62 protein-coding genes (2 of these 62 only partly in view) are annotated in these 55,435 nt (G+C 71.3%); 46 read left to right on the top strand and 16 right to left on the bottom strand.

Annotated elements, in window-relative coordinates; all coding sequences use genetic code 11:
• The 3 genes from thrC to rho form a co-directional block, all read left to right on the top strand.
• Positions 1-226: the final stretch of a threonine synthase gene (gene thrC / locus ACZ7GX_RS10810; RefSeq protein WP_498775170.1), read on the top strand. Its footprint begins 851 nt before the window's first position; only the last 226 of its 1,077 coding nucleotides appear in the window; the start codon falls outside the window, past its left edge; its stop codon occupies positions 224-226.
• Positions 223-1,113: a homoserine kinase gene (gene thrB, locus ACZ7GX_RS10805; protein WP_498775168.1), complete on the top strand. Its 891-nt coding sequence runs from the start codon at positions 223-225 to the stop codon at positions 1,111-1,113. The genes thrC and thrB overlap by 4 nt, the downstream gene beginning before the upstream one ends.
• A 344-nt stretch (positions 1,114-1,457) precedes the next feature.
• Positions 1,458-3,524, top strand: a complete 2,067-nt coding sequence (gene rho / locus ACZ7GX_RS10800; protein ID WP_498775166.1) for a transcription termination factor Rho — start codon at positions 1,458-1,460, stop codon at positions 3,522-3,524.
• 69 nt (positions 3,525-3,593) lie between these two features.
• Here the strand turns inward: rho and ACZ7GX_RS10795 are convergent, their stop codons facing one another.
• Complete coding sequence (locus ACZ7GX_RS10795; protein WP_498775164.1) at positions 3,594-4,004, bottom strand: hypothetical protein; 411 nt, start codon at positions 4,002-4,004, stop codon at positions 3,594-3,596.
• 248 nt (positions 4,005-4,252) lie between these two features.
• On the opposite strand from ACZ7GX_RS10795, the gene rpmE reads away from it, so the two are divergent.
• The 5 genes from rpmE (at position 4,253) to prmC (ending at position 9,121) form a co-directional block, all read left to right on the top strand.
• Positions 4,253-4,465: a 50S ribosomal protein L31 gene (gene rpmE / locus ACZ7GX_RS10790; RefSeq protein WP_230572533.1), complete on the top strand. Its 213-nt coding sequence runs from the start codon at positions 4,253-4,255 to the stop codon at positions 4,463-4,465.
• Positions 4,466-4,563: 98 nt separating this feature from the next.
• Entirely contained in the window at positions 4,564-5,619 is a 1,056-nt protein-coding gene (gene prfA / locus ACZ7GX_RS10785; RefSeq protein WP_498775161.1) for a peptide chain release factor 1, read from the top strand.
• A gap of 21 nt (positions 5,620-5,640) precedes the next feature.
• Positions 5,641-6,846 (top strand): acyl-CoA thioesterase/bile acid-CoA:amino acid N-acyltransferase family protein, encoded by a 1,206-nt coding sequence (locus tag ACZ7GX_RS10780; RefSeq protein WP_498775159.1) that lies wholly within the window; start codon positions 5,641-5,643, stop codon positions 6,844-6,846.
• A gap of 10 nt (positions 6,847-6,856) precedes the next feature.
• On the top strand, positions 6,857-8,242 hold the full coding sequence (lpdA, locus tag ACZ7GX_RS10775; RefSeq protein ID WP_498775157.1) for a dihydrolipoyl dehydrogenase: 1,386 nt from the start codon (positions 6,857-6,859) through the stop codon (positions 8,240-8,242).
• A gap of 18 nt (positions 8,243-8,260) precedes the next feature.
• A complete protein-coding gene (gene prmC / locus ACZ7GX_RS10770) occupies positions 8,261-9,121 on the top strand; it encodes a peptide chain release factor N(5)-glutamine methyltransferase (RefSeq protein ID WP_498775155.1) in 861 nt (286 codons plus the stop codon).
• Here prmC and ACZ7GX_RS10765 read toward each other — a convergent pair.
• Positions 9,118-9,753, bottom strand: coding sequence for a serine/threonine kinase C-terminal domain-containing protein (locus ACZ7GX_RS10765; RefSeq protein ID WP_498775153.1), 636 nt, complete (start codon positions 9,751-9,753; stop codon positions 9,118-9,120). The genes prmC and ACZ7GX_RS10765 overlap by 4 nt on opposite strands.
• Before the next feature lie 83 nt (positions 9,754-9,836).
• Between ACZ7GX_RS10765 and ACZ7GX_RS10760 the strand changes: the two genes are divergently transcribed.
• The 11 genes from ACZ7GX_RS10760 to atpD all read left to right on the top strand — a co-directional run bounded on the left by ACZ7GX_RS10760 (position 9,837) and on the right by atpD (position 19,792).
• Positions 9,837-10,484 carry a hypothetical protein gene (locus ACZ7GX_RS10760; protein ID WP_498775151.1) on the top strand — a complete coding sequence of 216 codons (648 nt, stop codon included), beginning with the start codon at positions 9,837-9,839 and terminating at the stop codon, positions 10,482-10,484.
• Positions 10,485-10,583: 99 nt separating this feature from the next.
• Positions 10,584-11,234 (top strand): L-threonylcarbamoyladenylate synthase, encoded by a 651-nt coding sequence (locus ACZ7GX_RS10755; RefSeq protein ID WP_498775149.1) that lies wholly within the window; start codon positions 10,584-10,586, stop codon positions 11,232-11,234.
• 110 nt (positions 11,235-11,344) lie between these two features.
• Positions 11,345-12,505 carry a glycosyltransferase family 4 protein gene (locus tag ACZ7GX_RS10750; protein ID WP_082404575.1) on the top strand — a complete coding sequence of 387 codons (1,161 nt, stop codon included), beginning with the start codon at positions 11,345-11,347 and terminating at the stop codon, positions 12,503-12,505.
• 81 nt (positions 12,506-12,586) lie between these two features.
• Complete coding sequence (locus ACZ7GX_RS10745) at positions 12,587-13,033, top strand: Cg1360 family ATP-synthase-associated protein (protein ID WP_498775147.1); 447 nt, start codon at positions 12,587-12,589, stop codon at positions 13,031-13,033.
• 152 nt (positions 13,034-13,185) lie between these two features.
• A complete protein-coding gene (atpB, locus tag ACZ7GX_RS10740; protein ID WP_498775145.1) occupies positions 13,186-13,965 on the top strand; it encodes a F0F1 ATP synthase subunit A in 780 nt (259 codons plus the stop codon).
• 76 nt (positions 13,966-14,041) lie between these two features.
• Positions 14,042-14,287, top strand: a complete 246-nt coding sequence (locus ACZ7GX_RS10735) for an ATP synthase subunit C-like protein (RefSeq protein WP_121231937.1) — start codon at positions 14,042-14,044, stop codon at positions 14,285-14,287.
• Between the two features lie 31 nt (positions 14,288-14,318).
• Positions 14,319-14,870, top strand: a complete 552-nt coding sequence (locus ACZ7GX_RS10730) for a F0F1 ATP synthase subunit B (RefSeq protein WP_141980869.1) — start codon at positions 14,319-14,321, stop codon at positions 14,868-14,870.
• A 10-nt stretch (positions 14,871-14,880) separates the two neighbouring features.
• Entirely contained in the window at positions 14,881-15,717 is an 837-nt protein-coding gene (locus ACZ7GX_RS10725; protein ID WP_498775142.1) for a F0F1 ATP synthase subunit delta, read from the top strand.
• Positions 15,718-15,776: 59 nt separating this feature from the next.
• Positions 15,777-17,420 carry a F0F1 ATP synthase subunit alpha gene (gene atpA, locus ACZ7GX_RS10720; protein ID WP_498775140.1) on the top strand — a complete coding sequence of 548 codons (1,644 nt, stop codon included), beginning with the start codon at positions 15,777-15,779 and terminating at the stop codon, positions 17,418-17,420.
• A 7-nt stretch (positions 17,421-17,427) separates the two neighbouring features.
• A complete protein-coding gene (locus ACZ7GX_RS10715; protein ID WP_498775138.1) occupies positions 17,428-18,363 on the top strand; it encodes a F0F1 ATP synthase subunit gamma in 936 nt (311 codons plus the stop codon).
• A gap of 1 nt (position 18,364) precedes the next feature.
• Positions 18,365-19,792, top strand: coding sequence for a F0F1 ATP synthase subunit beta (gene atpD / locus ACZ7GX_RS10710; protein ID WP_498775136.1), 1,428 nt, complete (start codon positions 18,365-18,367; stop codon positions 19,790-19,792).
• Positions 19,793-19,856: 64 nt separating this feature from the next.
• Here the strand turns inward: atpD and ACZ7GX_RS10705 are convergent, their stop codons facing one another.
• Positions 19,857-20,603: an IclR family transcriptional regulator gene (locus tag ACZ7GX_RS10705; protein WP_498775134.1), complete on the bottom strand. Its 747-nt coding sequence runs from the start codon at positions 20,601-20,603 to the stop codon at positions 19,857-19,859.
• A gap of 79 nt (positions 20,604-20,682) precedes the next feature.
• Here ACZ7GX_RS10705 and ACZ7GX_RS10700 point away from each other — a divergent pair, with 79 nt between their 5' ends.
• The 3 genes from ACZ7GX_RS10700 to ACZ7GX_RS10690 all read left to right on the top strand — a co-directional run bounded on the left by ACZ7GX_RS10700 (position 20,683) and on the right by ACZ7GX_RS10690 (position 22,771).
• Entirely contained in the window at positions 20,683-21,876 is a 1,194-nt protein-coding gene (locus tag ACZ7GX_RS10700; protein WP_498775132.1) for an MFS transporter, read from the top strand.
• Positions 21,877-21,951: 75 nt separating this feature from the next.
• Positions 21,952-22,317 (top strand): F0F1 ATP synthase subunit epsilon, encoded by a 366-nt coding sequence (locus ACZ7GX_RS10695; RefSeq protein ID WP_498775130.1) that lies wholly within the window; start codon positions 21,952-21,954, stop codon positions 22,315-22,317.
• 22 nt (positions 22,318-22,339) lie between these two features.
• Positions 22,340-22,771 (top strand): DUF2550 domain-containing protein, encoded by a 432-nt coding sequence (locus ACZ7GX_RS10690; RefSeq protein ID WP_498775128.1) that lies wholly within the window; start codon positions 22,340-22,342, stop codon positions 22,769-22,771.
• Between the two features lie 9 nt (positions 22,772-22,780).
• Here the strand turns inward: ACZ7GX_RS10690 and ACZ7GX_RS10685 are convergent, their stop codons facing one another.
• Together ACZ7GX_RS10685 and ACZ7GX_RS10680 are read right to left on the bottom strand one after the other, a co-directional pair.
• Positions 22,781-22,990 carry a hypothetical protein gene (locus ACZ7GX_RS10685; RefSeq protein ID WP_498775126.1) on the bottom strand — a complete coding sequence of 70 codons (210 nt, stop codon included), beginning with the start codon at positions 22,988-22,990 and terminating at the stop codon, positions 22,781-22,783.
• A gap of 509 nt (positions 22,991-23,499) precedes the next feature.
• Positions 23,500-24,366 carry an NAD(P)-dependent oxidoreductase gene (locus tag ACZ7GX_RS10680; protein WP_498775124.1) on the bottom strand — a complete coding sequence of 289 codons (867 nt, stop codon included), beginning with the start codon at positions 24,364-24,366 and terminating at the stop codon, positions 23,500-23,502.
• A 91-nt stretch (positions 24,367-24,457) separates the two neighbouring features.
• Here ACZ7GX_RS10680 and ACZ7GX_RS10675 point away from each other — a divergent pair, with 91 nt between their 5' ends.
• Positions 24,458-24,811 (top strand): winged helix-turn-helix transcriptional regulator, encoded by a 354-nt coding sequence (locus ACZ7GX_RS10675; RefSeq protein ID WP_498775122.1) that lies wholly within the window; start codon positions 24,458-24,460, stop codon positions 24,809-24,811.
• Here ACZ7GX_RS10675 and ACZ7GX_RS10670 read toward each other — a convergent pair.
• From ACZ7GX_RS10670 to ACZ7GX_RS10660, 3 genes are all read right to left on the bottom strand, one after another.
• Positions 24,799-25,482: a winged helix-turn-helix transcriptional regulator gene (locus ACZ7GX_RS10670; protein WP_498775120.1), complete on the bottom strand. Its 684-nt coding sequence runs from the start codon at positions 25,480-25,482 to the stop codon at positions 24,799-24,801. The two genes, ACZ7GX_RS10675 and ACZ7GX_RS10670, sit on opposite strands and share 13 nt — an antisense overlap.
• Positions 25,483-25,486: 4 nt before the next feature.
• Complete coding sequence (locus ACZ7GX_RS10665; protein ID WP_498775118.1) at positions 25,487-26,170, bottom strand: alpha/beta fold hydrolase; 684 nt, start codon at positions 26,168-26,170, stop codon at positions 25,487-25,489.
• A 75-nt stretch (positions 26,171-26,245) separates the two neighbouring features.
• The gene (locus ACZ7GX_RS10660) at positions 26,246-26,818 is read right to left on the bottom strand and encodes a cob(I)yrinic acid a,c-diamide adenosyltransferase (RefSeq protein ID WP_498775116.1); all 573 of its coding nucleotides are present in this window, start codon (positions 26,816-26,818) and stop codon (positions 26,246-26,248) included.
• A gap of 94 nt (positions 26,819-26,912) precedes the next feature.
• Here ACZ7GX_RS10660 and murA point away from each other — a divergent pair, with 94 nt between their 5' ends.
• From murA to ACZ7GX_RS10640, 4 genes are all read left to right on the top strand, one after another.
• On the top strand, positions 26,913-28,169 hold the full coding sequence (murA, locus tag ACZ7GX_RS10655) for a UDP-N-acetylglucosamine 1-carboxyvinyltransferase (protein WP_498775114.1): 1,257 nt from the start codon (positions 26,913-26,915) through the stop codon (positions 28,167-28,169).
• 92 nt (positions 28,170-28,261) lie between these two features.
• A complete protein-coding gene (locus tag ACZ7GX_RS10650) occupies positions 28,262-28,732 on the top strand; it encodes a peptidoglycan-binding domain-containing protein (protein WP_498775112.1) in 471 nt (156 codons plus the stop codon).
• A gap of 17 nt (positions 28,733-28,749) precedes the next feature.
• Positions 28,750-29,217, top strand: coding sequence for a peptidoglycan-binding domain-containing protein (locus tag ACZ7GX_RS10645; RefSeq protein WP_498775110.1), 468 nt, complete (start codon positions 28,750-28,752; stop codon positions 29,215-29,217).
• Between the two features lie 170 nt (positions 29,218-29,387).
• Entirely contained in the window at positions 29,388-29,858 is a 471-nt protein-coding gene (locus ACZ7GX_RS10640; RefSeq protein WP_498775108.1) for a peptidoglycan-binding domain-containing protein, read from the top strand.
• A gap of 64 nt (positions 29,859-29,922) precedes the next feature.
• Here ACZ7GX_RS10640 and ACZ7GX_RS10635 read toward each other — a convergent pair whose 3' ends face one another.
• Entirely contained in the window at positions 29,923-30,975 is a 1,053-nt protein-coding gene (locus ACZ7GX_RS10635; RefSeq protein ID WP_498775106.1) for a sulfite oxidase, read from the bottom strand.
• Positions 30,976-31,120: 145 nt separating this feature from the next.
• Positions 31,121-31,426 carry a hypothetical protein gene (locus tag ACZ7GX_RS10630; RefSeq protein WP_498775104.1) on the bottom strand — a complete coding sequence of 102 codons (306 nt, stop codon included), beginning with the start codon at positions 31,424-31,426 and terminating at the stop codon, positions 31,121-31,123.
• Between the two features lie 130 nt (positions 31,427-31,556).
• On the opposite strand from ACZ7GX_RS10630, the gene ACZ7GX_RS10625 reads away from it, so the two are divergent.
• The gene (locus ACZ7GX_RS10625) at positions 31,557-33,581 is read left to right on the top strand and encodes a protein meaA (RefSeq protein ID WP_498775102.1); all 2,025 of its coding nucleotides are present in this window, start codon (positions 31,557-31,559) and stop codon (positions 33,579-33,581) included.
• Positions 33,582-33,629: 48 nt separating this feature from the next.
• On the opposite strand, the gene ACZ7GX_RS10620 is transcribed toward ACZ7GX_RS10625, so the two are convergent.
• Positions 33,630-34,439, bottom strand: a complete 810-nt coding sequence (locus ACZ7GX_RS10620; RefSeq protein ID WP_498775100.1) for a hypothetical protein — start codon at positions 34,437-34,439, stop codon at positions 33,630-33,632.
• A 116-nt stretch (positions 34,440-34,555) separates the two neighbouring features.
• Here ACZ7GX_RS10620 and ACZ7GX_RS10615 point away from each other — a divergent pair, with 116 nt between their 5' ends.
• Positions 34,556-35,329 carry an enoyl-CoA hydratase-related protein gene (locus ACZ7GX_RS10615; RefSeq protein WP_498775098.1) on the top strand — a complete coding sequence of 258 codons (774 nt, stop codon included), beginning with the start codon at positions 34,556-34,558 and terminating at the stop codon, positions 35,327-35,329.
• Here ACZ7GX_RS10615 and ACZ7GX_RS10610 read toward each other — a convergent pair.
• The 3 genes from ACZ7GX_RS10610 to ACZ7GX_RS10600 form a co-directional block, all read right to left on the bottom strand.
• The gene (locus tag ACZ7GX_RS10610; protein ID WP_498775096.1) at positions 35,326-35,676 is read right to left on the bottom strand and encodes a DoxX family protein; all 351 of its coding nucleotides are present in this window, start codon (positions 35,674-35,676) and stop codon (positions 35,326-35,328) included. The two genes, ACZ7GX_RS10615 and ACZ7GX_RS10610, sit on opposite strands and share 4 nt — an antisense overlap.
• 65 nt (positions 35,677-35,741) lie before the next feature.
• Positions 35,742-36,263 carry a GNAT family N-acetyltransferase gene (locus tag ACZ7GX_RS10605; RefSeq protein WP_498775094.1) on the bottom strand — a complete coding sequence of 174 codons (522 nt, stop codon included), beginning with the start codon at positions 36,261-36,263 and terminating at the stop codon, positions 35,742-35,744.
• Positions 36,260-36,796 (bottom strand): NUDIX domain-containing protein, encoded by a 537-nt coding sequence (locus tag ACZ7GX_RS10600; protein ID WP_498775092.1) that lies wholly within the window; start codon positions 36,794-36,796, stop codon positions 36,260-36,262. Before ACZ7GX_RS10600 ends, ACZ7GX_RS10605 begins: the two co-directional genes overlap by 4 nt.
• 285 nt (positions 36,797-37,081) lie before the next feature.
• Here ACZ7GX_RS10600 and nucS point away from each other — a divergent pair, with 285 nt between their 5' ends.
• The 8 genes from nucS (at position 37,082) to ACZ7GX_RS10560 (ending at position 45,731) form a co-directional block, all read left to right on the top strand.
• The gene (gene nucS, locus ACZ7GX_RS10595; protein WP_230572499.1) at positions 37,082-37,741 is read left to right on the top strand and encodes an endonuclease NucS; all 660 of its coding nucleotides are present in this window, start codon (positions 37,082-37,084) and stop codon (positions 37,739-37,741) included.
• Between the two features lie 297 nt (positions 37,742-38,038).
• Positions 38,039-38,650 carry a toll/interleukin-1 receptor domain-containing protein gene (locus tag ACZ7GX_RS10590; RefSeq protein WP_498775089.1) on the top strand — a complete coding sequence of 204 codons (612 nt, stop codon included), beginning with the start codon at positions 38,039-38,041 and terminating at the stop codon, positions 38,648-38,650.
• A gap of 315 nt (positions 38,651-38,965) precedes the next feature.
• Positions 38,966-40,939, top strand: coding sequence for a hypothetical protein (locus ACZ7GX_RS10585; protein ID WP_498775087.1), 1,974 nt, complete (start codon positions 38,966-38,968; stop codon positions 40,937-40,939).
• Positions 40,936-41,961, top strand: coding sequence for a hypothetical protein (locus tag ACZ7GX_RS10580; protein WP_498775085.1), 1,026 nt, complete (start codon positions 40,936-40,938; stop codon positions 41,959-41,961). The genes ACZ7GX_RS10585 and ACZ7GX_RS10580 overlap by 4 nt, the downstream gene beginning before the upstream one ends.
• Positions 41,962-42,996, top strand: a complete 1,035-nt coding sequence (locus tag ACZ7GX_RS10575) for a protein phosphatase 2C domain-containing protein (RefSeq protein ID WP_498775083.1) — start codon at positions 41,962-41,964, stop codon at positions 42,994-42,996.
• Positions 42,993-44,030, top strand: coding sequence for a protein kinase domain-containing protein (locus ACZ7GX_RS10570; RefSeq protein ID WP_498775081.1), 1,038 nt, complete (start codon positions 42,993-42,995; stop codon positions 44,028-44,030). The genes ACZ7GX_RS10575 and ACZ7GX_RS10570 overlap by 4 nt, the downstream gene beginning before the upstream one ends.
• Before the next feature lie 32 nt (positions 44,031-44,062).
• Positions 44,063-44,764, top strand: coding sequence for a vWA domain-containing protein (locus ACZ7GX_RS10565; protein WP_498775079.1), 702 nt, complete (start codon positions 44,063-44,065; stop codon positions 44,762-44,764).
• A 10-nt stretch (positions 44,765-44,774) separates the two neighbouring features.
• Positions 44,775-45,731 carry a hypothetical protein gene (locus tag ACZ7GX_RS10560; RefSeq protein WP_498775077.1) on the top strand — a complete coding sequence of 319 codons (957 nt, stop codon included), beginning with the start codon at positions 44,775-44,777 and terminating at the stop codon, positions 45,729-45,731.
• Here ACZ7GX_RS10560 and ACZ7GX_RS10555 read toward each other — a convergent pair.
• Positions 45,691-45,957 carry a hypothetical protein gene (locus ACZ7GX_RS10555; RefSeq protein WP_498775075.1) on the bottom strand — a complete coding sequence of 89 codons (267 nt, stop codon included), beginning with the start codon at positions 45,955-45,957 and terminating at the stop codon, positions 45,691-45,693. The genes ACZ7GX_RS10560 and ACZ7GX_RS10555 overlap by 41 nt on opposite strands.
• Positions 45,958-46,042: 85 nt before the next feature.
• Between ACZ7GX_RS10555 and ACZ7GX_RS10550 the strand changes: the two genes are divergently transcribed.
• From ACZ7GX_RS10550 to ACZ7GX_RS10525, 6 genes are all read left to right on the top strand, one after another.
• On the top strand, positions 46,043-46,558 hold the full coding sequence (locus ACZ7GX_RS10550; protein ID WP_498775073.1) for a hypothetical protein: 516 nt from the start codon (positions 46,043-46,045) through the stop codon (positions 46,556-46,558).
• 169 nt (positions 46,559-46,727) lie between these two features.
• Positions 46,728-47,144 (top strand): hypothetical protein, encoded by a 417-nt coding sequence (locus ACZ7GX_RS10545; RefSeq protein ID WP_498775071.1) that lies wholly within the window; start codon positions 46,728-46,730, stop codon positions 47,142-47,144.
• Positions 47,145-47,309: 165 nt separating this feature from the next.
• On the top strand, positions 47,310-48,995 hold the full coding sequence (locus tag ACZ7GX_RS10540; RefSeq protein ID WP_498775069.1) for a sodium:solute symporter family protein: 1,686 nt from the start codon (positions 47,310-47,312) through the stop codon (positions 48,993-48,995).
• Positions 48,996-49,006: 11 nt separating this feature from the next.
• Complete coding sequence (locus tag ACZ7GX_RS10535; protein WP_498775067.1) at positions 49,007-49,282, top strand: hypothetical protein; 276 nt, start codon at positions 49,007-49,009, stop codon at positions 49,280-49,282.
• Between the two features lie 243 nt (positions 49,283-49,525).
• Positions 49,526-50,524: a DUF3558 domain-containing protein gene (locus tag ACZ7GX_RS10530; protein WP_498775065.1), complete on the top strand. Its 999-nt coding sequence runs from the start codon at positions 49,526-49,528 to the stop codon at positions 50,522-50,524.
• 77 nt (positions 50,525-50,601) lie between these two features.
• Complete coding sequence (locus ACZ7GX_RS10525; RefSeq protein ID WP_498775063.1) at positions 50,602-52,107, top strand: aldehyde dehydrogenase family protein; 1,506 nt, start codon at positions 50,602-50,604, stop codon at positions 52,105-52,107.
• A gap of 258 nt (positions 52,108-52,365) precedes the next feature.
• On the opposite strand, the gene ACZ7GX_RS10520 is transcribed toward ACZ7GX_RS10525, so the two are convergent.
• On the bottom strand, positions 52,366-53,370 hold the full coding sequence (locus tag ACZ7GX_RS10520; protein ID WP_498775061.1) for an ABC transporter substrate-binding protein: 1,005 nt from the start codon (positions 53,368-53,370) through the stop codon (positions 52,366-52,368).
• A gap of 131 nt (positions 53,371-53,501) precedes the next feature.
• On the opposite strand from ACZ7GX_RS10520, the gene dhaK reads away from it, so the two are divergent.
• The 3 genes in view from dhaK to dhaM are tightly spaced (each overlapping or abutting the next) and all read left to right on the top strand, a layout consistent with a single transcriptional unit that may run on beyond the window.
• On the top strand, positions 53,502-54,503 hold the full coding sequence (gene dhaK / locus ACZ7GX_RS10515; RefSeq protein WP_498775059.1) for a dihydroxyacetone kinase subunit DhaK: 1,002 nt from the start codon (positions 53,502-53,504) through the stop codon (positions 54,501-54,503).
• Entirely contained in the window at positions 54,503-55,129 is a 627-nt protein-coding gene (gene dhaL / locus ACZ7GX_RS10510) for a dihydroxyacetone kinase subunit DhaL (protein ID WP_498775057.1), read from the top strand. Before dhaK ends, dhaL begins: the two co-directional genes overlap by 1 nt.
• Positions 55,126-55,435 carry the 5' portion of a dihydroxyacetone kinase phosphoryl donor subunit DhaM gene (gene dhaM, locus ACZ7GX_RS10505; RefSeq protein ID WP_498775055.1) on the top strand. The gene runs 347 nt beyond the window's last position, so only the first 310 of its 657 coding nucleotides appear in the window; its start codon is at positions 55,126-55,128; its stop codon lies beyond the right edge, outside the window. The genes dhaL and dhaM overlap by 4 nt, the downstream gene beginning before the upstream one ends.

Here is a 55,435-nt window from a genome sequence, read left to right as displayed (position 1 = left end):
GCTGGCCTCGACCGAGGGCATCTTCGTCGAGCCCGCGTCCGCGACCAGCGTGGCGGGCTTGCTGGCCACGGTCGCCGACGGTCGGCTGCCGAAGGGCTCCACGGTCGTCTGCACGGTCACCGGCCACGGCCTGAAGGACCCGGACACGGCCCTGCTGGGCATGCCCGAGGTCGAGCCGGTGCCGGTGGACCCCGGCGCCGTGGCGACCGCCCTGGAGCTGGCGTGAGGGCCCTGGCGGCCCGTTGCGTCCGCGTGAGGGTGCCCGCGTCCACGGCGAACCTCGGCTCGGGGTTCGACGCGCTGGGCATGGCGCTGGGCGTGCACGACGAGCTGGAGTTCGCCGTGACCGACGGCGGCCTGGTGGTGGAGGTGTCCGGTGAGGGCGCCGCCGACGTGCCGACCGACGAGCGCCACCTGGTCGTGCGCGCGTTCCGGGCGGCGTGCGAGCTGGTCGGGGTCCAGGCGCCGGGGCTGCGGCTGACGTGCCGCAACGCCATCCCGCACGCGCGGGGCCTCGGCTCGTCCGCGGCGGCGATCGTGGCCGGTGTGGCGGCCGGTTTCGCCCTCGCCGGTCGCGAGTCGGACACGAGCGCGTTGCAACTCGCCGCGGAGTTCGAGGGGCACGCCGACAACGCGGCGGCGGCGATGTTCGGCGGCGTGGTGATCGCGTGGACGCAGGGTGACCGCTACCGCGCGGTCCGTGTGGACCCGCACCCCGGTGTGACGCCGGTCGTGCTGGTGCCTTCGGAGGAGTCGTCCACCCACACGACCCGCGGCCTGCTGCCGTCGAAGGTGCCGCACGAGGACGCGGCGTTCGCGGCGGGGCGGTCCGCGCTGGCCGTGCACGCGCTGACGGCGGACCCGTCGCTGCTGGTCGAGGCGTTGGACGACCGGCTGCACGAGCCCTACCGGGAACCCGCCTGGCCTGCGACGACGCGGTTGGTGCGGTCCTTGCGCGAGGCCGGGGTGGCCGCCGCGGTGTCCGGTGCGGGACCCACGGTCCTGGCCCTGCCACCGGACGGGGTGTTGCCGCCCCGGGTGGACACGACCGGGTTCGAGGCGCGTCGGGTGCCGGTCGACCTGGCCGGAGTCCGGGTTGCGCCACTCGGCTGAGTGATGCGACGCGCCGCACCCCGGTTGTTGCACCCGGCCGGACCGGCGTCTACCCTCGGGGCCATCAGTCACCGCGCGCACGGGCGCCGGTGTGGTGCCCGGACGTTCGTTCCGGGTCGCATTCCTCCAGTGACCTGGCTCTGTGCCGTATGGACGGGGCCGACGCTGGAAGGCACCCGCTCGCCGTGTGACCGAAGTCCGGTACCGGAGGACTCCGCTTTCGTGCGCGTTCCGCGCCGTCGCCAGGTCCGCCTGAACCGGGACGAAACTGCCGCACCGCATTCCGTCGGACGGCAGGTCCGCTGGAACGCGTAGGAGGCGCGCTCCGGTCAGGAAGGACATGTGTGACCAACACCGATGTACTGAGCAGCCAAGCTCCTGCTGCTCCCAACCCCGCTGCCAGTTCCGGAGCCGAGGAGAACGCTCTGACCACCCCTTCGAACGGCAGCGCCACGCCGCGCAAGCGCGCGGGCCTCTCTGGAATGGTGCTGGCCGAACTCCGTGAACTCGCAGGTCAGCTGGGCATCACCGGCACGGCCGGCCTCCGCAAGGGCGACCTGATCGCCGCCATCAAGGAGCGGCAGGGCGGCACCTCCGGTCGGGGCAGTGCCGCGACGCCGCCCAAGGCCGAGAAGAAGGCCGAGGCTCCCAAGGCGGTCGTCGAGAAGGCGCCCGTGGTGGAGAAGGCCGCCGCGGCCCCCGCTCCGGTGGAAAAGCCGACCCAGCAGCAGCTCGACGTGACCGACCGTCCCGCCGAGGAGGAGGGCGGCCGTCGCGGCAACCGCCGCCGCCGTTCCTCCAACCGGCCGGCGGGCAGCCCCGAGGCTCCCGCCGCGGACGACCGGCAGGCGCAGGCCGTGGCCGACCGGCCCGCTCAGGCGGACCGCGTCCAGGCCGACCGCCAGCAGGGCGAGCGCGCCGAGCGCCCGGACCGCGGCGAGCGCGCCGAGCGCCCGGACCGCGGCGAGCGGTCGGACCGGGGTGACCGGCAGGACCGCGGTGACCGCCAGGACCGCTCCGAGCAGCGCGAACAGCGCCAGGACCGGGGCGACCGCGGCAACCGCGGCGACCGGCAGGACCGGGGCGGGCGTGACGACCGCGGCGACCGGGGTGGCCGCGACCGCGACCAGAACCGCAACCGCCAGCAGAGCGGTCCGGGCGACGACGACGAAGAGGGCGGCCGTCGCGGTCGCCGCTTCCGCGACCGTCGCCGTCGCGGCGGCCGCGGTGACGAGGGCGGTCCGGCCACGGACACCGAGGTCCGCGACGACGACGTGCTGCTGCCCGTGGCGGGCATCCTCGACGTGCTGGAGAACTACGCGTTCGTCCGCACCTCGGGCTACCTGGCCGGGCCGAACGACGTGTACGTCTCGTTGTCGCTGGTCCGCAAGTACGGGCTGCGCCGCGGCGACGCCCTGATCGGCGCCGTGCGGCAGCCGCGCGACGGCGAGCAGCAGCGGCAGAAGTTCAACCCGCTGGTGCGGGTGGACAAGATCAACGGCCTCGACCCGGAGGAGTCCCGCAACCGGCCGGACTTCACCAAGCTGACGCCGCTGTACCCGAACGAGCGCCTGCGCCTCGAGACGGAACCGCACATCCTCACCACGCGCGTCATCGACCTGGTGATGCCGATCGGCAAGGGCCAGCGGGCACTGGTCGTGTCGCCGCCGAAGGCGGGCAAGACCTCGGTGCTCCAGTCGATCGCGAACGCGATCACGAAGAACAACCCCGAGTGCCACCTGATGGTGGTGCTGGTGGACGAGCGCCCGGAAGAGGTCACCGACATGCAGCGGTCGGTGAAGGGCGAGGTCATCGCCTCCACCTTCGACCGCCCGCCGTCGGACCACACCACGATCTCGGAGCTGGCCATCGAGCGGGCGAAGCGCCTGGTCGAGATGGGTCACGACGTGGTCGTGCTGCTGGACTCGATCACCCGGCTGGGTCGTGCCTACAACCTCGCGGCCCCCGCGAGCGGCCGGATCCTGTCCGGTGGTGTCGACTCGACCGCGCTGTACCCGCCCAAGCGGTTCCTGGGCGCGGCCCGCAACATCGAGGGCGGCGGCTCGCTGACCGTCATCGCGACGGCCCTGGTCGAGACCGGGTCCGCGGGTGACAGCGTGATCTTCGAGGAGTTCAAGGGCACCGGCAACGCCGAGCTCAAGCTCGACCGGAAGATCGCGGACAAGCGGACCTTCCCGGCGGTGGACGTCGACTCGTCCGGCACCCGCAAGGAAGACCTGCTGCTCTCGCCGGACGAGCTGGCGGTCATGCACAAGCTGCGCCGGGTGCTGCACGCCCTGGACAGCCAGCAGGCCATCGACCTGCTGCTCGACCGCCTCCGCAAGAGCCGGACGAACATCGAGTTCCTGATGCAGGTGGCCAAGACCACCCCGGGCGGGGACAACGACTGACCCCGTCCGACCTCCGAAGGCCCGTCCGGCACCCACGCCGGGCGGGCCTTCGGGCGTCCGGGGTGGTCCTCAGCAGGGCGGCGTGGGCGAGGCGACGCCCGCCTCGACGAGCGCGGCGGTGCGGCGGCGTTCGAGGAAGTAGTGGGCGACCAGCAGCGCCACGACCGGCACGCCGAGGCCGACGACGGCCGCCACGGGCACGCGCACGCCGTCCAGCAGCACCCCGACCACCAGCACCGACGTCAGGTACGGCCAGCGCAGCCACCCGCGCTGCCACCGGGCGGTCCACCCGACCGCACCGGAGGTCGCGACGGCGACGGCGACGCCCGCGCCGACCACGGGGCTCGACAGGGCGGGCTGCCCCGGAGCGCCCACCAGCAGGCCACCCAGCCCGGTGAGGCCCAGGACGGCGATGCTGAACAGGAACGGCACGGCCAGCCACGAGGACAGCGACAGGGGACGCCCGACAGTGCAGAACACACCGACAGTGTTGCGTCCACGCAGCGTGGGCCGCTGCTGTCTGTAGTTCAGCGGTTACCTCGTGCGCCAAATGGTCGACCACCATCGGCGAGCGGTTGTGACCCCGGCCACGGGGAACAAGCGTGCGAAGCCGCGCGTTGCAGTCCGTGACGGCCGATCTGGCACACTGTCTGGTCGAGCCCGGCTCCGGTTCACCTCGCACGATCCCGACGAGGACCCGGCGGCCAATCGAGGAAAGGGACAAGACGTTGAAGACCGGCATCCACCCCGAGTACGTGACGACCGAGGTCACCTGCGGCTGCGGCAACACCTTCAGCACCCGCAGCACCAAGACGTCCGGCGCCATCCACGTCGAGATCTGCTCGAACTGCCACCCGTTCTACACGGGCAAGCAGAAGATCATGGACACCGGTGGCCGGGTCGCGCGCTTCGAGGCCCGCTACGGCAAGCGCGCCAAGTAGCTGCCCCGACGGCGTCCACCCCGAATCCGCGGGTGGGCGCCGTTGTCGTCTCCACACCCCGAAGCACCCTCGCCAGACGTTGAGACCGGAGCAAGATCGTGACGCTGGACGCCCTGCTGGCCGAGCACGCCGAGCTGGAAGCCAGGCTCGCCGACCCCTCGGTGCACGCCGACCAGGCGGGCGCGCGGAAGCTCGGCAAGCGCTACGCCGAGCTGACCCCGATCGTGAAGACCGCCCGTGAGCTGGAGCAGGCGAGGTCCGACCTGGAGACGGCCCGCGAGCTGGCCGCCGAGGACGCGGTGTTCGCCGAGGAGGCCGAGCAGCTGGCCAGGACCGTGCCGGCGCTGGAGTCCAAGCTGACCGAGCTGCTCCTGCCGCGCGACCCGCACGACGGCGCGGACGTCGTGCTGGAGATCAAGTCCGGTGAGGGCGGCGAGGAGTCGGCCCTGTTCGCGGGCGACCTGCTGCGCATGTACCTGCGGTACGCCGAACGGCACGGGTGGAAGGCCGAAGTGCTCGACGGCACGGACTCCGACCTGGGCGGCTACAAGGACGTCACGGTGGCCATCAAGAGCCGCGTGGACACCCCGGACGGCGTGTGGTCGCGGCTGAAGTACGAGGGCGGCGTGCACCGCGTGCAGCGGGTGCCGGTGACCGAGTCGCAGGGCCGCATCCACACCTCCGCCGCGGGCGTCCTGGTGTTCCCCGAGGTCGACGAGGTCGAGGTCGAGATCGACGAGAACGACCTGCGCGTCGACGTGTTCCGCTCCTCCGGCAAGGGCGGGCAGAGCGTCAACACGACCGACTCCGCGGTGCGCATCACGCACCTGCCCACCGGCATCGTGGTGTCCTGCCAGAACGAGCGCAGCCAGCTGCAGAACAAGGCGCGCGCGATGCAGGTGCTCCAGGCCCGGCTGACCGCGTTGGCCGAGGAGAAGCAGCAGCAGGAGGCCTCGGACGCCCGGCGCACCCAGATCCGCACGGTGGACCGCTCCGAGCGGGTCCGGACCTACAACTTCCCGGAATCGCGCATCTCCGATCACCGGGTCGGGTACAAAGCCCATAACCTGGACCAAGTGCTCGACGGCGACCTGGACGCGGTGCTGGACGCCCTGGCGGCGGCCGACCGCGCGGAGCGACTAGCCGCCGGGTGAGGCGAGACGAGGGGGCGCGCGATGGCGGAAATCCTGGTGAACCCGCGGCGCGCCCCGCTCGACGCCGTGCTGGAGGTCCGGGTGGTCGACCTGCCACCGGACGAACGGGTCGAGGTGCGCGCGTCGACGGGCGACTGGTCGTCGTCCGCGGTGTTCGTGGCCGACGAGCGCGGGGTGGTGGACCTGACCCGGCACGCGCCCGTCGAGGGCGGCTACTCCGGCGTCGACCCGATGGGGTTGTTCTGGTCGATGACCCGGACGGGTGAGCCGAGCGGCCCGACGCTGGTCGAGGTCGTCGGGGTCGACAAGGTGGAAGTGGACCGGTTGACCGTGCCCGACGGGGTCAGGCGGACCGAGGTGCGCGAGAACGGCCTGGTCGGCGTGCTGTTCGAGCCCGACGACGACCGGGTCCACCCCGGGGTGCTCGTGCTGGGCGGGTCCGAGGGCGGGGTGCACGAGCTGGACGCGGCCCTGCTCGCCGGGCACGGGTTCGCGGCGTTGGCGACGGCGTACTTCGGCGTGCCGGGCGTGCCGGACGACCTGGTCGAGATCCCGCTGGAGCACTTCGGGACGGCCCTGGAGTGGCTCGGCGCGCGGGCCGGGCAGGTGGGTGTCGTGGGCGGGTCGCGCGGCGGCGAGGCGGCGTTGCTGGTCGGTGCCACGTTCCCGCAGGTCAAGGCCGTGGTGAGCGTGGTGGGCAGTGGTGTGGTCACGCAGTGCATCGGGCCCGGCTCGCGGTTGTTGCGGAAGCTGGACCACGAGGCGGCGTCGTGGACGTGGCAGGGCAGGCCGCTGCCGTACCTGCCGTACTCGGTCCCCGACGAGCTGCGCGAGCAGGTGGTCTCGGGCGAGCCGGTGCGGCTGAGCTCGGCGTTCGACTTCGCCGACGGCATCCCGGAGGACACCGAGATCCCGGTCGAGCGGATCGCGGGCGGTGTGTTGCTGCTCTCATCCGGGCAGGACCGGTCGTGGCCGTCGGCGGAGCTGAGCGAGGTCGCCTGGCGCCGGCTGACCGACCGCGGGCACGCGCACCGGCACGAGCGCGTGGTGTACCCCGAGGCAGGACACCTGATCGCGGGGCCGCCGCACCGGCCCACCACCGACGTCGTCGTCCCGGGGCCCGGCGTGGACTTCGCGATGGGCGGCACGCCCGCCGCCACGGCCGCCGCTCGCGCCGACGCGTGGCGTCGGACGGTTGAGTTCTTGTCGGACCAACTGGGCACCTAATGTGTCGCTCATGAGCGCACACTTTGACGTCGTGGTCCTCGGTGCGGGGCCAGGCGGGTACGTCGCCGCGATCCGGGCGGCCCAGCTGGGGCTGAAGACGGCGGTCATCGAGGAGCGTTACTGGGGCGGGGTGTGCCTGAACGTGGGCTGCATCCCGTCGAAGGCGCTCCTGCGCAACGCGGAGCTCGCGCACCTGTTCACGCACGAGCAGAAGACCTACGGCATCCAGGTCGACGGCACGGTGAAGTTCGACTACGGCGTCGCCTACGACCGCAGCCGCAAGGTCGCGGACGGGCGCGTCAAGGGCGTGCACTTCCTGATGAAGAAGAACGGCATCACGGAGTACAACGGCCGGGGCACGTTCCTCGACGCGAACACCATCCAGGTGGGTGACGAGAGGGTCACGTTCACCCACGCGATCATCGCGGCGGGCGCGACGACCCGGCTCCTGCCGGGCACGAAGCTGTCCGAACGGGTGGTGACGTACGAGGAGCAGATCCTGTCGCAGGACCTGCCGGAGAGCATCGTCATCGCCGGCGCGGGCGCCATCGGCGTCGAGTTCGCGTACGTGCTGCACAACTACGGCGTGAAGGTCACCATCGTCGAGTTCCTCGACCGGGTGGTGCCGCTGGAGGACGCCGAGGTGTCGGCGGAGCTGGCCAAGCGGTACAAGCGGCTCGGGATCGACGTGCGGACGTCCACGAGGGTCGAGTCCATCGACGACTCCGGGCCGCGCGTGCGGGTGACCGTGTCCAAGGACGGCGCCGAGGAGGTCCTGGAGGCCGACAAGGTCCTGCAGGCCATCGGCTTCCAGCCGCGGGTCGAGGGCTACGGGCTGGAGAACACCGGCGTGCAGCTGACCGAGCGCGGCGCGATCGCCGTCGACGGTCGTGGCCGCACGAACGTGGAGAACATCTTCGCGATCGGCGACGTGACGGCGAAGCTGATGCTCGCGCACGCCGCCGAGTCCATGGGCATCATCGCGGCGGAGACCATCGCGGGCGCGGAGACCATGGAGCTGGACTTCGTGATGATCCCGCGGGCGACGTACTGCCAGCCGCAGATCGCCTCGTTCGGGTGGACCGAGGCGCAGGCGCGCGAGCGCGGGTTCGACGTGCGGGTGGCGAAGTTCCCGTTCACCGCGAACGGCAAGGCGCACGGCATCGGCGACTCCGCCGGGTTCGTGAAGCTGATCAGCGACGCCAAGTACGGCGAGCTGCTCGGCGGTCACCTGATCGGACCGGACGTGACCGAGCTGCTGCCCGAGCTGACGCTGGCCCAGCAGTGGGACCTGACCGTCCACGAGGTGGCGCGCAACGTGCACGCGCACCCGACGTTGGGCGAGGCGGTCAAGGAAGCCGTGCACGGCCTGGCCGGGCACATGATCAACTTCTGACCGGCTTAGGCTGGGTCCATGACCCGACACCCGCTGCGGACGGCCATCAACGAAGCCGAGCGCCTGCTGGCCGCGGCGGGTGTCGACAGTCCCCGGGTGGACGCCGAGCTGCTCGCCGCCCACGTGCTCGGCGTCGAGCGCTCGCGCCTGCCGCTGATCCCGCTGGTCGACCCGCCGGTGGTCGACGCGCTGCACAAGGCCGTGCGGGAGCGCGCGACGCGCGTGCCGTTGCAGCACATCACCGGCCGGGCCCACCTCGGCGGCGTGGACCTGGAGGTCGGTCCGGGCGTGTTCATCCCGCGCCCGGAGACCGAGCTGGTGCTGGAGTGGGCGCTGTCCACTCTGGAGTCGAAGGACCCGGTGGTGGTCGACCTGTGCACGGGTTCCGGCGCCTTGGCGCTGGCCGCGGCGCACCGGTTGCCGGCCGCGTCCGTGCACGCGGTCGAGCGTGACCCCTCGGCGTTGGCCTGGGCGCGGCGCAACGCGGACGCCCGCGCCGCCGCGGGCGACACGCCCATCACCCTGCACGCGGGCGACGTGACCGAGCCGGACCTGCTGTCCGACCTGGACGGACAGGTGGACCTGGTGCTGTGCAACCCGCCGTACGTGCCGGACGGCACCGAGGTGCAGCCGGAGGTCGCCGACCACGACCCGCGGCACGCGGTGTTCGGCGGGCCGGACGGGCTGGAGGTGATCCGGCACGTCGTGGCGGTCGCCGCGCGGTTGCTCAAGCCCGGTGGGCACGTGGCGATCGAGCACGACGACAGCCACGGCGTGGTCGTGCCCTCGCTGCTCTCCTCGCGCCGGGTGCTCACCGACGTCGCCGACCACCGCGACCTGGCGTGGCGACCGCGCTTCGCGACCGCTCGCCGGGTCTAAGGGGTGGCGCGCTCGACCATCCCGGCCAGGCGCGACCGGGTCAGCTCCCACTCCTCGGGCGGGCCCGCGGCGTAGAGGACGTATTCGACGCCGCCGGTTTCCCAGAACGCGGTGGCGACCCGTTTCGCGCCCGACGGCGTGTTCTCGTCGAATTCCCAGGTGACGGCCGGGTGATTGCGGATCGTCGTCGCGGTGAGCGTGACGCGGCGGTGGCCGGGTTCGCGTTCCCGGTCCGCGGCGGCGCGCGCGATGCGGTCCAGCAGCGGTGTCGACGGGTCGGTGACCGGCGCGCCGCCGAGTCGCAGTTCCCGGCGCGGTGACGTCGGGTCGGTGACGACGAGGGTGGTGGCGACCGTGCCGGTGGCGACCGCCCACCCGGCCGGGATCACGGTGGTGAGGCCGCCCGGCGCTTCGACCCGCCGCAGGTCCGGCGGGAGGGCGGCGGTGGTCGTGGTGGTCGTGGGCGGTGGCGCGGTGGTGGTCGTGGTGATGACGGGCAGGGTGGGCGCCGCCGCGGCGGAGGTGCCGGGTGCGGTCGTCGGGGGACTCCGGTCCAGCGTCAGGTAGCCCGCGGTTCCGGCCAGGACGGCGTACGCGGCGGCGGCCGACAGCGCCAGGGGGAGGGCGCCCATCGGGTTTCTCGCATTCACCGGACGCCTCGCCATCGGGATAATCTGGACGTCAACGCTCCGCCGAGTAAATCGGAGAACCCGCGATGGCTGTCAATGGGCCGAACGAGTGGAGCGAACTGCGGGAATGGCTGGCGGCGCGCATCACCCGCGTCGACCTGACCGAATTCGGCGATGCCGACCGGGTGCGCCTGTCCCGCGCGCTGACCGCGCTGACGTCGGCGTTGGGCGAGGGCCACGACGGCGAGAGCCACCTGGCCGCGGCCGTGGTGCGCGCGGAGCTGGCCCGTGGCGGCGCGCCCCGTGCGGACGACGTGCTGCGCACGCACCTCGCCCTGGCGCTCGCGGCCCGGACGGCGGAGGTGCGCGCCGTCACGCCCGAGGGTGCGCTGGTCGTGACGGGCGCGCGTCAGGCGGCCGAGTGCCGTGCGCTGGCCGAGGAGGTCCTGGCGCTCAGCCCGCACCCGGAGTTGATCGCGTTCGCGACCGACCTGTGCCGGAGGTTGGACGAGGCGCGGCGGTGGCGGTGGGTCGAGCCGGACGTGTGGACGGCGGCGGTGGTGGGGCTGGCCGTGCTCGTGCTGCCGTTCGTGGGCAGCGCGATCGGCAACCCGGCGGTGACCGCGGCCGGTGTGCTGGTGGGCGCGGCGCTCGTGTTCGGGTTCGTGGTGGCGCACCGGAAGCGGAAGTGGGCGGTCGACGCGGACGCGGCGTTCGGCCGCGGTGGTTCGTGACCGGGCCGCGGAACGCGCCCGCCGCTCCGTGCCCGCCGCTCGCCGTCCGGGTGTGACCTCGGCCGCTGGGCCCGGTCGCGCTGTGCTTGGATCAGCAGGGTGAGCACGATCTACGATTGTGGTGTCCAGACCGATCGCGCGGCGGGCCTCGAAGCCGCCGCGGGAGCGGTGCGGGGCGGGCGGCTGGTCGTCCTGCCCACGGACACCGTGTACGGCATCGGGTGTGACGCGTTCGACGCGGCGGCCGTTCGTGCCCTGTTGGAGGCCAAGGGGCGCGGGCCCGACATGCCGGTCCCCGTGCTGGTCGGCTCGTGGACCACGATCGACGGGTTGGTCCTCGGGGTGCCCCGGCAGGCCCGCGCGCTGATCGAGGCGTTCTGGCCGGGCGGGCTGTCGCTCGTGCTGCCGCACGCGCCCTCGTTGGCGTGGGATCTCGGTCACACCCGCGGCACCGTGATGCTGCGGATGCCGTTGCACCCGGTCGCGTTGGAGCTGCTCCGCGACGTCGGTCCGATGGCCGTCTCCAGCGCGAACAAGTCGGGCTTCCCGCCGGCGGGCACCGTCCAGGAGGCCTGGGACCAGCTCGGCGAGGAGGTCGGCGTCTACCTGGACGGCGGACCGGCCACCGAGAACACCGCCTCCACCATCGTCGACCTGACCGGACCGGACCCCGTGGTCCTGCGGGAGGGCGCGGTGCCGATCGGCGAGGTCTCGAAGGCCCTCGGCGTCGAAGTCGAGGTCGCCCGCTAGTGGATCTTCCCGATCGGAGTAGCGTGGTACTCCCGTCGCCCGAACCAGCCCGACTGGATCAGCTGCAGCAAGATCCACCCGACACCCCATCGCCGAGGGGCTAGCCTGCCGTGGGCCAGTTGCCTGCCGTGTCCAACGTCCTCCCCGTCCGGGAGTACCTGCTCGTCGCGCTCACCGCCGCCGTCGTGACGTTCCTGCTCGTCGGCTTGGTGCGCGCGCTGGCGTTCCGGATCGGCGCGGTCGCCTACCCCCGCCAGCGCGACGTGCACGTCCAACCCATGCCGCGGATGGGCGGGCTCGCGATGTACGGCGGGGTGCTCGGCGGCATGCTCCTGGCGCACCAGCTGCCGGTGCTGCGCTCGGCGTTCGACTTCTCCTACGACCCGTACGCGGTGATCGTGGGCGGTGGCGTGATCGTCCTCGTCGGGGTGCTGGACGACCGGTTCGAGCTGGACTCCCTGACGAAACTCGCCGGCCAGGTCACCGCGGCGGGCATCCTCGTGCTGTTCGGCCTGCAGTGGCTGCTGTTCTGGGTGCCGTGGGGCGACGACGGCGAGGGCACCGGCTCGCTGCTCTCGCTGGACCAGAACCAGGGCGCGATCCTGAGCGTGCTGCTGGCCGTGACCATGGTCAACGCGATGAACTTCGTGGACGGCCTGGACGGCCTGGCCGCGGGCATCGGGCTGATCGCGGCGGCGGCCACCTGCGTGTTCTCCATCGGGCTGCTGGCCAACAACGGCGGTGACGTGGGCGCGTACCCGCCCGCGCTGATCGCGGCCACGCTCGCGGGCGCGTGCCTGGGCTTCCTGCCGCACAACTTCAACCCGGCGCGGATCTTCATGGGCGACTCGGGGTCGATGCTGATCGGGCTGATGCTCGCGGCGGCGACGATCTCGGCGTCGGGGAAGATCAACTACGAGTCGGTGCGGGCCACGGACGTCCTGGGCCTGCTGTCGCCGCTGGTCGTGGTCGCCGCGGTCCTGTTCGTGCCGTTGCTGGACCTGCTCATGGCCGTGGTCCGGCGGACCCGGCGGGGCGAGAGCCCGTTCTCCGCGGACAAGATGCACCTGCACCACCGGCTGCTCGAGATCGGGCACTCCCAGCGCCGCGCGGTGCTGCTGATCTACTTGTGGGCGGGCGTGCTGGCGTTCGGCGCGGTCGCGTTGACGCTGTTCGACGTCGTCGTCGTGGTGTGGTGCCTGGCCATCGGACTTGTTCTCGCGCTGTTGGTCTCCGCGATACCCAGACTTCGCGAAGTGCGCCGCACATGACCCCCGATGGTGGGGTGAGGACCAAGGCTTCTTTACACTCGGTCTCGACCAGTGGACGGTGTTCGACCCTTTGGGGGTGACATGAGCCAGGACAAGACGGAGTGGACCCACGAAGCCGTCGTGCAGCGACTCGCGGGCGAGATGTACCGCGCGGCGCTGTGGGCGGCGCTCGCGACGGTGGTCGCGGGCGCGATCCTCTGGACTGTGCTGGCGGGGGTCCCCGGCCTGGTCGCGGCGCTGATCGGCGGTGCCATCGCGTGCCTGTCGTCGGCCGCGACGCTGCTGCTCATGCACCGCACCGCCGCGATGCCGCTCCAGGTGATCATGGTCGCGGCGTTCGCCGGGTTCCTGGGCAAGCTCATCCTGCTGTTCGCGGTGATGCTGCTGCTGCGCCAGTTCCCCGTGCTGCACACCAACGCGCTGGCCCTGACCATGGCCGCGACCATCCTGGTGGCCACCGCCATGGAGGTGCGCGCCTCCAAGCGCAGTCGCAGTCAGATCGTCATCCCGACCCCTGGAAACACCTGATCTACCGGCTGGTACGGTGCGCGCAGGACGGGACACCCAGGTAGGTGGGGTGCCTCTCGCGGGCGCTTGCGGTCCGTAAGGTACGTTAAGTCCCGATCGTGACGATTCCCCCGGCGGAGTGAACGCCGGCCGGGAGAACCGGAAGGAACACAGTGACCACGTTGGTGCTGGCCTCGGGTGGCGAGTTCGTCGCACCCGGTGTGAAGGACTTCTTCCCCCCGGCGATCTTCGGCTCGGTCGACAAGCCGATGGTGCTGCTGGTCCTGTCGGTCCTCATCATCGGGGCGTTCTTCATCCTGGCGACCCGAAACATGAAGCTCGTCCCGGGTAAGTTCCAGTTCCTCGCCGAGTCGGCCTACGACATCGGGCGCAACTCGATCGCGCGTGAGCAGATCGGTGGCAAGGACTTCAAGCCCTTCGTTCCGCTGATCCTGACCGTCTTCACGTTCATCCTGGTGAACAACCTGTTCGGGCTCATCCCGTTCGTCCAGTTCCCCACGATGGCGCACATCGGCTTCCCGCTCGCCGTCTCGGTCCTGGTCATCTACCCGGTTTACCACTTCGTGGGGTTCAAGCGCCACGGTTTCGTCGGCTACCTGAAGCACGCCACCATGCCCCCCGGCGCGCCCTGGTTCGTGCTCATCCTGCTGATCCCGATCGAGTTCTTCCAGAAGTTCGTCCTGAACCCGCTCACGCTCGCCATCCGAGTCTTCGCAGCGATGTTCGCGGGTCACCTCCTGCTGCTGGTGTTCACCCTCGCGGGTGAGTTCCTGCTGCTCAACGGCGGCATCACGGTGGTGGTGGCCCCGATTGCCTTCCTCTTCGCCATCGCGCTGACGTTCCTGGAAGCGCTGATCATGGTCCTTCAGGCCTACATCTTCGCCCTGCTGAGCGCCAACTACATCGGCGCCGCGCTGGCGGAAGAGCACTGAAAAACATTCAAGCCTCCGATCCGCGATGCCTTTCGCGGACCGAGTTGGAAAGGGAACAGCACAAGTGAGCGCATCCATCGTTCTTGCTCAGGAAGCCGCCTCCGGTGTGACCAACGCGGGTCTCGCCGCGATCGGCTACGGCCTCGCGGCCATCGGCCCGGGCATCGGCGTGGGTCTGATCTTCTCCTCGGTCATCAGCGGGACCGCCCGCCAGCCCGAGGCCCGCGGCGTCCTGCTGAGCCTCGCCTGGACGACCTTCGCCATCGTCGAGGTCCTCGCGCTGCTCGGCTTCGTCGTGTACTTCCTCGCGTCGGCAGCCTGAGCACCCGTTCATCGCATAAGAGAGGTTTGTGATGAAAACCCTCATCGTGGCGGCGGCGGAGGGGGAACCGATCAACCCGGTTCTCCCGCACACTTCCGAGATCATCATCGGCCTGATCGCGTTCCTGCTGCTCTTGTTCGTCATCAAGAAGTTCGTCTCGCCGAAGTTCGAGGCGGTCTACGCGGAACGCGCCGCCAAGATCGAGGGCGGGATCGAGAAGGCCGAGCAGGCGCAGGCGCAGGCGCAGGCCACGCTGGAGCAGTACAAGGCCCAGCTCGCCGAGGCACGTGCCGAGGCGGCCCGCATCCGCGACGACGCCCGCATCGAGGGCGAGCAGATCATCAGCGAGCTGCGCGCCAAGGCGCAGGAGGAGTCCGCGCGGATCGTCGCGCAGGGGCAGACCCAGCTCGAGACGCAGCGCGCGCAGATCGTCGCCGAGCTGCGTGGCGAGTTGGGCCGACTGGCCATCGACCTGGCTGACCGGGTCGTCGGCGAGTCGCTGGAGGACGAGGTGCGCCGTCGGGGCACCGTCGACCGGTTCCTCTCCGAGCTCGACGGCACGTCGGCTCCGGCCGCCAAGTGAGGGAACGCCGATGACGCTGCACGCCGCTAGCCGTGACGCCCTGGCCGCCGCCGAGCTGCGGTTGCTGGAGGTCGTGGACGGCACGACCGGCCCCACCGCCAGCGAGTCCCTGGGCAAGCTGGGCGAGGAGCTGTTCGCGGTCGTCAGCCTGCTGTCGGCGCAGCCCGCGCTGCGTCGGGCGCTGGCCGACAACTCCTCGGGCCCCGAGTCCCGGGAGCAGCTGCTGCACGGCCTGCTCGACGGCAAGGTCGACGACGCGACGGTGCAGGTGCTGGCCACGGTCGTCACCGCGCGCTGGTCCAGCCCGCGCGAGCTGGTCGACGGCATCGAGTCGCTGGCCCGCACCACGCTGCTGGTGCGGGCGGAGCGGGACGGCAAGCTCGACGCCGTCGAGGACGAGCTGTTCCGACTCGGTCGCATCATCGCGGGCAACCACGAGCTGGAGCTGGCGCTGTCCGACCCGGCGGCCGAGCCCGCGGGCAAGGTCGCGCTGGTCGACAGCCTTGTGGCGGGCAAGGTCGACGGGACCACCAAGACCCTGGTGGACCAGCTCGTCCGCGAGCCGCGCGGCCAGGGCGTCGTCAACGGCCTCGGCGACCTCGCGTCGCTCGCGGCCAAGCGCCGGGAACGTTCCGTCGCCTACGTCCGTTCCGCCGTCGAGCTCGACGCGGCGCAGCAGGACCGCCTCGAGGCCACGCTGACCCGGATCTACTCCAGGCCGATCGCGTTGCACGTCGAGGTCGACCCCACGCTGCGCGGCGGTCTGCTGATCAAGATCGGCGACGAGGTCATCGACGGAAGCGTGGCCGGTCGCCTGGCGTCACTGCGCCGCGACCTCGCCGGCTGACCGACCGGAACCGCGGCCCACAAGCCCCTTTCCCAGAACGAAGTGAGAGCAGGAACGACATGGCGGAGCTGACGATCTCGTCGGACGAGATCCGCAGTGCGATCGAGAAGTACGTCTCGACCTACTCCCCGGAAGTCAGCCGGGAAGAGGTCGGCGTCGTCGCGGAGACCTACGACGGCATCGCCATCGTCGAGGGTCTGCCCGGCACCATGACCAACGAGCTGCTGGAGTTCCCCGGCGGCGTGCTCGGCGTGGCCCTGAACCTGGAAGTCCGCCAGATCGGCGCGGTCATCCTCGGCGACTTCGACAAGATCGAAGAGGGCCAGGAGGTCAAGCGGACCGGCCAGGTGCTCTCCGTGCCGGTCGGCGACGGCTTCCTCGGCCGCGTGGTGAACCCGCTCGGCCAGCCGATCGACGGCCTCGGCGACATCGTCGCCGACGACAACCGCGCGCTGGAGCTGCAGGCCGCGACCGTGCTGCAGCGGCAGCCGGTGAACGAGCCGATGCAGACCGGCATCAAGGCCATCGACTCGATGACCCCGATCGGCCGCGGCCAGCGCCAGCTGATCATCGGCGACCGCAAGACCGGCAAGACCGCGGTCTGCATCGACACGATCATCAACCAGAAGAAGGCCTGGGACTCGGGCGACCCGCAGCAGCAGGTGCGCTGCGTGTACGTGGCCATCGGCCAGAAGGGCTCCACCATCGCGGGCGTCAAGGCCGCGCTGGAGGAGGCGGGCGCGCTGGAGTACACCACCATCGTCGCCGCCCCCGCGTCCGACTCGGCCGGCTTCAAGTGGCTCGCGCCCTACACCGGCTCGACCATCGGCCAGCACTGGATGTACCAGGGCAAGCACGTCCTGATCGTCTTCGACGACCTGACCAAGCAGGCGGAGGCGTACCGCGCCATCTCGCTGCTGCTGCGCCGCCCGCCGGGCCGCGAGGCCTACCCCGGCGACGTCTTCTACTTGCACTCGCGCCTGCTGGAGCGCTGCGCGAAGCTGTCCGACGACATGGGCGGCGGCTCGATGACCGGCCTGCCGATCATCGAGACCAAGGCCAACGACGTGTCGGCGTACATCCCGACCAACGTCATCTCGATCACCGACGGCCAGTGCTTCCTGGAGTCGGACCTGTTCAACGCCGGTGTGCGCCCGGCCGTCAACGTGGGTATCTCGGTGTCCCGCGTCGGTGGCGCCGCGCAGATCAAGGCGATGAAGACGGTCTCCGGCTCGCTGCGCCTGGACCTGTCGCAGTTCCGCGAGCTGGAGGCGTTCTCCGCCTTCGCCTCGGACCTCGACGCGGCGTCCCGCGCCCAGCTGGAGCGCGGCGCGCGCCTGGTCGAGCTGCTCAAGCAGGGCCAGTACTCGCCGGTCCCGGTCGAGGAGCAGGTCGTCTCGATCTACCTCGGCACCAAGGGCCACTACGACGACATCGCGGTGGGCGACGTCCGCCGCTTCGAGTCGGAGTTCCTGGACCACGTCCGGCGCAGCCACGAGGTGATCCTGTCCGACATCCGCGAGTCCAAGAAGCTGTCGGACGACACGGAGAAGGGCATCCTCGACGCCGTCGCCGCGTTCAAGCAGCAGTTCACCGCCTCCAACGGCGCGTCGGTCGTCGACGTGCCCGCCGACGCGATGGACGCCGACAAGGTCGGGCAGGAGTCGGTGAAGGTCAACCGGCCCGCTCCGACCGAGAAGTGACGTAGGCATGGCGGCACAGATCCGGGAGCTGCGCCAGCGGATCCGCTCGGTCAACTCGACCAAGAAGATCACCAAGGCGTACGAGCTCATCGCCACGTCCCGTCTCGCCAAGGCGCAGACGAGGGTCGCGGCGTCGCGCCCCTACGCGGAGGAGATCACCTCGGTCCTCTCCGCGCTGGCGACCGCGTCCGCGAACCTCGACCACCCGCTGCTGACCGAGCGCAAGAACCCGCGCCGCGCCGCGGTCCTCGTCGTGACGAGCGACAAGGGCATGTGCGGCGGCTACAACGCCAACGTGCTGCGGGCCGCGGAGGAGCTGCTCTCGCTGCTGCGGTCCGAGGGCAAGGAGCCCGTCCTCTACGTCATCGGGCGCAAGGGCGTGGGCTACTACAAGTTCCGCAAGCGCGCCATCGCGGGCGAGTGGACCGGCTTCTCGCAGCTGCCGCACTACGTCAACGCGGTCGAGGCCGGTGACGCGCTGGTCAAGGCGTTCGTCGCGGGCAGCGACGACGAGGGCGACCAGCCCGGCCCCGACGGCGTGCTCGGCGTGGACGAGCTGCACGTGGTCTACACCGAGTTCAAGTCGATGCTGAGCCAGACGCCGGTCGCCAAGCGGATCGCGCCGATGGTCGTCGACTTCGAGCCGGAGCCGCAGAAGCTCCAGTCGGTGTACTCGTTCGAACCGAGTGCGGAGACCTTGCTGGGCGCGTTGCTGCCCAAGTACGTCAAGACCAGGCTCTTCTCGGCACTGCTGGACGCGGCGGCCTCGGAGTCGGCGGCGCGACGGACCGCGATGAAGGCGGCGACGGACAACGCCACCGAACTGGTCCGCAACCTCAGCCGCCAGGCGAACCAGGCCCGTCAGGCCCAGATCACCCAGGAGATCAGCGAGATCGTCGGTGGCGCCTCCGCGCTTACCGGTGGCGCAGGAAGTGATGAGTGACATGAGTGCTACTGCCACCACCACCCGCACCGGCCGTGTGGTCCGGGTGATCGGTGCCGTCGTCGACGTGGAGTTCCCGCGCGACGCGGTGCCGGAGCTGTTCAACGCCCTGCACGCCGAGGTCACCGCCGAGGCGGTGGCCAAGACGCTGACCCTGGAGGTCGCCCAGCACCTGGGTGACAACCTGGTCCGCACCATCTCGATGCAGCCCACCGACGGCCTCGTCCGCGGCGCCGCGGTGACCGACACCGGCAAGGCGATCAGCGTGCCCGTCGGCGACGTCGTCAAGGGCCACGTGTTCAACGCGCTGGGCGACTGCCTCGACGAGCCCGGCCTCGGCCGCGACGGCGAGCAGTGGGCCATCCACCGCAAGGCGCCCGCCTTCGACCAGCTCGAGGGCAAGACCGAGATCCTGGAAACGGGCATCAAGGTCATCGACCTGCTGACCCCGTACGTCAAGGGCGGCAAGATCGGCCTGTTCGGCGGCGCGGGCGTGGGCAAGACGGTGCTCATCCAGGAGATGATCACCCGTATCGCCCGCGAGTTCTCCGGCACGTCGGTGTTCGCTGGCGTCGGCGAGCGCACCCGTGAGGGCACCGACCTCCTCCTCGAGATGGAGGAGATGGGCGTGCTCGGCGACACCGCCCTGGTGTTCGGTCAGATGGACGAGCCGCCCGGCACCCGCATGCGCGTCGCGCTGTCCGCGCTGACGATGGCGGAGTACTTCCGCGACGTGCAGGGCCAGGACGTGCTGCTGTTCATCGACAACATCTTCCGGTTCACCCAGGCGGGTTCGGAGGTGTCGACCCTGCTGGGCCGCATGCCGTCCGCCGTGGGTTACCAGCCGACGCTGGCGGACGAGATGGGTGAGCTCCAGGAGCGCATCACCTCGACGCGCGGTAAGTCGATCACCTCGCTGCAGGCCATCTACGTGCCCGCGGACGACTACACCGACCCCGCGCCGGCCACCACGTTCGCCCACCTGGACGCGACGACGGAGCTCTCCCGTCCGATCTCCCAGAAGGGCATCTACCCGGCGGTGGACCCGCTGTCCTCGTCCTCCCGGATCCTCGAGCCGTCGATCGTCGGCGAGGAGCACTACCGGGTGGCGCAGGAGGTCAAGCGGATCCTGCAGAAGTACAAGGAGCTGCAGGACATCATCGCCATCCTCGGCATGGACGAGCTGTCCGAGGAGGACAAGGTCCTCGTCGGTCGCGCCCGTCGCCTGGAGCGCTTCCTCGGCCAGAACTTCATCGTGGCCGAGAAGTTCACCGACCAGCCGGGTTCGTTCGTGCCGATCAAGGACACGATCGAGGCGTTCGACCGCGTCTGCAAGGGCGAGTTCGACCACTACCCGGAGCAGGCGTTCTTCTCCTGCGGCGGGTTGGACGACGTCGAGGCCAACGCCAAGAAGCTCGCCGGCAAGTAAGTCCGTGAGCGCACGACCGGAGGGCCGTTCCCGTTGGGGGACGGCCCTTCGGCCGTCGCAAGGCTCAGTGGGAGGCCCAGCCCAGGGCGCGGGAGATGGCCAGGCCGCACGTGCGCACGGCGGGCACGACGGTGTCCGTGCGGGTGCCCGTGGGCACGACGACGGACACCGCGGCCACCACGTCTCCGTCCGGTCCGCGCACGGGGGCGGCGACCGAGTAGGTGATCATCTCGATCTGGCGGTCGCTGATGGCGTAGCCGTCGCGGCGCACGCGGGCCAGGGCCTCGCGCAGTTCCGGCGCCGACGCGATCGTCCTGGGCGTGAACCGCTTGAGCGGCGCGGCCAGCACGGCCTCCTGCACGGCGACGGGCGCGGCGGCCAGCAGCACCAGGCCGACGCCCGTGCAGTGCGTCGGCATCCGGCTGCCGACCCGCGTCACCACGTTGACCGCGTCCCGCGCCGAGATCCGCTCCACGTACACGACCTCCGTGCCGTCGCGCACGGCCAGCTGGACGTTGTGCCGCGTGACCTCGTAGAGGTCCTCCAGGAACGGCAGGGCCCGGTCTCGCAGGTCGAGGCTGCCCGGCGACAGCGCGCCCAGCTCCAGCAGCCTCAGGCCCACGCGGTAGCGGCCGTCGGGCGCGCGGTCCAGGGCGCGCAGCTCCACCAGGGACGCCACCAGCCGGTGCGTGGTGCTCAGCGGCAGGCCCGAGTGGCGGCTCAGCTCGGACAGCGTGACCGCCGACCGGTCCACGGTGAACACCGACAGCAGCGAGAACGCGCGCTCCAGCAGCGACTTCGGGGTGGGCACCGGCCCAGTCTCCCAACGGCCTTCCGCTCATCGGAAACCGCCCTGCCTCGGCCAGGGTGACCCACACCACCCTCCCGGTATGGACAAATGGGTGCTCCCGCTGGGCTGGACGGCGGTACTGCTCGACGGCTTCGACCTCGTGGTGCTCGGCACCGTCCTCCCGGTCCTGCTCGACACGGGGCAGTGGGGCATCACGCCGGCGTCCGCGTCGGTCGTCTCCACGGCGGGCCTGGTCGGCATGATGCTGGGCGCGATGGCGATCGGCACGGTCACCGACCTGGTCGGGCGGCGCAAGGCGCTGATCGCGTCCGTGTGCGGCTTCTCCTTGTTCACCGTGCTGTGCGCGGCGGCGCCGTCGATCGAGGTGTTCGGCGGGCTGAGGTTCCTCGCCGGCCTCGGCCTCGGCGGCTGCCTGCCGACGGCCATCGCGCTGGTCGACGAGTTCGCGCCGGCGCGGCGGCGCGGCCGGGCCACCACGCTGGTCATGACCGGCTACCACGTCGGGGCGGTGCTCACCGCGCTGCTGGGCATGGCGGTGATCCCGTCGCTGGGGTGGCGGGCGTTGTTCGTGATCGGCGCGGCGCCCGCGCTCGTGCTGGTGCCGCTGATGGTGCTGCTGCTGCCGGAGTCGCGGGCGTTCCGCTCGGCGCCGGTGTCGGCCGGGAGGCTGGTCGGCTCGCTGTTCCGGCCCGGCGTGCGGCGGGCCACGGTGGCGTTCTGGGCGGCGTCGTTCATGGGGCTGCTGCTGGTCTACGGCCTGAACACGTGGCTGCCGCAGATCATGCGCGCGGCCGGGTACCCGCTGGGCGCGGCGCTGGGCCTGCTGCTCACGCTGAACGTCGGCGCGGTGGTCGGGCTGCTGGTCGCGGGCGCGGTGGCGGACCGGGTCGGCGTGCGGCCGTCGACCATCGGCTGGTTCGCCGCGTCGGCGGCGGCCTTGGGCCTGCTCAGCGCACGGCTGCCGACCGCGGGCGTCTACGCGGCGGTGTTCGTGGCCGGGTGCTTCGTGTTCAGCGCGCAGGTCCTGGTGTACGCGTACGTGGGCCGCGTGTACGACGACGGCAACCGCGCCACGGGTCTGGGGTGGACGGCGGGCGTCGGGCGGATCGGGGCCGTCAGCGGGCCCGTGCTGGGCGGGGCGCTGCTCACCGCGGGCCTCGCGCACCCGTGGGGTTTCTACGCGTTCGCCTTGGTGGCGGCCCTGGGCGCGGTCGCGGTGACCGCCGTCGGAGCGGTCTCCGGGCGGGTAGCCGCGGGCCGTGGGAACGACTGAGGGTGGCTGGTGCGGCGGGGTGCACCGGTCACCGTTTAGACTGCGGTGGACTCCAGTCGACTCAGGGAGATGCGCGTGGCCGAGATGACCGTCCAGCTGGTCGCGGTGGAACGCCGCCTGTGGTCCGGCACGGCCACCTCGGTGGTCGCGCAGACCCTCGAAGGCGAGATCGGCATCCTGCCCGGCCACGAGCCGGTGCTCGGCCAGTTGGTCGAGGGCGGCGTGGTCCGGATCCGCACCACGGACAACGAGCTGGTGACGGCGGCCGTGCACGGCGGGTTCCTCTCCGTGACCGGCGACGGCGTGAGCATCCTCGCGGAGGCCGCGGAGCTCGCCCACGAGATCGACGTCGAGCAGGCTCGCTCGGACGTGCAGAACGCGGACGACGTACAGCGGGCCCGGGCGATCGCGCGGCTCCGCGCCGCCGGGCACTCGGCCTGACGCGGACGGGCGGACGAACGCCGTGGGGATCGCCGAACTGGTGGGGCTGGTCCTGTTCGGCGCGGTGGTCGTCCTCGCGTACCTGGCGTGGCGGCGAGTCCGGCTGCTGCGCGCGGGCGGCGTGCACGTCGCGCTGAGGTCCAGGCTCAAGGGCTCCGGCCGGGGCTGGCACCTGGGCGTCGGGCACTACCGGGGTGACGAGTTCACCTGGTTCCGCGTGCTGAGCCTGAGCCCCGGCCCGGACATGGTCATCTCCCGCGAGGGCTTCGAGATCGACGACCGCCGCGAGCCCACCGCACCGGAGGCGTACGCGATGCCCGCGGGCGCGGTGGTGCTCCGCTGTCGCGGCAACAAGGGCGAGGTCGAGATCGCGATGGGCCCGGACGCGCTGACAGGATTCCTGTCCTGGTTGGAGTCAGCGCCTCCGGGCCGATCCATTCCCTGGGCCTCCTAGCGACCACCGTCAGGTGAGGTCGAGGCCTCCGGTGACGGCCGGCCGCACCGCGGTCGTCGAGCTGATCGCCTCGTTGTCCAGCAGGTGGTCGTCGCCCTCGGGCAGGGACGCCACGGCCCGGAAGGTCACCTTCCCGAGCGCGACGTCGTGCGTGCGGACCTGGACCACTCGCGACGTGGTGGCCGAGCGGCCGTCCCCGGTGGTGTGGGTCAGCGTCACGGTGTAGTCGCCGTCGGCCGCGTAGCGGTGGTGCGGTCGCGTCGTGTTCGGCGAACGCGTCGTTCGGGAGCGCGGCGAGCCCGCTCACCGCGAACGTCAGCGACCCGCCCGAGCCGGCGTGGTACGAACCGGCGAGGAAGTGGTAGCTGGTGCCGGCCGTGACCGCGACCTCGACGCGCGACTGGTGGCTGCCGTTCCAGTCGTCGTTGCAGGCGATCGGGGTGAGCGAGCCGCGGAACCCGGTGTGCGCCGAGTGATCGGCGTCGCCTGGTCGAAGTCGTCGTTCGCGGGCGGCGCGGCGTGCGCGATCCCCGGGACGAGCAGACCGAGGAGGACGGCCACCACGACCGATCCGGATCTTCGTGTTCCGCGCACGGCGGGGTACCCCCACGTCGAGTGGACGCTCCCCGGCGTCCGGACCCGGCAGAGTGAACACAAGGACGATCGGTCGTGGTGGCCCATCGGTGGTCCGGACTCTCGATCGGCCCGGGGACGTCACCCGGACAGCGTCAGGCGGGCTGCCTGATGCTCTCGAAGATCCTGGCGAAGCCCTCCTTCCCGTGACCGGCGTCGACCTGCCGCCGGATCAGGTTCTGCACCATGCCGACCACCTCGGTGGAGATGCCCTGCGCGGCGCTGGCGTCGAGCATGTCGCCGAGGTCGGAGAACTCCAGGCTCTGCTGTCCCGGCACGGTGTAGTCGCCGCCGTCGACCACGGCCGCGAACCCGGCGAACCCACCCGTCATCGCGGCCAGCCACGGCGCGGCCCGCCCGGCGAACTCGGTCGCCGTCACGCCCGCGCCCGCGACCATCGCGGCGCCGTGCAGGAAACCGGCGAACATCACGTACATGCCGGCGAGCAGGGCCAGGTCGTACAGCGACGCCAGGCCCGCGTCCTCGCCGAAGTACGCGCTCTCGCCCCACAGGTCCAGCAGCGGGCGGTGCCGCTCGAACGCGGTGGCCGAGCCGCTGTAGAGGACGGACGAGCCGGGCCGCCCGATCATGTCCGGCACGGCCATGATGCCGCCGTCGAGGTACACCACGCCGTGCGCCGCCGCCCAGCCGGCGAACTCCCTCGACTGGTCGGGCGTGGTCGTCGTGACGTTGACCAGCGTGCGGCCGGTGAGCAGGTCGGCCACCGGGTCGAGCACCTCGTGGACCGAGTCGGCGTCGAAGAGGCAGGCGATCACCACGTCGGACGCGGTCACGGCGTCGCGGACGGAGCCGGCGGCCGTGGCGCCGAGGTCGACGAGGGCTTCGGCCTTGCCGGGCGAGCGGTTCCAGACGGTCGTGACGTGCCCGGCGCGGACCAGGGCGGTGGCGAGGGCGGCGCCCATCGCGCCGAGCCCGAGGACGGTCGCTTTCGTGTTGGTCATGCCGAGATCGTCACTCGTACCGGTACGGTTGACCAGTACGGACTATTTTGTGCAGTACCCACCTTTTGGTAAGCACCCCCGGGAGGGGCCGATGGCGGCTCGACGTGGTCCCTACTTCTGCGGCATCGACGCCGCGATGGACGTGGTGTCCGGCAAGTGGAAGTCGCTGATCCTGTGGGAGCTGGCCGAGCACGGCGTGCGGCGGTTCGCCCAGCTGCGCCGCGGCCTGCCGGGCGTGAGCGAGAAGATGCTGGTCCAGCAGTTGCGCGAGCTGGAGGAGGACGGCCTCGTGCACCGCGAGGTGTTCCCCGAGGTGCCGCCGAGGGTGGAGTACGAGCTGACCGAGCACGGGGTGTCGCTCAACGAGGCGCTCGCCGCGCTGGGCGTGTGGGGCACCGCGCGGATCGAGCGCATCGGCGCCGAGAAGGTGGTCTACGCGTCCTGAGCGGGCACCCGCTCGGCGGGGCTCGGCCGGCGGAACAGGGTGCCCAGCCTGCGCAGGGCCTCCTGGTCGCCGGAGGCCGAGGCGGCGCCGGAGGCGATCTTGTCCGCCAGGCTCGACCGGCCGTCGGCCAGCGAGGCGAAGACGTCCTCGTCGGTCTCGACCACCGCGTCGGGCCGCCCGGCGGGGCCGTGGCCCGCGTCCACCTCGCCGTCGTCCACGCGGACGTGGAACACCTCGTCGCCGACCCGGAACTCGTAGACGGCCCGCACGCCCGCGGCGGCCTCGGCGTCGAAGAACGCCTCCATCGCCAGCACGGCCCAGCCGGGGTGGAACGCCTCGCCCGGGCGTCGTTCGCCCATGGCCCACCTCGTGCCCCAACGGGCCAGGGCGAGCACGGCCGGCCCGAGCTCCCGGCCTGCCTCGGTGAGGTCGTAGGCGGGGGTCCGGGCCGGCGCGGGCAGCGTCACCTTGTGCGCGAGGCCTTCGCGTTCGAGGTGCTTGAGCCGGGCCGCGAGCAGCCCGGTGCCGAGGCCGCGCAGGCTCTGCTGGAGGTCGCCGAACCGCTTCGGCCCGGTCAGCAGCTCGCGGACCAGCAGGAGCGTCCAGCGCTCGCCGACGAGGTCGAGCGTCCGCGCGGTCGCGCAGTACTGGTTGTACGTCCGCTGGTCCACCGGCTCATCCTAGGGTCGCCGCCTCCCGGCCCACGACGGCGAGCAGCACGTCCGCGATGCGGCGCGGGTGGGTCAGCGGCGCGTCGTGCGGCCCGTCCACCGGCACGGTCCGGTAGCCGAGGTCGGCGGCGAACCGGGCGAACGGGAACGTCCCCGGCACGCAGTGGACGCCGGTGCCGGGGACGCGGTCGACGGCGCCGGTGAGGCGGGTCGGCTCGGTGAACGTCCGCAGCGCGTGGGTGCGCAGCCGCTGGTCGAGCCAGTGCGCGTCGTCGGGGTCGGTCACGCCGAACGACTCGGCTGCGGGCGGTGCGATCAGGCCGTCGGCGTTCGCGGCGGCCGTGACCCTGGCGGTGAACCAGTCCGGCGCCAGGTCGGTCAGGCTCGCGCCGTCGGGCCCGGCCCAGCCGTCGACCAGCACGAGGTGGGCCACCCGGTGCGGGCGGAGGTCGGCGGCCTGGCGGACCACCAGGCCCGCGTAGCTGTGGCCGACCAGCACCAGGTCCGGGTCCGCGACGGCGTCGACCGCGGCCACCACCTCGTCGGCATGGTCGGACAGTCCGACGTCGCGGTCGTGCGTGAGGTCGGGCGTGACGACGTGCGCGCCGGTCGCCGTGAGCAGGGGCGCGACCCGTTCCCAGGCCCAGCCGCCGTGCCACGCGCCGTGGACGAGGACGTAAGTGGTCATGGTCGACCTCCGGGTAGGCGAACTTCCTGTTTTCGAAGCTTAGACTTCAAAAACAGGAAGCGCTACCTCCCGGGGTCAGGCGTTGGCGCCCGGCTGCCAGAGCACGTCGCCGTCCGGGTTGGCGACCCTGGCCAGGATGAACAGCAGGTCGGAGAGCCGGTTCAGGTACTTCGCGGTCAGCGCGTTCGTCTGCTCGGCCTCGACCTCGATCAACGCCCACGCGCCCCGCTCGGCCCGCCGGGCGATGGTGCGGGCCTGGTGCAGCAGCGCCGCGCCGGGTGTGCCACCGTTGAGGATGAACGACTCCAGCTTGCCCAACCGGGAGTTGAACGCATCGCACCACGACTCGAGCCGGTCGACGTAGGCCTGGGTGATCCGCAGCGGCGGGTACTTGGGGTCGGGGGCGATCGGCGTGCAGAGGTCGGCGCCGACGTCGAACAGGTCGTTCTGGACCTGCCGCACCACGTCGGCGACGTCGGGTTCCAGCGCGCCGAGCGCCAGGGCGACGCCGAGCGCGGCGTTGGTCTCGTCCACGTCGGCGTACGCCGTGATGCGGGGTGAGGTCTTGGGCACCCGGGAGAAGTCGCCGAGGCCGGTGGTCCCGTCGTCGCCGACGCGGGTGTAGATCTTCGTCAGGTGCACGGCCATGCGAAGCACTGTAGACACCGCGGTGGCCCACCACGGACGGGCACGATTCAGACCGTACGTAGGATTGCGGCACAACGAGCAAGGAGTCCGTTACGTGAGTGAGCACTTCCGGGTTCAGGGCGGTGGGCGGCTCGTCGGCGAGGTCGCCGTCGTAGGCGCGAAGAACAGCGTGCTCAAGCTGATGGCGGCGGCACTGCTGGCCGAGGGCACCACCACCATCACCAACTGCCCGGAGATCCTGGACGTGCCGCTGATGGCGGACGTCCTGCGCAGCCTCGGCTGCGAGGTGGCGATCGACGGCCGGGTCGTCACGATCACCACCCCGAAGGAGCTCAACCACCGCGCCGACTCCGAGGCGATGGGCAAGCTGCGCGCGTCCGTGTGCGTGCTCGGTCCCCTGGTGGGCCGGTGCAAGCGGGCCGTCGTCGCGCTGCCGGGTGGCGACGCGATCGGCAACCGGCCGCTGGACATGCACCAGAGCGGCCTGCGCAAGCTCGGCGCGCACAGCGAGATCGAGCACGGCTGCGTGATCGCCGAGGCCGAGGGCCTGCACGGCGCGCAGATCTGGCTCGACTTCCCCAGCGTCGGCGCGACGGAGAACATCCTGATGGCGGCGGTGCTGGCCAACGGCACCACGGTCATCGACAACGCCGCCCGCGAGCCGGAGATCGTGGACATCTGCGTGATGCTCCAGCAGATGGGCGCGAAGATCGAGGGCGCGGGCACGTCCACGCTCACCGTGCACGGGGTGGAGTCGCTCCAGCCGACCGAGCACCGGGTGATCGGCGACCGGATCGTCGGCGCCACCTGGGCGTTCGCGGCCGTCATGACCCGCGGTGACATCACCGTGCGCGGCGTGGACCCGCACCACCTCGACCTGGTGCTGGAGAAGCTGCGGATGGCGGGTGCGGACGTGACCACGCTCGACGACGGCTTCCGCGTGGTGCAGACCGACCGGCCGCGGTCGGTGGACTTCGTGACGTTGCCGTACCCCGGTTTCGCCACCGACCTGCAGCCGTTCGCGATCGCGCTGTCGAGCGTGTCCGACGGCACGTCGATGATCACCGAGAACCTGTTCGAGGCGCGGTTCCGGTTCATCGAGGAGATGGTGCGGCTGGGTGCGGACGCGCGCACCGACGGCCACCACGCGGTCGTGCGGGGTGTCGAGCGGCTGTCGAGCGCGCCGGTGTGGGCCTCGGACATCCGCGCGGGCGCGGGGCTGGTGCTGGCCGGGCTGTGCGCGGACGGCGCGACCGAGGTGTACGAGATCTTCCACATCGAGCGCGGCTACCCGGGCTTCGTGGAGAACCTGCGCAAGCTCGGCGCGACCGTGGAGCGCGTCAACGCCTGACCCGCACCCGGTGTCGGGTGTTCGCCGGATACTGCGTGAGCAGCGACCTCCCTAGAGTCAGTGCGCGTTGGCCGACTTCAGGGGGAAGGCACGTGAGAGGATTCTTCGGCGGGTGGGGCCGGCGCGGGAGGGCGCTCGGCCTGGTCGCCTTGACGGTGGGGGCGGCGACCATCGCGTTCTCCACACCGGCGTCGGCCGCGGAGCCGCCTCGGTGCACCACGATGACGGAGATGGTGCGGTCGGGTCACACGATCGCCGTGCCGACGGCCAAGGGCAGCACCTCGTGCCAGATCGGCCGCGACTACGCGGCGAACGCGACGCTCGTGTCCCGGTTCCAGTTCACGATGCGCCGGTGCTACCCGACGTTGAACCTGGCGTCGCCCTACTCGGACGAGAAGGTGGGCGACCTCTTCGCCGACGGCAGCTTCGGGCCTCGCACCGAGGCCGCGTTGAAGGCCGTGCAGCGCTACATCGGCACCGCCGCGGACGGCATCTACGGCCCGAACACCCGCGATCGGATGAAGTTCACGACGCCGGATCGCGTCTACTGCTACGGCTACTGAGTTCGAGGGGGATCAGCATGAGGGAAGGTTCAGGCTTGCGCCGGTTCGGCGTGGGTGTGGCAGCCGTGCTCATGGCCGTCACCGGGATGGCCGTGTCGGGGGGATCGGCGTCCGCGGCGACCGACCTGTGCGTGAAGATGGTGCCGCGCTACGTCGGCAGCAACATCAGCATCATGGTTCCGGCGAGCAGCGCGAACAGCCAGACGTGCCTGATCGGCAGCGGCCTGGTGGCGAACTACAAGATCGTGACGCTGTTCCAGGCCACGATGATCAAGTGCTACGGCGGTCTCCGGCTGGCGTCGCCGTACGAGGACGAGTTCATCCGCGACCTCGACGCCGACGGCAGCTTCGGCCCGCGCACCCAGGCCGCGTTGAAGGCGGTGCAGAGGTCCATCGGCGCCACGGTCGACGGGTCCTACGGGCCCAACACCCGTGATCGGATGAGGTTCATCGACGACCGCAACCGCTACTGCTACGCCTACTGAGCTGGGCGACGCGCACCGGACAGCCCTCCTGACCAACCGGGTCAGGAGGGCTGTCCGCGTGTCGTCGCCTGACCCCGCACCCCGGTGTCGGGAGTTCGCCGGACACCGCGTGAGCAGCGACTTCCCTAGAGTCGCGGCATCGTGATGCCGGTGATCTCGGGGGGAAGCGCATGAGGCGGTCGACGGGTGGCAGGGGTCTGCGGAGCAGGGCGATCGGACTGGTCGCCCTGGCGGTGGGCACGGCGGTGATCGGGCTCGCCGCGCCGGCGTCGGCCGCGACCCTGCCCCGCTGCACCTCGACCTCGGAGGTCGTGCGGTCGGGCCACACGATCGTGGTGCCGGTGAGCATCAGCAGCACCTCGTGCCACATCGGCCGCGACTACGCGGCGAACGCGACGGTCGTGGGCCGGTTCCAGCTGACCATGAACCGGTGCTACGCGAGCCTGAACCTGGCCTCGCCGTACTCGGACGAGAAGGTCGGCGACCTCGATGCGGACGGCAGCTTCGGGCCGCGTTCCGAGGCCGCGCTGAAGGCGGTGCAGCGCTACATCGGCACCGCTGCGGACGGCATCTACGGCCCGAACACCCGGGACCGGATGAAGTTCCTGACGCCGGACCGCAGCCGCTGCTACGACTACTGACCCGCGGGCCCGACCCGCCCGACCCCGACCCGCTCGACCCCGGAGCGCGGCGGCGCCTGCCGGCTCAGGGTCGCACGGTGACCGGCACCCGCTGGGCGGTGTTGTTGGCCATGCCCTGCCGGTTCCACGGCTGGTCCACGGGCTGGGTGCGGCCGTCCGCGTCGGTCGCCCGCACCCGCAGCACGTGCTCGCCGGGCGTCGCGTCCCACGCGCACTCCCAGCGCCGCCACGCGTACCGGTCGCCGGCGGGGTCGAGGTCGGCCTGCACCCACGCGCCGTCCAGCTCTACCTCCACCTTCGCCACGGGCGCGTTCCCGCTCCACGCGCGACCGGTGAGCAGCACGCGGCCCGCGTCGACGAACCGCCGGCGGGTCATGAAGTCGGGGAAGCCGGGCGGGACCATCAGGGCCTTGGGCAGGATCCGGGTCACCGGCGTGCCCTCGTCGTCGGGCTCGTGCGTGATCCGGTAGGCGACGGCCTGCTGGAACCCGTCGAACGGCCGGTCCAGCGCGGTGATCGAGCGCAGCCACTTCACGTGCGCCATGCCGTACCAGCCGGGCACGACCAGTCGCAGCGGCGCGCCGTGCTGCGGCAGCAGCGGTTGGCCGTTCATCTCGTAGGCCAGCAGCACGTCCGGCCGCAACGCCTCGGCCACCGGCAGCGCGCGCTCGTAGTCCTGCTCGACGCCCCGGTCCAGCCCGTGGTCCAGGCCGGTGAACACCACGTCCACGGCGTCCGGCGGCAGGTCGGCCAGCAGCGGCGCCAGCGGCGTGCCGGTCCACGTCGCGCAGCCGACCGCCTCGTCCAGCCACGGCTGGCTCACCGGCCTCGGGTGCAGCTTGGCCCGGCCGTTGCCCGCGCACTCCAGCGTCACCTGCTCGGTCACGGCGGGCAGCGCGCGCAGCTCCTCCAGCGTCCACGTGCGGCCGAGCACGTCCAGCGACCACCCGGTGACGTCCGGGATGTCGTAGTGGATCAGCAGGTAGTGCAGGCCGGCCGGCGTCTCGTCGTAGCGCAGCGCCTCCAGCGGCATCCCGTGGTTGCGCGCGGCGAGCCGCAGCTCGTCGATCGAGATGTCCTCGTCGTCGGCGGCGATCCGGGACAGTCCGATGGTCATGTGCTGCTCCGCGGGAGGAAGTCGGCGTGGGGCGTGCGGAGGGCACCTCGTCCGGCGCCGTCCGCCGCACCACTGTCACCTCGACGCGCGCGGCACGCAAGCGCTTGGCCGATCACCGGCGCGGGGACGGCCACGGCAGAGGCGGTTAGCCGTTGCCCCGCAGCAGGAGCTTGGCGTCGGGCACGTCGGCCGGGAAGACCAGCAGCCGGTGCAGGTCGCCCCGGCGCACGACGGTCACCTTGATGCGGGCGGCGCGCAGGCGTCCGGCGAGGACGGCCGCGGCTTCGGGGGTGGGCACGGCGGACACCTCGGTCAGCAGGCCGAAGTCGTCGCCGGTGTAGTCGGGCACGGCCCGTCGGTCGATGCCGAACGCCCAGAACAGCACGAGGGCGAGCAGCCCGAACACGATCACCAGCAGCAGGAAGGTGGTGAGCGCGGTCACGCCGCCCATCCTCCCGCAGTCACGATTCAGTGAGCAACGGCACGCGCGGGTCGTGTTACTCGTCAGTACGCTACGGGGAACGCGAGGTCGCGAACGTTCCACCGGCGCAAGCCGCGGCCATCGAACACAGGAGGTTGCCGTGCCGTACCCGGCCGACCGAGAGCGCGACCGCCCCTGGGTGATGCGGACGTACGCGGGCCACTCCAGCGCCACCGCCTCCAACGCGCTGTACCGCCGCAACCTCGCCAAGGGCCAGACGGGCCTGTCCGTGGCGTTCGACCTGCCCACGCAGACCGGCTACGACCCGGACGACGAGCTGGCCAAGGGCGAGGTCGGCAAGGTCGGCGTGCCGGTCAGCCACATCGGCGACATGCGGCAGCTGTTCGACGGCATCCCGATGGGCGAGGCGAACACGTCCATGACCATCAACGCGACGGCCATGTGGCTGCTCGCGCTGTACGTGAGCGTGGCCGAGGAGCACGGCGCGGACCGCGCCACCCTCGCGGGCACCACGCAGAACGACATCATCAAGGAGTACCTGTCCCGCGGCACGTACGTGTTCCCGCCCGGGCCGAGCCTGCGGCTGATCACCGACATGGTCGCGTGGACCGTGTCGAACGTGCCGAAGTGGAACCCGATCAACATCTGCTCCTACCACCTCCAAGAAGCGGGCGCGACGCCCGTGCAGGAGATCGCGTACTCGCTGTCCACCGCGATCGCGGTGCTGGACTCGGTGTTCGACTCCGGCCAGGTGCCCGAGGAACGGCGCGGCGAGGTCGTCGCCCGCATGTCCTTCTTCGTCAACGCCGGCGTGCGGTTCGTCGAGGAGATGTGCAAGATGCGGGCGTTCGTCCGGCTCTGGGACGAGATCACCCGCGACCGGTACGGCATCGCGGACCCCAAGCACCGCCGGTTCCGGTACGGGGTGCAGGTGAACTCGCTCGGGCTGACCGAGGCGCAGCCGGAGAACAACGTGCAGCGGATCGTGCTGGAGATGCTGGCCGTGACGCTGTCGCGGGACGCGCGGGCCCGCGCGATCCAGCTGCCCGCGTGGAACGAGGCGCTCGGCCTGCCCCGGCCGTGGGACCAGCAGTGGGCGCTGCGGATGCAGCAGGTGCTGGCCTACGAGACGGACCTGCTGGAGTACCAGGACATCTTCGAGGGCTCGCACGTCGTCGGGGCCAAGGTGGACGAGCTCGTCGAGGGCGCGCGGGCCGAGATCGACCGCGTGCAGGCGATGGGCGGCGCGGTCGCGGCGGTCGAGTCCGGCTACATGAAGTCGGCGCTGGTGTCGTCGTTGGCCGACCGGCGGCGGCGGGTGGAGTCCGGCGAGGACGTCGTGGTGGGCGTGAACAAGTTCGCCACCACCGAGCCGTCGCCGTTGCAGGCCGAGGGCGCGAACGCGATCGAGCAGATCGACCCGATCGTCGAGCAGCACGCGGTCGAGGCGATCCGGGCGTGGCGGTCCTCTCGGGACGACGCGCTGGTGAAGTCCACTTTGGATGACCTGCGGGCGGCGGCGAAGACCGACCGGAACCTGGTCGAGGTCACGATCGCGTGCGCGAAGGCCGGCGTGACGACGGGTGAGTGGTCGCAGGCGTTGCGCGAGACGTTCGGCGAGTACCGCGCGCCGACCGGGGTCTCGGCGGCGTCGGCGTCCGGTGAGGCGGGCGCGGAGATCGCGCGGGTGCGCGAACGCGTGCGGGCGACCGGCGAGGAGCTGGGTGAGCGGCTGCGGATCCTGGTCGGCAAGCCCGGTCTCGACGGGCACTCCAACGGGGCCGAGCAGGTCGCCGTGCGCGCCCGCGACGTCGGCTTCGAGGTGGTCTACCAGGGCATCCGGCTCACGCCCGCGCAGATCGTGGCCGCCGCCGTCCAGGAGGACGTGCACGTGGTCGGCCTGTCGATCCTGTCCGGCTCGCACCTCGAGGTCGTCCCCGCGGTGGTCGACGGCCTGCGCGCGGCGGGCGCGGGTGACGTGCCGGTCGTCGTCGGGGGGATCGTCCCGCCCGACGACGCCGACGAGTTGCGCGCACGCGGTGTGGCCCGGGTGTTCACGCCCAAGGACTACGAGCTGACCCAGATCATGGACGAGATCGTGACGGTGGTCCGGGCCGCGGTGCTGCCCGGCCGCGCCTCCGGGGACGGCGACCCGGTCGCCTGACCGGGGTCGGATCGACGCGCGCCCCGTGGCCGAACGGCGCCGACCCGGTCAGCGCGTCACCACGGGGATCACGCCGTTGTCCTCGTCGAGCAACAGCCGCGAGCCCAGCGGCGCCGCCAGCTTCACGGGGTAGGACTGCGACCGGGGGAGCAGGCGGTGCAGGCAGTCGCCGAGCGGCCCGCCGGTGATCCGCACGGTGATCCGCACGGACGTCTCGCTCTCGACCGCCACCGGCTCCTTGAAGACGGGTTTGCCACCGGGGCAGGGTTCGAACGGCGCGCCCAGCTCCACCGACAGCTCCACCCCGTCCGACGTGGTGGCGGACCGGTTCGAGTGCGGGACCCCGCCCGGCTTCCAGAACGCCTCGGGGGTGATCGCGGGCCACGCGAACACGCTCCCGAACACGCTGCGGAACCGCCACGCGGGCAACTGCACCGGACCCCGGTCGGTGTGGAACGACGCCGTGCCGAGCTCGACGCTCACGAGGTCCAGCGGCACGCCACCGCGCCCTTCCGCGGACATCGCGGCCACCGCGTCGGCCACGCCGATCAGCGGGAGCGTCGCCGGGCCGTCGGGCAGCACCACGGGCGCCGAACCGGGCGACGGCGGCGCGACGCCGGTGAACCGGAACTCGCCGGCGAAGCCGAGTTCCTCCGCCTTCACCTTCTCCCCCTCGGCTCTCTCCACCGTCTCCCGTTGCGGGCCGGTCAGCACGATCGGCCGGGGGACGGCGGTCACGGGGAAGTCCACCCCTGGCCCGGCGGGAGCGGCGGCGGGCAGGTCGGACCCGATCGACACGGGTGGCGCGGCCGGTTCCCCACCGCCGGCGCAACCGGCGACCACCAGACCGAGGACCACGACTAACGGGCGAAGTCTCATGCCACCGGGACGGAAGCCCACCGGCAAGCGGTTGCACGCGCGGTTGCCGCGGACGTCCACCGGCGCGCGGTCGCCCGGCCGGTTACCGTCGGAACATGGCCGAATACCAGCACATCCGCGTCGACCGCACGGATGACGTCGTGCGGATCACCATGGACCGCGCCGCCCGGCGCAACTCGCTGTCCGCCGAGCACCTGGCGGAGCTGCTGACCGCGTTCCGCGAAGTCGCCGCGTCGGACGCGGTGGGCGTGGTGCTCGCGGGCGAGGGGCCGGTGTTCTCCGCCGGGCACGACTTCGCCGACGTGTCGTCCCGCGACCTGGAGGGCGTGCGCGAGCTGCTGACGCTGTGCACGGACCTGATGCGCACGATCGAGTCCGTGCCGCAGGTCGTGATCGCGCGGGTGCACGGCCTGGCCACCGCGGCGGGCTGCCAGCTGATGGCGTCGTGCGACCTGGCGGTGGCCGCCGAGGAGGCCGGGTTCGCCCTGCCCGGCGGCAAGGGCGGCTGGTTCTGCCACACCCCGGCGGTGCCGGTGGCCCGCGCGATCGGGCGCAAGCGGCTGATGGAGATGGCGCTGACCGGTGACACGGTGGACGCGCGCACCGCCGAGCAGTGGGGCCTGGTGAACCGCGTCGTGCCGCTCGCCGAGCTGGACGACGCCGTGGACGAGCTGATGCGCCGGGCCACCCGCGGCAGCCGGGCCGCCAAGGCGTTGGGCAAGCAGACGATCTACGCCCAGCTCGACCGGCCGGAGGCCGACGCCTACGGCATCGCGGTGGAGGTGATGGCGGCGGCGTCGCAGACCCCGGCGGCCAAGGAGGGCATGGCGTCGTTCCTGGAGAAGCGCCCGCCGGTGTGGACCGACTAACGCGCGAGGCCGAGCACCAGGGAAGCGGCGGCGAGGGCGAGGAACGCGCCGGGGAAGGCGATGTTGTGCCACACCCCGGCCCGCACGTGGGCGACGACCGCGCCCACGAAGAACGCCGTCAGCCCGACCGCCGCCGCCACTCCGACGACGGGCACGCCGACCAGGCCGAGCAGCAGACCCACCGCGCCCGCGCCCTTCAGCACGCCCAGCACGGGCAGCCAGGACGGCGGCACGTCGACCTCGGCCGAGTTCGCCAGGACGAACTCGGCCTTCAGCAGGTCGGCGACGGCGATGCCGGCGTTGGCCAGGATCGCGAGGACGGTGACGACGACGTGCGCGGTGGGCACGGGAACCTCCAGGCGGTGCGTGGTCTCTACCTGCTCGACGCGCCGCCGCCGCGGGAGGTGACCGGTCAGCCCACCCGCTTGTAGAACAACGTCGTCGGCCGCGGCACGCCGTCGGGGTCGGCGGCGTAGTCGGGGATGACGCCCGCCTCCGTCCAGCCGGCCCGCCGGTAGAGCCGCTCGGCGGCCGACCCCGTCTGCGTGTCCAGCACGAGCAGGGTCGCGCCGCGCTTCGCGGCCTCCTGCTCGGCCACGTCCAGCAGCGCCCGGCCCAGCCCGGCGCCGCGGGCGTCGCGGCGCACGATCAGCTTGGCCACCTCGGCGCGGTGCGCGCCGTTGGCCGTGTCGGCGAACCGCAGCTGGACGGTGCCGAGCACGCGTTCGCCGTCCCGCGCGACCCACAGCGCCAGCACGCCGTTCGCGACCGGCGCGGCCTTGGCCCGCCACCACTTGAGCGCCTGCACGCGCGACAGCGGCTTGACGAAGCCGACGGACGCGCCGCCCTCGACCGCGTCGGCCAGCACGTCGGCCAACGCCTCCGCGCACGCCAGCACCTCGGCGGAGGTCAGCTCCGCGATCACGGCGGTCACGGCTGCGCGTGCTCGTGGAGCAGGAGCAGGGTGTAGGCGGCGATCGACTGGGCGTCGGTGATGTCGCCCCGCGCGATCATCGCCTCGAACTCCGCGCGCGGGAACCACGCCGAGCGCATGTCCTGCTCCTCGTGCTCGCGCTCGTGGAAGCCCTCGCGCAGGTCGGTGGCCAGGAACACCCGGCCGCGCTGGCTGGACATGCCCGGCGCGACGTCCAGCATGCCGAGCTGCACCAGCTTGCCCGCCCGCAGGCCCGTCTCCTCCCGCAACTCGCGCTCGGCCAGCACCAATGGGTCCTCGACGGCGCGTTCGGGCGCGGTGCCCTGCGGGAACTCCCAGCGCCGCATGCCGATGGGGTAGCGGAACTGCTCGACCAGCCGCAGCCGCTCGCCGTCCAGGGGGATCACCAGCGCGAAGTCGGGCTTGTCCACCACGCCGAAGATGCCGGTGGTCCCGTCCGCCCGCCCGATGGCGTCCTCCCGGACCACCATCCACTGGTTCGCGTACACCTCACGCGATCCGAGGGTCTCCACGATCACTCTCCCTGTGCCGAATGCTCCGGGCCGCGGCGCGACCGGGCCACTTCCGACCGACGCCGCCCCTACCCGAAGTACACCACCAGCCGCGTGGCCGACCGGACGCCGACCACCTCGCCGGGCAGCACTCCGTGCGGCCGGAACGCGGCGCGACGGCGTGTGCGCGCTCTCGCCGGTGATCAGGGGCGACGGTCCCGGCGCGCGTGAGCGGCCGCCGCGGTGACACGTCGGCCGACGGTCCCTGCCGGTGCGCCGGGGTCCGCACCCCGTAGCCTGTCGGCCGTGCGCCTCGTCATCGCTCGCTGCCAGGTCGACTACGTCGGACGTCTCACCGCCCATCTGCCGATGGCGCAGAGGCTGCTGCTGATCAAGGCGGACGGCTCGGTGTCGATCCACTCCGACGACCGCGCGTACAAGCCGCTGAACTGGATGAGCCCGCCGTGCTGGCTGATCGAGGACCCGGACATGTGGGTCGTGCAGAACAAGGCGGGCGAGAAGCTGATCATCACCCTGGCCGAGGTGCTGCACGACTCCAAGCACGAGCTCGGCCCGGAGCCCGGCCTGGTCAAGGACGGCGTCGAAGCGGACCTGCAGAAGCTGCTGGCCGAGCACGTCACCACCCTCGGCGACGGCTGGACCCTGGTGCGGCGCGAGTTCCCGACCCCGATCGGGCCGGTGGACCTGATGTGCCGCGACGCGTCCGGCGCCTCCGTGGCGGTGGAGATCAAGCGCCGCGGCGAGATCGACGGCGTCGAACAGCTGACCCGCTACCTGGAACTGCTCAACCGCGACCCGCTGCTGGCGCCGGTGCGGGGCGTGTTCGCCGCGCAGCAGATCAAGCCGCAGGCGCGGACCCTCGCCGAGGACCGCGGCATCCGCTGCGTCGTGCTGGACTACGACGCGCTGCGCGGCATCGAGTCCGACGAGTTCCGCCTGTTCTGATCGCGACCGGCCAAGGGCACCCGCAATATGCGGGTGCCCTTTGCTGTTTAGGCTCTCTGTCGTTCGTGACACGTAACGTGGAATAGTTGCCAGTTGACGTCAACTGTTCCGGTGATTTGCCGAATGGTGGACTGGTCAGTTTGATGACACCTTTCACATTACTTGTCGGTAGGGCTGGACATCGCGCCTTGCCCTTTGCCAGGGTCTTCACCCATCATCGCTCGCACCCCGTGCACTCTCGCTGATGCAGTGAGTGCTGCCGTGTGTGCGGCCCCCGAGAGGTGAGGTTTCCCGTTGGTGCGCAAGATCTTCATCAATTACCGGAGTAGTGACCTCGACTTCGGGGCGTCCTTGCTCGACACCGCGCTGTCCGGCGAGTTCGGGCCCGACCGGGTCTTCCGGGACGCGCGGTCGCTGCGCTTGGGCGACGAGTTCCACCCGGAGATCATGGGCGCCATCCGCGAGTCCCTCGCCATGATCGCCGTCATCGGTCCCCGCTGGGCCGGCGAGGTCGACGCCCGCGGGCGTCGACAGATCGACCGCTCCGAGGACTACATCCGACGGGAGATCATCGAGGCGTTCGACCACGACGTCCCGGTGATTCCGGTCCTGGTCGACAGGTCGAGGCTGAAGCCTGCGGAGCTGCCTGCCCCACTGCGCGCCCTCGCGGCGCGGCAGTACCTGACCCTGCGGACCAGGAACAGCCACGTGGACCTGGCCGTGCTGATCGGCGCGCTGGCCGAGCGCCTGCCCGAGCTGCGCCGCGTCGAGCGGCGGGCCGACCGGTCCGGTGCGCTCCTGGGCGGCATCACCGCCCAGGAGGTCGGTGCGATCTTCACCGATCGCGTCGACGTCGCGGGCGACCTCACCATCGGTGGCCCGGGGTCGTGGCGAAAAGGCGAGCGCTGACCACGTCCCTGCTCGATATTCCAGTTCACCTCGATTCATGGCCGGTGTAGGACAATGACCATGCCTGTGCCCGAACCCGAAGTCGGTTCGGGTCATCCCCGTCCCATCCGAAAAGCCGGAGAGGATACCGGTGTCGAACGCGGCCCGGTCACGACTCCGGTGTCCGATCGCGATGGCGCATTGCGTGCGTTGCGGGGGGCGGAACTCGACCCGTTGGACAACGGGCGGTCGTCGGAAATCGTCGGCAAGTTCCTCCGCGGCGCAGAGGTCCGGAACCTCACGGTTATCGCCGGTCCGCTCACCGTTGCCGGCGACGTGAATACCGGTGGCGCGACCAAGGGGAGAACGGCGCCGCGGTCCGGGCGTGCGGCCGGCCGGCCGTTCGCCTACTCGAAGGCCCACCTCGACGGCTACACCGCCGGTTTCGTGAGACCGGACTGGTTCGAGGACGCTCACGACGTCCTGGCCGAGCGGCACCTCGTGGTGCTGTCCGGTCAACCGGGTGCGGGTCGGGACGCCGCGTCACTCGCCCTGCTCGTGGAGGTCCTGCGCGGTGCCGGTCCGGCGCAGGTGACCCAACTCCCGCCCGAGGTGCTGGGAGACGTGACGTGGACCGTCCCCGACAAGGGCTGCGGCTACGTCATCCCGGACAACCTGGTGGTGCGGGCGACGCGCTACCGCGGCGCCAAGCCACCCGTGACCGCCGAGGCGATCGACGACGTCTGGCTCACCAGGATGAGTGAGCAGCTGCATGACGCCGGCAGCTTCCTCGTGGTCGTCACGGGCCCACCCGCAGGACGACTGGCGGTGGCCGCCCGACGCCACGAGTTCGTGATGGAGCAGGTGAGCGCCCCGGACCCGTACGAGATCTTCTATGCCAGGCTGGAGGTCTCCGACCTCGACGTGCCGCTGGACGCGGTGCGCAGGCGGCTCGAGGACACCGAGGTGGCGGCTCTGGTGGCCGAACGGCCGCGGCCGAGCTTCGCGGTGCGGGTCGCGGACGCGGTGGTCGCCGCGATCAACTCCGGGACCTCGCTCACCGAGGTCGTCCGCGAACTGCGCGACCCCCGCGAACAGGTCAGCGAGTGGTTCGGCGACAACGTCGACCCGGCGGAGATCGCGTTCGCCATGGCCACGGCCGTCCTCGAAGGCTGCGGCTACCTCACGGTGTCCGACGCCGCCGGCGACCTGCACCGCGCGCTCGCCGGCAAGTCGGCCGAGCCCGCCACGCACTTCCGCCGCACCCTGCGCACGGCCCACACCTGGATCCAGCTCGCCCGGCCGGAACGAGGGGATGGCGGCGGGGCGCCGGTGGACGAGGTCGTCGTCTTCCGCAACCCCTACCTGCGACTGGCCGTCCTGACCCACGCCTGGCACGAGCTGGACGGCATGCGCCCGGCGATCCAGGAGTGGTTGCGCCGCATGGCGGGCCACTCCGATGTCGAGGTGCGCGCTCGTGCCGCGACCGCCGCCGGGGTTCTCGCCTCAGGCGACTTCCAGCACAGCCTGCACGGTTTGATCCTGCCTTGGGCGGGCAGCGACTCCGGTTCGGAGCGGCAGAGCGCCGCGCTGGCGCTCGGGGTCGTGGGCAGCCAGGCCGTGCACACCGGTCGGGTGTGGCGGCTGCTGCGCGAGTTCGCCGCGGACAGCAGGACCGGCCCGGACCGGCCGCTGCCGAAGACCGCGGCCATGGCGGCGGGAGGGCCGCTGGGACTGGCCGACCCGGATTCGGCGGTGCACCTGTTGCGCTCGCTGCTGGAGGCGGACGACTGGAACCTGGTGCACCCGGCGGCGTGGAGCTTCGCCCGCCTCGTAGAGGAGGGCGCCGACCGCGTGGTCGTCGCGGCGCTGCGTGAGTGGAGCGACGCGGCCCGCCGCGGTGACTTTGCCGTCAAGGTGCTCACCGCGTTCGTCATCGCGGCACGACCCCATGTCGCGATGGTCGGGCGGTCGACCTGGGACACCCCGGCCGTGTGGCCGGTCCTCCTCAAAGAGGCTGCCCGTCACCACGACGACCTGCCGGTGCTGTGGGCGCGGGCGCTGGCGGAGCGCCGGGTCCGCGAGCTCGCGCTGCAGGCGCTGCGCGGGTGGCTGGGCGTCGCGGACGACGATCCGGCGGCGTACCCGGTGGTGCTGGACGTGCTGGCGGGGATCGTCGACCTGGGCGAGCGCGCAGCCGACGACCTGGAACACCAGCTCGAGGTGTGGGCGAGCGACCGGCGCGACCCGTCCCGCGCTGCGGCGTACGCCCACGACGATCTCGTGCACGCTGAGGAGGCGCTGCGGTGAACCCCACCTACGACCCGATCAAAGAGGTCGTCAAGCCGCGCAGGATCCGCTTGGTCAACCGGCTCACCAGCCCGTCGATCGACACGGCCCTCGTGCTCGAACCGTTCACCGGTGAGCGGAAGCTCGTGCGGTCGGGCGAGCCCGTGCCCGGGGCGTGTGTGGGCCGGTACCGGCATGCCTACGTCGTGGACCTGCGGATGTACTCGTTGACGCTGTCCGTCGAGGACCTGCCCGCGTCCGACCCGTCCTTCACCTTCTCCGTCGACGTGATCTTCAACTGTCGAGTGGTCGACCCGATCGCCGTGGTCAACAGCGGTATCCGGGACATCGTGGCGGCTGTCCGCCCGAGCCTCACCGGGCTGATGCTGGACATCGCGCAGGACCACGACATCTCGCAGTTCAAGGCGTTCGCGACGGCGTTGCGTCGGGAGCTGGACCGCAGCACGGTGGCCTCCGGCTTCGAGCTGAGCGCTTACGTCGTCCGACCGCGCAGCGTGTCGGAGTTCTACGACGCCACGCGGGGCATCCGCGTGGACCGGGTCAAGCGGGCCGCTGCGCGCGAGGTCGTCGACGGCGGGCACGCGGAGATCATCGCCCAGGTCATCGCCAAGCGCGACGGCGATCCGTCAGCGCTGGTGGCGGCGCGCACGGAGTCAGAGCACCGGGACAAGGACCGCTTGCTGGACATGGTGCGCATCGCGTCCGAAGAGGACGCCGACCCGGTGGAGGGCAGGGCCGTGCGATCGAGGGTGGTCGGCGCGCTGCTCGGCGACTCCGAGCCCGCGAGGGCGCCCGAAGGCGTCCGGCCCTCCCGCCGCAAGTACCTCACGGACAAGTACACCGGCGCCGAACGGGCGGCAGTCGAATCGGCGAAGCCCGAGCCCGGTGACCGCCGCCCACCTGCCGACCGGGACGTGCCGTCCGCCACCACCGGGAGCGCCGGCGTGACCCCGCCTGGCCCCCGGCCGAGCAGGTTGCGCGGTTCCGGTCTGCGCCGTGACGAGGCGAAGGGGGAGAGCTGAGTGGACCTGCGCACGTCAGAGCAGTCCGATCGCGGTCATGCCTGGCACCTGGAGCAGCCGCCGTTGATCGTGACGGCCGTCTGGGCGGAGAAGAAACCCGATCAGGGCGAGGACGCCGAACCCCTCTTCGTGCACCGGGTTTCGTCCCGCGCCGGCATCTTGGCGGTGTTCGACGGCGCGGGTGGCGCCGGCGCGTCAAGCGCGGGCCGTCCCGACGACGGCCCCGAGCGCACGTCGGCCTGGGTGGGTTCGCGGTTCGTCCGCGCGCTCGTCGAGCAGTGGTTCGTCCGCGAGGTGGCCGATGGGACGGGAGCCGGCGAGAGCCTCCACGAGCACCTCGCCGCGGAGCTGACCCGCCTGCGGGGCACCGCGAAGCGCAAGATGCGCAGCTCCATGCAGCGGGAGTTCCCGACGACCATGGCCGGGCTGCGCTACCGGCTCGGCGACGACTCGGTGTCTTGGGAAGCGCTCTGGGCGGGGGACTCCCGCGCCTTCCTCCTCGACGTCTCCACGGGCCTGCACCAGCTCAGTCGTGACGACACCGTGTCGGACGACGCCCTCGTGCTGCTCAACGAGGACCCGCCCATGACCAACATGATCTCGGCCGACCGGCGGTTCGACCTCAACTCCGCGACGGGCGAGGCGGACTTGCCCTGCGTGCTCGTGTGCGCGACGGACGGCTTCTTCGGGTACGTCACCACCCCGGCCGAGTGCGAGCACGTGCTGCTGGACACGTTGGAGAGGTCCGAGACCGCCGGTGACTGGGGCAACGCACTCATCGAGGACATCGCCGGCTACACCGGGGACGACGCCTCGCTCGTCGTGCTCGCGGTCGGGTTCGAGGACTTCGCCTCGGTCAAGGACCACTACCGCTCGCGCACCCGTGAGCTGCGGACCCAGCACATCGAGCTGATCAACGCGCTGGACTCGCGCGACCGGGAGCAGGTGGTGCGGGCGCGGGAGGACTCCTGGGCCCGTTACCGCGCCGGTTACGAGCGGCTGATGCCACTGCGTCGGGAAGGGGAAGGCGCGTGAAGCTGGGTGCGGACGTCGGCGGCTACGAGATCGTGACGAAACCCACGAACGCGGGGGCGGGCAAGTGCCTGTGGGCCTTCGCGACGAAGGACGGCGCCGAGTACTTCATCAAGGAGTTCCTCGAGCTCAAACGCCCACGGCCGGACGGGCCGGGTACCCCGGAGCAGAAGAAGGTCATGCTGGCGCAGTGCGAGGAGTTCGAGCTGCGGCACCGCACCATCATGGACCGGATCGACCCGATGGCCCCGGACGCCGGCAACCTCGTCGTCGCCCGTGACTTCTTCTGCGAGGGCACGCGGTACTACAAGGTCACCGAGCGGCTGCACCCGGCTGAACTGGCCCCGCACGAGCTGCCACCGCGGCAGATGCGCGTCCTGCTCCTCACCCTGGCCGCGAGCCTGCAGTTCCTGCACCGGATCGGGATCGTGCACGGCGACCTCAAGCCGGACAACATCCTCCTGCACAACCCCTCGGCACGGGGCCTCTACACGGCGAAGCTGATCGACTTCGACGACGCCTACCTCGCCGGCGCGCCGCCGGCCAGGGACGTCATCGGCGGAGACCACGTGCACGGTGCCCCGGAGTGGATCCGCTACCTGCACGACGGCGGGGTCGGACCGGAGCGGCTGACGACGGCGGTGGACGTCTTCGCGTTCGCCCTCGTCGTCCACACCTACCTGACAGGCGCGCTGCCGGTCCACGACGGGTCCTTCACCTCGACTGCGGAAGCCGTCAACACCGGCGTGACACCGGTGCTGGACGAGCGGCTGGCGCCGGCCACCTCGGCGCTCCTGCGGCGGGCGCTGTCGGCCGACCCCGCGGTGCGGCCCGCCATGGCCGAGATGCGGGAGGTCCTCGACGACGAAGCCGCCCTGCGGCTCACCGTGCCACGAGCGGGTGGGAGCCGCCTGCGCAGCAGCTTCGGATCCCGCCCACCGGTCGCCGCGGAGACTTCCCGCGCCACCACGCGGCACGCCGACCGCGGCTCCCGGCTCCGCATCAACCTGACCGGTCGTCCTGGCGGCACGGACTGATCTTCGACAACACCTCCGGAAGGGAATCCTGGATGAACGAGCGGGCGAACGGGAACTTGCAGTACGCGGTCGACATCGTGCTGTGCATCGACGCGACGATGAGCATGAACGGCACCCTGGAGAAGGTTAAGGAAAGCGCCTTGTCCTTCCACGAGAGGCTCGCCTCCGCGATGGAGGAGAAGGGCCGGTCGATCAGCCAGTTGCGGCTCAAGGTCATCGCGTTCCGCGACTTCGGTGACCGGGCCGACGACGCGATCGACGAGACGCAGTTCCTCACCTTCCCGGAAGGCGCGGTGGAGTTCGAGCGCTTCGTGCGCGGGCTGACCGCACGAGGGGGCGGTGACATCCCCGAGTCGGGCCTGGAAGCGCTGGCACTCGCGATCCAGTCGCCGTGGGAACGAGGGCTCGACCGGCGCAGGCACGTCATCGTGCTGTTCACCGACGCGCCCGCGCACCCTTTGGGATCGCCGGCGCAAACCCGGGCGGAGACGTACCCGCAGTCGGTGCCCGGCTCCATGGACGAGTTGTTCTCCCAATGGGGCTTTCCCCAGAGCCAGACGGCGGTCATGGAGAACTCGGCGAAGCGCCTGTTGCTGTTCGCGCCGGAGACCGAGCCGTGGGAGGACATCGTCGAAGACTGGAACAACACGCTCTTCTTCCCGTCGAACGCCGGTGAAGGGCTCGAGGAGTGGGAGATGGACGAGATCATCAACACCATCGCGCACAGCCTCTGAGGAGCGGGTCGTGCGTCGCTTCAGGTGGAGGAACGACTCGTCCGATCCGGGGTTCTACGCGGACCAGCTGGACAGGTACGAGGCGCGCTGGATCGGTGAGGACGGTCGCAAGACCGGCTTCGTCTACGACACGGAGTGGGATCCCGGGTTCGGGGCACACCCGGAGTCGCAGTTCTGGATGAGCGGAAGCGGTGGTGCGTTCGGCATGGTGGAGGGGGTTCTCCTCGTCGTGACGCACGAGGTGCCGCATCGGCGTGCGTCCCGGCTGAGGTTGCCGGTCGAGGCGTGCACCCTCCGGCTGCACCACCGGCCGGAACGGTCCGAAGTGTGCCTGCGCATCCGGGTCGACCTCGGGCGAGGCGAGGCGCCGACCGATGCCTGGGCCGAGATCACGTTGCCGTTCACCGAGCTGCAGGGTGACGAGCTGGCCGACCTCATCGTCAGGCACCGGCTCGGGCCGGCGCCGGAACGCCCACGTCGGCCAGTGCCCGCCGGGTCGATGCCCGAACGGGAGGCGAGGCGCGAACCTGCTCCGGTGGCCTCCGACCCGGATTCGGACTCGGCTCCGGTGTCGGCGAGCTTCGAGCTGCATGCCGATCCGGTGCCGCGGGATGCGGTCACGCCGGTAGCGGACGTGCAGGACACGACGCCGAACCCGTGGTCGTACGACGCGCCGCCCGCGGTGGAGCCGCCTGGTCGGGAACCGGTCCGGGACTCGCACGACGTCGCGGCGGTCTTCGTTCCGCTCGACGCGGCGGAAGTCGCTTCGGCGGAGGTCGCTTCGGCGGTGTCACCGGGGGATCCCGTCCCCGGGCCGGTCACCGCCGCGCCGGGGCGCGGCAACCTGGCCCGGTTGGCAGTCGTCTCGGCACCGGACGACGACGACTGGATCTGCCTCCGGCCCATGCCGTCCGACCAACGGATCATCACGCGCGTGCCGTGGGCGCCACCGAGGGGTGGGCGATGAGCGGCTCCCGGTGGATCTGCGCCGACTGCGACACCACGAACGACTCCACTGCGCGCAAGTGCGGAGTGTGCGCTGGGACGTCACGACGAGCCTCGACGGTCAACGACCCGGTGACGTCGTCACCCAAGTCCGCTTCCACTCGATCCACCGAGCGGGAGCCGCCGCAGACCTCGGCCACCACGATCCGGTCGACCATCAAGACCGTGCCGCCGAAACCCGCTGCCACGCGCCCGATCGTGCCCAGTCCGACACCGTCACCCCCGCCACCATCACCTGTCCCCGCACCGCCCAGGACCGTCAGCGCGCCACCCGTGAAACCGCCACGATCGGGGCCACCGGCGCCGCCCCGGTACACGCCGAAGAGCAGTCGATCGTGGTGGACCCGTCGGCGCAAGCGGGCCGCGAAGACCGCGGCGAAGGTCGTCGGGGCGTTCCTGCTGCTCTTCTACGGGGTGGACGCGTGCGCGGACATGCGGCCACCGACGACCGGCGAGCTGGGCGCCGCGCCGGGCGGTGCGGCGCCGTGCCCGTGGTCGGTGGGGCGGTGGCTGCCCGCCGGCGGTGGGGGTGCCACCCTCGTCGGCGCCTACCAGACCGGGAAGCACCTCGTCACGCTGTGTCGAACGGCCTCGGGACAGGTCTACTACGACGGTCAGGTGAAGGGGAAACCTGCCGACACGGTGAACCACATCTCTCTGCCCGCCGAATCCACCGGCGGAGGGTGGGAGGCGCGCAACGGCAACTTCACCTACCGGGTCGCCGATGGCCGGATCACGGTTCGGGAACGCGGATCCGTGGTCCTCGACGAGCCGTTGCAATCGGCGTGAGCGGCCAAGGGCACCAGGTGTTCGCGCCGCGTCGGCGTCGACGACCCGGGTGATCGCGGTCGGTGTCGATCCGCATTCCACGGGTCGGCGGTAAGCCGTTCGGGCGCGTGGCAGGCCGGTTTTCGCGATATAGGCTGACTTCCCCCCTCAACGGGCTTGGAGGCGCGTGGTGCGAAGATCGCGAAGACGAAGATCCGGCTCACCCCTGGTCCTGTCGGTTCTCCTGGCCCTGCCGGCGGCGGGCTGCGCGTCGCAGACGCCCGCGTTGTCGCCGCCCGATTTCGCGGTGATGAGCTCGACCGCCGCACCTTCTTCCGCCGCGCACCTCGCGGCGCACCCCCTCTCCGGCCACGCGGGTGGTGAAGTCCTGCTCAGCGGCCAGGGTTACCCGGCACACGGTCGAGTGGTGTTCACCTTCCACGGTCACCGGGTCGGCGACACCACCGCGGACGCGATCGGCCGGTTCGTCGAGGTGCCGGTGCGCGTGCCCGACGCGTTCGGCAGTTCCGCCCCCGGCACGCCGTTCACCATCGGCGCCACCTCCGGCCCCGTCTACGCCGAGACGCCGTTCGTCCTCACCCGCTGACGCGGCCGCGTTGCCCACCTGAGGTTTAGCCCTGGGTAGTTCAAACCGGCGGAGCGCGTCGAGGTGCACTACCGTCGGCTTGATCGGCTGTGCGGTAGTGCCTGGTCACGCGTGGTGGCGCGGGATTGTGTTCGGGGTTGTTCGGATCAGGGGAGGTGGGCGGAGGTGCCCGTACTGGCCCAGGTGGACCTCAGGCTGGATGCCGGTCCGTTGGACTACACCTTGCTGGCGGTCTACTTCGTGTTCGTCCTCGGCATCGGCTTCCTGGCCCGCAGATCCGTCTCCTCCAGCCTCGACTTCCTGCTCTCCGGCCGCTCGCTGCCCGCGTGGGTGACGGGTCTGGCGTTCATCTCAGCCAACCTCGGCGCGATCGAGCTGCTCGGCATGGCGGCCAACGGCGCGCAGTACGGCATGGCGACGGTGCACTACTACTGGATCGGCGCGATCCCGGCCATGGTGTTCCTCGGCCTGGTGATGATGCCGTTCTACTACGGCTCGAAGGTGCGCAGCGTCCCGGAGTTCCTGCGCCGACGCTTCGGCAAGGGCGCGCACCTGGTCAACGCGATCAGCTTCGCCGTCGCGCAGGTGCTGATCGCGGGCGTGAACCTGTACGCCCTGGCGTTCCTGCTGAACCTGATGCTCGGCTGGCCGATCCCGCTGTCGGTGGTCATCGCCGCGGCGATCGTGCTGACGTACACGGCGCTGGGCGGCCTGTCGGCGGCCATCTACAACGAGGTGCTGCAGTTCTTCGTGATCGTGGCCGCGCTGCTGCCGCTGACGATCGTCGGCCTGCACAAGGTCGGCGGGTGGGACGGGCTGGTCGAGAAGGTCACCGGCGGTCCGGGCGGCGCCGAGCAGCTCTCGGCGTGGCCCGCGACCGAGCTGACCGGCATCCAGAACCCGGTGCTCAGCGTGATCGGCATCGTGTTCGGCCTCGGCTTCGTGCTGTCGTTCGGGTACTGGACGACGAACTTCGCCGAGGTGCAGCGGGCGTTGTCGGCGAAGAGCATGTCGGCCGCGCGGCGCACGCCGATCATCGGCGCGTACCCGAAGATGCTGATCCCGTTCGTGATCATCATCCCGGGCATCATCGCCGCGCTGGTGGTGCCGGAGATGGCCGCGCTCAAGGCCGGCGAGGAGGGCGGCGGCGTCGTCTACAACAACGCGCTGCCCGCGTTGATCGGCGAGCTGCTGCCCAACGGCATGCTGGGCATCGCGATCACGGGTCTGCTGGCGTCGTTCATGGCGGGTGTCGCGGCGAACGTGTCGTCGTTCAACACGGTGTTCACGTACGACCTGTGGCAGGACTACGTGCGCAAGGACCGCCCGGACGAGTACTACCTGCGGATCGGGCGGCTGGCCACGATCGGCGGCACGGTGGTCGCCATCGGCACCGCGTTCCTCGCGGCCGGCTACGGCAACATCATGGACTACATCCAGGCGCTGTTCTCGTTCTTCAACGCGCCGCTGTTCGCCACGTTCATCCTGGCCATGTTCTGGAAGCGGATGTCGGCGGCGGCGGGGTGGGCGGGCCTGGTCGCGGGCACGCTCGGCGCGGTGGCGGTGTTCGTGCTCGCCGAGACCGGCGTGCTGGACCTGCCGGGGCAGGGCGCGAGCTTCCTCGGCGCGGGCGTGGCGTTCGTGGTCGACATCGTGGTCAGCGTGGTGGTGACCACGTTCACCCGGCCGGTGCCGGAGGAGCGGCTGGTCGGGCTGGTCTACAGCCTGACGCCCAAGGCGGACCGCAAGCACTCCACCACGGGTGAGGACGCCGGGTGGTACCGGTCGCCGCTGCTGCTGGGCATCGGCGTGCTGGTGCTGACCGCCGTGCTCAACATCATCTTCGGCTGAGGGAGGTCGTCGTGGCGCACAAGGCCGGTCTGTTCGACCTGCGACTGGTGATCGCGGTGCTGTTCGCCGTGTACGGCGTCGTGCTGCTGGTGGTCGGACTCGGCTTCACCGAGGAGGCCGACCTGGCCAAGGCGGACGGGCTCAACATCAACCTGTGGACGGGCGTCGGCATGGTCGTGCTGGCGGCGGTGTTCGCCGCCTGGGCGACGTGGCGGCCGGTCGTCGTGCCCGACCGGCCCGACGCGTCCGACCTGCCGTCCGGGCAGCCGCCGGGGACGGAGGGGTGAAGCCCCGGTCAGCGCTTCGGGTAGACCGGGTTGAACGCCTCGACCGTCCAGGTGTCGAGCCAGCGGACGGCGCGGCGGATGCCGGGTCGGATTCGGGTGCGCATGCGGTGGTCCTCTCGGTTCGGTTCATCGGGTCCACCAGGTTCAGCGCGTCGATCTTCTGAATCGTTCCCGATGACTGTCGTGAGGACGGACACAGGGTTCGTGCCACGAATGGAGCACTCGGTCGCTACCGTGCACCTCGTGCCCCGTCTCGTCGCCGTGTTGAGCTTGATCCTGCTGCTGGCCGGCTGTGCCGGGGCGGATCTGGCCAAGCAGAAGTTCCCGCGCACCACGATCCCGGCCGACGCCGAGAACGTCTCCGACCCGGGCGGGTCGAGTCAGAAGTCGCCGCCGCCCGCGAACGGCCAGCCGGTCGACCCGGCGTTCGCGCCGGACAAGCTGCGGCTGATCGACCCGTGCGAGCTGCTCGACGAGGACGTGCTGAAGCGGTTCGGCACGCCCGGCGACCGGTCGCGCAGCGGGTTCAGCCGGTGCTCGAACTTCATGAAGGACAAGGGCGGCAAGGACCTGGCCGTCACGGTCGAGGTCGGCCAGACCATGACCAGCGAGCTGAAGAAGGCCGACAAGCAGCTCGCCGGCCTGCGCAGCTACGAGCAGGTGCTGGAGAACAGCGCGTGCTTCGTCTCGGTGATCACGCAGGAGGAGCCCGGGCTGGGCCTCACGGTGCAGATCGGGTACGAGGACGGCGACGCGTGCGCGCCGGGGCGTGAGATGGCCGAGGCGGTGGTCGAGCAGATCAAGGAGCGCTCGGCGACCCGGACGCCCGCCAAGGGCTCGCTGATCACGCTCGACCCGTGCGCCCTGGCGGACAAGGCGGCGGTCGACGCGGCGGCGGGCCCTGATTACCGTGTGTACCCGTACGGGCTGCACAACTGCGCCTGGGTCGGCGACGACCGCGAGCTGTCGCTGGCGTTCCGCGAGACCTACATCCCGAAGGACCGCTCGTTCGACGACAAGCAGACCGAGGTCGACCTGGGTGGCGGCGTGGTCGGCTACCAGGTGTCCAACAGCACGGCGTTCCCGTCGTGCGAGGTCAAGTGGGTGCAGCTGGCCGGCTCGGACAACGAGGGCGAGATCGTCCAGGTCAAGTCGGGCGCGCCGAAGGCGACCGAGTTCGACCGGTGCGCGGCCGCCGTGGCGTTCGCCAAGTCCGTCCTCGGCAAGATCCCGAAGGGCTGAACGGGGGCTGACATCACCCCCCGTTACCCGTTACTGTCGAGTAACCCCCGTGTTCGTGCTTGTGCTAGGAGGGTCCGATGACGCAGACCGTTCCCACCACTCCGGCGCGGGCCGACGACGGGCAGCGGAGGTTCGCCTCGCTCGACCCCCGCACGGGTGAGGTCGTCGACCACCACGTGGTGAAGTCGGCGGACGAGGTCCGGGAGGCCGTGCGGGTGGCTCGGGACGCCTCGGTGTTCTGGGCGGGGTTGGGCTTCGAGGGCAGGCGGGCGCGGCTCGACGCCTGGCGCAAGGTGCTGCTCAAGCGGTTGGACGAGTTCCAGGTGCTGATCAGCGCCGAGACCGGCAAGTCGGCCGACGACGCGCGGGCCGAGCTGGCGCTGGTGATCGACCACCTGCACTGGGCGGCGAAGCACGCGCCCAGGGTGTTGGGCAAGCGCAAGGTCTCGCGCGGGATGTTGATGTACAACCACGCGGCGACGCTGGAGTACCGGCCGCTGGGCGTGGTCGGCGTGATCGGGCCGTGGAACTACCCGGCGTTCACGCCGATGGGGTCGATCGCGTACGCGCTGGCGGCGGGGAACGCGGTGGTGTTCAAGCCGTCGGAGTTCACGCCGGGGGTCGGGGTGTTCCTGGCGTCGACGTTCGGCGAGGTGGTGCCGGAGTTCCCGGTGCTGCAGGTGGTGACCGGGTTCGGTGAGACCGGCGCGGCGTTGTGCACCTCCGGGGTGGACAAGCTGGCGTTCACCGGGTCGACGGCGACGGGCAAGAAGGTGATGGCGGCGTGTGCCGCGTCGTTGACGCCGGTGCTGGTGGAGTGCGGCGGCAAGGATCCGCTGATCGTGGCCGAGGACGCCGACGTCCGGGCGGCGGCGGACGGCGCGGTGTGGGGCGGGATCTTCAACTCCGGGCAGACGTGCGCCGGGGTCGAGCGGGTCTACGTGGCCGACGCGGTGTACGACGAGTTCATCGGGTTGGTGGTGGAGAAGGCGAAGAAGCTGCGGCCCGGTGGCGAGGCCGATGCGCACTTCGGGCCGATCACCATGCCCAAGCAGGTCGACGTGATCCAGTCGCACGTGGCCGACGCGCTGGAGCGGGGCGGCAGGGCGGTGGTCGGCGGGTTGGAGTCGATCCGGCCGCCGTACGTCGAGCCGGTGGTGCTGGTGGACGTGCCCGACGATTCGACCGCGGTGACCGAGGAGACGTTCGGGCCGACGTTGGTGGTCACGCGGGTGGCCGACGCGGACGAGGCGGTCCGGCGGGCCAACTCGCTGGCCTACGGGCTCGGCGCGTCGGTGTTCTCGCGCAACCGGGGGGAGGAGTTGGCGGACAGGCTGCGGTGCGGGATGGTGTCGATCAACTCGGTGTTGGCGTACGCGTCCGTGCCCGGGTTGCCGTTCGGCGGGGTGGGGGATTCGGGGTTCGGGCGGATCCACGGGGAGGACGGGCTGCGGGAGTTCGCCTACGCCCACTCGGTGACTCGGAAGCGGTTCGGCGCCCTGCTGAACCCGATGACGTATGACCGCGGGTCGCGGACTCTGCGGCACGTCGTGCGGTTGGTCCGAGTCCTGTACGGCCGCTGACGGTGGGGTTGGGCGGGGCGGTGGTGGTCTCGTTCGGCTCGATTTGACATGGGGCCCTTACGGGCACCCCAGGCAGGCCGAAGCCGGGCAGGCATGGCGGGAAAAGCGTCCGCCAAGCCTGCCCGGCTTCGACCAGCCTATGGCACCCGAACCCATGTCAAATCGGGCCTGGGTGCGGCGGTTCCGGGTCCGTTGTGCGGCGGTTGGGGCAAGTGGACTCGGTGGGTGAGCTGCGGGGCCGTTGTGGTGCGTTGGGGGTCAGGGTGTGAGGGTTTGTTCGAGGTCGGTGAGGACTTCTTCGGCGGCGAGGACGCCCAGGCCCAGGAACCAGGTTTCGTCGGGGACCGGCTTGGCGTGGTTGGACTTGACGGCGTTCAGGGTTTGCCAGAGCGGGCCGCCGAGGACCTGGCTTTGGGCCGTTTTGGTTTGGTCGCCGTAGGTGCCGATGAGGATCCAGTCGGCGTCCGCTTGGGCGATCTGCTCGGTGCTGACCTCGACGGCCAGGTCGTCCACCTGGCTGGCCGGGGGTTGGGGCAGGCCCGCGTCGATCAGGATCGTGCCGATGAAGCTCTTCTTGGCGTAGAGCCTGATCTTGCCCGGCATGAAGCGGAGCATGGTGATCGTCGGGCGCTTGCCCGCCTTGGACTCGATGGTCTCGCCGACGCGCTTGGCGTGGGCCTCGTAGTCGCCGATGAGCTTCTCGGCCTCGGTGGAGCGGTCGAGGGCGGCGGCGTTCAGGCGGAAGTTCTCCTTCCACGTGTAGCCGGGCCGGGCGGCGAAGACGGTCGGTGCGATTTCCGAGAGCTTCGGGTACTGCTGCTCGGCGCGCAGCTGGGAGCCGATGATGAGGTCGGGCTGGAGCTTGGCGATCGTCTCCAGGTTGAGGCTGGTGATGCCGCCGACGTTCTCCGGGTTGCCCGCCTTGTCGCCGATGTAGCCGGGCATGGTGGGCGCGCCGTCCGGGTAGGCGACGCCGACCGGCTTGATGCCCAGGGCGACGACGTTGTCCAGCTCGCCGCCGTCGAGGACGACGACGCGTTCCGGGCGCTTCTCGATCACGGTCTCGCCCATGGCGTGCTTGATCGTGCGGGGGAACTGGCCGGGTTGGGCGTCGGTGCCGAAGCCGGCGCTCTTCTCGCCCGCCTTGCCGAACTCCGAACCGCCCTGGGCCACCGCGGGTTTGTCGGCGGGCGTCTCGGTCTGGCCGCACGCGGCGAGGGTGAGGGCGGCTGCTAGCAGCGCCGCGATCCTGGTGTTCGACACTCCGGGGTTCCTCCACTACTCCAGGTCACTGACCTGCTGTTCTTAGGGTTGCCTCACCGTAGCTTCCGCTTTCGGGGCCGCTCGCGGTGGAGTAGTAATGGGGTGATCAGCGTCGATCGGGAGGTCCACCCGTGAAGAAGGTCATCAACGATCCGGCGACCGTGGTGGTCGACGCGCTGCGCGGCATGGCGCTCGCGCACGCCGACCTGCTGGAGATCCAGTACGACCCGGCGGTGGTGCTGCGGGCGGACGCGCCGGTGTCGCGGAAGGTGGCCGTCATCTCGGGCGGGGGTTCCGGGCACGAGCCGTTGCACGGCGGGTTCGTCGGGCGGGGGATGCTCGACGCGGCCTGTCCCGGCCCGGTGTTCACGTCGCCCACACCCGATCAGGTGGCGGCGGCCGTGGCGCGGACCGATGGCGGCGCGGGCGCGTTGCTGATCGTGAAGAACTACACGGGTGACGTGCTCAACTTCGAGACGGCCGCTGAGCTGGCGGCGGCTGACGGCGTGGACGTGCGGACGGTCGTCATCGACGACGACGTCGCGGTGAAGGACTCGCTGTACACGGCCGGGCGGCGTGGTGTGGGTGGGACGGTCCTGCTGGAGAAGATCGTCGGGGCCGCGGCCGAACGAGGGGTCGACCTGGACGGCTGCGAGGCGTTGGCGCGGCGGGTCGTCGGGCAGGTGCGGTCGATGGGGTTGGCGTTGACGGCCTGCACGGTGCCGCACGCGGGGGAGCCGTCGTTCACGTTGGCCGACGACGAGATGGAGCTGGGGATCGGGATCCACGGCGAGCCGGGGCGCAGCCGGGTCGCGGTGGGCTCGGCGGACGAGATGGTGAAGGCCCTGCTCGACCCGGTGCTGGAGGACCTCCCGTTCGGCGAGGGCGACCGGGTCCTGCTGTTCACGAACTCGATGGGCGGGACGCCGTTGATCGAGTTGTACTTGGCGCACGGGATCGCGGAGCGGCTGCTGGCGGAGCGGGGCATCGTCGTGGAACGGCGGTTGGTCGGGCCGTACATCACCAGTCTGGAGATGCAGGGGATGAGCTTGACGGTGTTGAAGCTGGACGACGAGATGATCGAGTTGTGGGACGCGCCCGTGCACACCCCGGCGCTGCGGTGGGGCGTCTGATGGACTGCACGGCGGAGTCGGTCGCGGAGGCGATGCGGGCGGTGGCGGCGGTGGTGGTCGAGCACCGCGAGGAGCTGATCCGGTTGGACCGCGAGATCGGCGACGGCGACCACGGCGAGAACATGGCCCGGGGTTTCCGGGCGTTGGAGTCGAAACTGGACGAGGTGCCGTCGTCGCCCGGCGGGGTGCTGCGGTTGGCGGCCACGACGTTGATCTCGACGGTGGGCGGGGCCGCGGGGCCGTTGTACGGGACGGCGTTCCTGCGGGCGGCGACGTCGGTGGGCGATGTCGCCGCGATCGACGGCGCGGCGGTGGCGGCGGCGTTGCACGCGGCGTTGGAGGGGGTGGTGGCGCGGGGGAAGGCGTCTGTGGGCGACAAGACGATGGTGGACGCGCTGACGCCCGCGGTGGCGGCCGCGGAGTCCGTGGCGGCGACCGGCGGCGGGGTGGCGGAGGTGCTGGCGGCGGCTGCCGACGCGGCCGAGCTGGGCGCCGACTCGACGGTGCCGATGGTGGCGCGGAAGGGCCGTGCCTCGTACCTGGGTGAGCGCAGCGCGGGGCACCTGGACCCGGGCGCGCGGTCGACGGCGCTGGTGTTGCGGACGTTGGCGGGGAGGGCGCGGTGATCGGGCTCGTCGTGGTGTCGCACAGCCGGCAGTTGGCCGCGGGCGTCGCCGAGTTGGCCGGGCAGATGGCGCCGACGGTGGCGATCGTGCCGTCCGGTGGTGACGGGTCGGGTGGCCTGGGCACGGATTACGTGGCCGTCGGGGAGGCCATCGCGCAGGCCGATTCCGGGTCCGGGGTCGTGGTCCTGTTCGACCTCGGCAGCGCGAAGATGGTGGCGGACATGGCCGCCGAGGAGGCGGAGGGGTCCGTCGTCGTGGTGGACGCGCCGTTGGTCGAGGGTGCGGTGGCGGCGGCCGTGCGGGCGC

Source organism: Actinosynnema sp. NPDC037264 (assembly GCF_055603705.1).
Note: the sequence above shows the minus strand (reverse complement) of the source record. Positions and strands in the feature narration are given on the sequence as shown.

Coding starts and splice junctions, on each gene's coding strand:
- ACZ7GX_RS10700 (WP_498775132.1), top strand. CDS start 20,683: ATGGACAAATGGGTGCTCCCGCTGGGCTGGACGGCGGTACTGCTCGAC.
- ACZ7GX_RS10615 (WP_498775098.1), top strand. CDS start 34,556: ATGGCCGAATACCAGCACATCCGCGTCGACCGCACGGATGACGTCGTG.
- prmC (WP_498775155.1), top strand. CDS start 8,261: ATGACCCGACACCCGCTGCGGACGGCCATCAACGAAGCCGAGCGCCTG.
- ACZ7GX_RS10745 (WP_498775147.1), top strand. CDS start 12,587: ATGAGCCAGGACAAGACGGAGTGGACCCACGAAGCCGTCGTGCAGCGA.
- dhaL (WP_498775057.1), top strand. CDS start 54,503: ATGGACTGCACGGCGGAGTCGGTCGCGGAGGCGATGCGGGCGGTGGCG.
- ACZ7GX_RS10730 (WP_141980869.1), top strand. CDS start 14,319: ATGAAAACCCTCATCGTGGCGGCGGCGGAGGGGGAACCGATCAACCCG.
- ACZ7GX_RS10760 (WP_498775151.1), top strand. CDS start 9,837: ATGGCTGTCAATGGGCCGAACGAGTGGAGCGAACTGCGGGAATGGCTG.
- ACZ7GX_RS10725 (WP_498775142.1), top strand. CDS start 14,881: ATGACGCTGCACGCCGCTAGCCGTGACGCCCTGGCCGCCGCCGAGCTG.
- ACZ7GX_RS10675 (WP_498775122.1), top strand. CDS start 24,458: ATGGCGGCTCGACGTGGTCCCTACTTCTGCGGCATCGACGCCGCGATG.
- ACZ7GX_RS10780 (WP_498775159.1), top strand. CDS start 5,641: ATGGCGGAAATCCTGGTGAACCCGCGGCGCGCCCCGCTCGACGCCGTG.
- ACZ7GX_RS10565 (WP_498775079.1), top strand. CDS start 44,063: ATGAACGAGCGGGCGAACGGGAACTTGCAGTACGCGGTCGACATCGTG.
- ACZ7GX_RS10640 (WP_498775108.1), top strand. CDS start 29,388: ATGAGGCGGTCGACGGGTGGCAGGGGTCTGCGGAGCAGGGCGATCGGA.
- ACZ7GX_RS10765 (WP_498775153.1), bottom strand. CDS start 9,753: ATGGGCGCCCTCCCCCTGGCGCTGTCGGCCGCCGCCGCGTACGCCGTC.
- ACZ7GX_RS10715 (WP_498775138.1), top strand. CDS start 17,428: ATGGCGGCACAGATCCGGGAGCTGCGCCAGCGGATCCGCTCGGTCAAC.
- ACZ7GX_RS10630 (WP_498775104.1), bottom strand. CDS start 31,426: ATGGGCGGCGTGACCGCGCTCACCACCTTCCTGCTGCTGGTGATCGTG.
- ACZ7GX_RS10525 (WP_498775063.1), top strand. CDS start 50,602: ATGACGCAGACCGTTCCCACCACTCCGGCGCGGGCCGACGACGGGCAG.
- ACZ7GX_RS10635 (WP_498775106.1), bottom strand. CDS start 30,975: ATGACCATCGGACTGTCCCGGATCGCCGCCGACGACGAGGACATCTCG.
- atpA (WP_498775140.1), top strand. CDS start 15,777: ATGGCGGAGCTGACGATCTCGTCGGACGAGATCCGCAGTGCGATCGAG.
- ACZ7GX_RS10645 (WP_498775110.1), top strand. CDS start 28,750: ATGAGGGAAGGTTCAGGCTTGCGCCGGTTCGGCGTGGGTGTGGCAGCC.
- ACZ7GX_RS10680 (WP_498775124.1), bottom strand. CDS start 24,366: ATGACCAACACGAAAGCGACCGTCCTCGGGCTCGGCGCGATGGGCGCC.
- ACZ7GX_RS10660 (WP_498775116.1), bottom strand. CDS start 26,818: ATGGCCGTGCACCTGACGAAGATCTACACCCGCGTCGGCGACGACGGG.
- atpD (WP_498775136.1), top strand. CDS start 18,365: ATGAGTGCTACTGCCACCACCACCCGCACCGGCCGTGTGGTCCGGGTG.
- ACZ7GX_RS10665 (WP_498775118.1), bottom strand. CDS start 26,170: ATGACCACTTACGTCCTCGTCCACGGCGCGTGGCACGGCGGCTGGGCC.
- lpdA (WP_498775157.1), top strand. CDS start 6,857: ATGAGCGCACACTTTGACGTCGTGGTCCTCGGTGCGGGGCCAGGCGGG.